Source organism: Paenibacillus sp. FSL H8-0537, from assembly GCF_038051995.1.
Classification (GTDB): Bacteria; Bacillota; Bacilli; order Paenibacillales; family Paenibacillaceae; genus Pristimantibacillus.
The window spans coordinates 4,753,309-4,810,979 of the sequence record NZ_CP150290.1 but is presented as its reverse complement, the minus strand read 5'-3'; the positions used below and the strand labels follow the sequence as shown (position 1 = coordinate 4,810,979).

General features: G+C 47.0%; 45 protein-coding genes and 1 pseudogene (2 of these 46 only partly in view). 37 read left to right on the top strand and 9 right to left on the bottom strand.

The genetic code is table 11. The annotated features are described in order from the left end of the window. Nucleotides 1-77: the 3' portion of an AraC family transcriptional regulator gene (locus tag MHB80_RS20230; RefSeq protein WP_341278661.1), read on the top strand. 1,882 nt of this gene lie to the left of the window's left edge; the window shows 77 of its 1,959 coding nt (coding positions 1,883-1,959); the start codon falls outside the window, past its left edge; its stop codon occupies nt 75-77. Between the two features lie 199 nt (nt 78-276). After that, nucleotides 277-2,271, top strand: a complete 1,995-nt coding sequence (locus tag MHB80_RS20225; protein WP_341278660.1) for an AraC family transcriptional regulator — start codon at nt 277-279, stop codon at nt 2,269-2,271. 116 nt (nt 2,272-2,387) lie between these two features. On the opposite strand, the gene MHB80_RS20220 is transcribed toward MHB80_RS20225, so the two are convergent. Next, on the bottom strand, nt 2,388-3,053 hold the full coding sequence (locus MHB80_RS20220; RefSeq protein WP_341278659.1) for a TetR/AcrR family transcriptional regulator: 666 nt from the start codon (nt 3,051-3,053) through the stop codon (nt 2,388-2,390). Nucleotides 3,054-3,387: 334 nt separating this feature from the next. Between MHB80_RS20220 and MHB80_RS20215 the strand changes: the two genes are divergently transcribed. The 11 genes and pseudogenes from MHB80_RS20215 (at nt 3,388) to MHB80_RS20165 (ending at nt 16,917) form a co-directional block, all read left to right on the top strand. Further along, nucleotides 3,388-4,167, top strand: a complete 780-nt coding sequence (locus MHB80_RS20215; RefSeq protein ID WP_341278658.1) for an SDR family oxidoreductase — start codon at nt 3,388-3,390, stop codon at nt 4,165-4,167. Nucleotides 4,168-4,210: 43 nt separating this feature from the next. After that, entirely contained in the window at nt 4,211-4,978 is a 768-nt protein-coding gene (locus MHB80_RS20210) for an SMP-30/gluconolactonase/LRE family protein (RefSeq protein ID WP_341278657.1), read from the top strand. A gap of 27 nt (nt 4,979-5,005) precedes the next feature. Beyond that, a complete protein-coding gene (locus MHB80_RS20205) occupies nt 5,006-5,344 on the top strand; it encodes a hypothetical protein (protein ID WP_341278656.1) in 339 nt (112 codons plus the stop codon). Nucleotides 5,345-5,406: 62 nt separating this feature from the next. Next, nucleotides 5,407-5,604: pseudogene (locus MHB80_RS20200) on the top strand (LLM class flavin-dependent oxidoreductase); the annotation flags it as partial. 309 nt (nt 5,605-5,913) lie between these two features. Beyond that, complete coding sequence (locus MHB80_RS20195) at nt 5,914-7,503, top strand: response regulator (RefSeq protein WP_341278655.1); 1,590 nt, start codon at nt 5,914-5,916, stop codon at nt 7,501-7,503. Between the two features lies 1 nt (nt 7,504). Then, nucleotides 7,505-9,343 carry a histidine kinase gene (locus MHB80_RS20190; protein WP_341278654.1) on the top strand — a complete coding sequence of 613 codons (1,839 nt, stop codon included), beginning with the start codon at nt 7,505-7,507 and terminating at the stop codon, nt 9,341-9,343. Nucleotides 9,344-9,446: 103 nt separating this feature from the next. Next, nucleotides 9,447-10,874, top strand: coding sequence for a sugar ABC transporter substrate-binding protein (locus tag MHB80_RS20185; RefSeq protein WP_341278653.1), 1,428 nt, complete (start codon nt 9,447-9,449; stop codon nt 10,872-10,874). Between the two features lie 89 nt (nt 10,875-10,963). Then, a complete protein-coding gene (locus MHB80_RS20180; protein ID WP_341278652.1) occupies nt 10,964-11,896 on the top strand; it encodes a sugar ABC transporter permease in 933 nt (310 codons plus the stop codon). Then, nucleotides 11,893-12,726 carry a carbohydrate ABC transporter permease gene (locus MHB80_RS20175; protein ID WP_341278651.1) on the top strand — a complete coding sequence of 278 codons (834 nt, stop codon included), beginning with the start codon at nt 11,893-11,895 and terminating at the stop codon, nt 12,724-12,726. The genes MHB80_RS20180 and MHB80_RS20175 overlap by 4 nt, the downstream gene beginning before the upstream one ends. A 45-nt stretch (nt 12,727-12,771) precedes the next feature. Further along, nucleotides 12,772-14,781 carry a beta-L-arabinofuranosidase domain-containing protein gene (locus MHB80_RS20170; protein ID WP_341278650.1) on the top strand — a complete coding sequence of 670 codons (2,010 nt, stop codon included), beginning with the start codon at nt 12,772-12,774 and terminating at the stop codon, nt 14,779-14,781. An 84-nt stretch (nt 14,782-14,865) separates the two neighbouring features. Further along, nucleotides 14,866-16,917 (top strand): CBM35 domain-containing protein, encoded by a 2,052-nt coding sequence (locus MHB80_RS20165; protein WP_341278649.1) that lies wholly within the window; start codon nt 14,866-14,868, stop codon nt 16,915-16,917. 183 nt (nt 16,918-17,100) lie between these two features. Here the strand turns inward: MHB80_RS20165 and MHB80_RS20160 are convergent, their stop codons facing one another. Continuing rightward, on the bottom strand, nt 17,101-18,183 hold the full coding sequence (locus MHB80_RS20160) for a GntR family transcriptional regulator (RefSeq protein WP_341278648.1): 1,083 nt from the start codon (nt 18,181-18,183) through the stop codon (nt 17,101-17,103). 189 nt (nt 18,184-18,372) lie between these two features. On the opposite strand from MHB80_RS20160, the gene MHB80_RS20155 reads away from it, so the two are divergent. The 12 genes from MHB80_RS20155 (at nt 18,373) to MHB80_RS20100 (ending at nt 31,552) form a co-directional block, all read left to right on the top strand. After that, a complete protein-coding gene (locus MHB80_RS20155; RefSeq protein WP_341278647.1) occupies nt 18,373-19,719 on the top strand; it encodes an extracellular solute-binding protein in 1,347 nt (448 codons plus the stop codon). Between the two features lie 81 nt (nt 19,720-19,800). Then, entirely contained in the window at nt 19,801-20,658 is an 858-nt protein-coding gene (locus MHB80_RS20150; protein ID WP_341278646.1) for a sugar ABC transporter permease, read from the top strand. Then, on the top strand, nt 20,655-21,500 hold the full coding sequence (locus MHB80_RS20145) for a carbohydrate ABC transporter permease (RefSeq protein WP_341278645.1): 846 nt from the start codon (nt 20,655-20,657) through the stop codon (nt 21,498-21,500). The genes MHB80_RS20150 and MHB80_RS20145 overlap by 4 nt, the downstream gene beginning before the upstream one ends. Nucleotides 21,501-21,522: 22 nt before the next feature. Next, nucleotides 21,523-22,506 (top strand): family 43 glycosylhydrolase, encoded by a 984-nt coding sequence (locus MHB80_RS20140; protein ID WP_341278644.1) that lies wholly within the window; start codon nt 21,523-21,525, stop codon nt 22,504-22,506. A 348-nt stretch (nt 22,507-22,854) separates the two neighbouring features. Beyond that, on the top strand, nt 22,855-23,415 hold the full coding sequence (locus MHB80_RS20135; protein ID WP_341278643.1) for a nitroreductase: 561 nt from the start codon (nt 22,855-22,857) through the stop codon (nt 23,413-23,415). A gap of 102 nt (nt 23,416-23,517) precedes the next feature. Further along, nucleotides 23,518-24,027: a MarR family transcriptional regulator gene (locus tag MHB80_RS20130; RefSeq protein WP_341278642.1), complete on the top strand. Its 510-nt coding sequence runs from the start codon at nt 23,518-23,520 to the stop codon at nt 24,025-24,027. A 27-nt stretch (nt 24,028-24,054) separates the two neighbouring features. Further along, nucleotides 24,055-25,566: a monooxygenase gene (locus MHB80_RS20125; RefSeq protein WP_341278641.1), complete on the top strand. Its 1,512-nt coding sequence runs from the start codon at nt 24,055-24,057 to the stop codon at nt 25,564-25,566. 233 nt (nt 25,567-25,799) lie between these two features. Next, nucleotides 25,800-27,485, top strand: coding sequence for a peptide ABC transporter substrate-binding protein (locus MHB80_RS20120; protein ID WP_341278640.1), 1,686 nt, complete (start codon nt 25,800-25,802; stop codon nt 27,483-27,485). A gap of 112 nt (nt 27,486-27,597) precedes the next feature. Beyond that, nucleotides 27,598-28,539, top strand: coding sequence for an ABC transporter permease (locus tag MHB80_RS20115; protein ID WP_341278639.1), 942 nt, complete (start codon nt 27,598-27,600; stop codon nt 28,537-28,539). Continuing rightward, a complete protein-coding gene (gene opp3C, locus MHB80_RS20110) occupies nt 28,532-29,545 on the top strand; it encodes an oligopeptide ABC transporter permease (protein ID WP_341278638.1) in 1,014 nt (337 codons plus the stop codon). The genes MHB80_RS20115 and opp3C overlap by 8 nt, the downstream gene beginning before the upstream one ends. A gap of 13 nt (nt 29,546-29,558) precedes the next feature. Beyond that, nucleotides 29,559-30,662: an ABC transporter ATP-binding protein gene (locus tag MHB80_RS20105; RefSeq protein WP_341278637.1), complete on the top strand. Its 1,104-nt coding sequence runs from the start codon at nt 29,559-29,561 to the stop codon at nt 30,660-30,662. Next, on the top strand, nt 30,626-31,552 hold the full coding sequence (locus MHB80_RS20100) for an ATP-binding cassette domain-containing protein (RefSeq protein WP_341278636.1): 927 nt from the start codon (nt 30,626-30,628) through the stop codon (nt 31,550-31,552). The genes MHB80_RS20105 and MHB80_RS20100 overlap by 37 nt, the downstream gene beginning before the upstream one ends. A gap of 462 nt (nt 31,553-32,014) precedes the next feature. Here MHB80_RS20100 and MHB80_RS20095 read toward each other — a convergent pair whose 3' ends face one another. Beyond that, on the bottom strand, nt 32,015-33,808 hold the full coding sequence (locus MHB80_RS20095; protein WP_341278635.1) for an IucA/IucC family protein: 1,794 nt from the start codon (nt 33,806-33,808) through the stop codon (nt 32,015-32,017). Nucleotides 33,809-33,836: 28 nt separating this feature from the next. Continuing rightward, nucleotides 33,837-35,066, bottom strand: coding sequence for an MFS transporter (locus MHB80_RS20090; RefSeq protein ID WP_341278634.1), 1,230 nt, complete (start codon nt 35,064-35,066; stop codon nt 33,837-33,839). Between the two features lie 232 nt (nt 35,067-35,298). Here MHB80_RS20090 and sbnA point away from each other — a divergent pair, with 232 nt between their 5' ends. The 9 genes from sbnA to MHB80_RS20045 all read left to right on the top strand — a co-directional run bounded on the left by sbnA (nt 35,299) and on the right by MHB80_RS20045 (nt 47,126). Further along, nucleotides 35,299-36,336, top strand: a complete 1,038-nt coding sequence (gene sbnA / locus MHB80_RS20085; protein WP_341278633.1) for a 2,3-diaminopropionate biosynthesis protein SbnA — start codon at nt 35,299-35,301, stop codon at nt 36,334-36,336. Beyond that, complete coding sequence (sbnB, locus tag MHB80_RS20080; RefSeq protein ID WP_341278632.1) at nt 36,333-37,352, top strand: 2,3-diaminopropionate biosynthesis protein SbnB; 1,020 nt, start codon at nt 36,333-36,335, stop codon at nt 37,350-37,352. Before sbnA ends, sbnB begins: the two co-directional genes overlap by 4 nt. Continuing rightward, complete coding sequence (locus MHB80_RS20075; RefSeq protein ID WP_341278631.1) at nt 37,343-38,593, top strand: type III PLP-dependent enzyme; 1,251 nt, start codon at nt 37,343-37,345, stop codon at nt 38,591-38,593. Before sbnB ends, MHB80_RS20075 begins: the two co-directional genes overlap by 10 nt. Next, complete coding sequence (locus MHB80_RS20070) at nt 38,590-40,407, top strand: IucA/IucC family protein (protein WP_341278630.1); 1,818 nt, start codon at nt 38,590-38,592, stop codon at nt 40,405-40,407. The genes MHB80_RS20075 and MHB80_RS20070 overlap by 4 nt, the downstream gene beginning before the upstream one ends. Before the next feature lie 4 nt (nt 40,408-40,411). Next, entirely contained in the window at nt 40,412-42,286 is a 1,875-nt protein-coding gene (locus MHB80_RS20065) for an IucA/IucC family protein (protein ID WP_341278629.1), read from the top strand. A gap of 146 nt (nt 42,287-42,432) precedes the next feature. Further along, a complete protein-coding gene (locus MHB80_RS20060) occupies nt 42,433-43,413 on the top strand; it encodes an iron-siderophore ABC transporter substrate-binding protein (protein ID WP_341278628.1) in 981 nt (326 codons plus the stop codon). 99 nt (nt 43,414-43,512) lie between these two features. Next, nucleotides 43,513-44,502 (top strand): iron chelate uptake ABC transporter family permease subunit, encoded by a 990-nt coding sequence (locus MHB80_RS20055; RefSeq protein ID WP_341278627.1) that lies wholly within the window; start codon nt 43,513-43,515, stop codon nt 44,500-44,502. Nucleotides 44,503-44,546: 44 nt separating this feature from the next. Continuing rightward, complete coding sequence (locus MHB80_RS20050) at nt 44,547-45,500, top strand: iron ABC transporter permease (protein ID WP_341278626.1); 954 nt, start codon at nt 44,547-44,549, stop codon at nt 45,498-45,500. 45 nt (nt 45,501-45,545) lie between these two features. Further along, nucleotides 45,546-47,126, top strand: coding sequence for a helix-turn-helix domain-containing protein (locus MHB80_RS20045; RefSeq protein ID WP_341278625.1), 1,581 nt, complete (start codon nt 45,546-45,548; stop codon nt 47,124-47,126). A gap of 32 nt (nt 47,127-47,158) precedes the next feature. On the opposite strand, the gene MHB80_RS20040 is transcribed toward MHB80_RS20045, so the two are convergent. Beyond that, nucleotides 47,159-48,355: an MFS transporter gene (locus MHB80_RS20040; RefSeq protein WP_341278624.1), complete on the bottom strand. Its 1,197-nt coding sequence runs from the start codon at nt 48,353-48,355 to the stop codon at nt 47,159-47,161. Nucleotide 48,356: 1 nt separating this feature from the next. Beyond that, nucleotides 48,357-49,994 carry a nickel ABC transporter substrate-binding protein gene (gene nikA / locus MHB80_RS20035; RefSeq protein WP_341278623.1) on the bottom strand — a complete coding sequence of 546 codons (1,638 nt, stop codon included), beginning with the start codon at nt 49,992-49,994 and terminating at the stop codon, nt 48,357-48,359. Between the two features lie 194 nt (nt 49,995-50,188). Here nikA and MHB80_RS20030 point away from each other — a divergent pair, with 194 nt between their 5' ends. Continuing rightward, a complete protein-coding gene (locus tag MHB80_RS20030; protein WP_341278622.1) occupies nt 50,189-51,850 on the top strand; it encodes an AraC family transcriptional regulator in 1,662 nt (553 codons plus the stop codon). A gap of 53 nt (nt 51,851-51,903) precedes the next feature. Beyond that, nucleotides 51,904-52,296, top strand: a complete 393-nt coding sequence (locus MHB80_RS20025; RefSeq protein ID WP_341278621.1) for a DoxX family protein — start codon at nt 51,904-51,906, stop codon at nt 52,294-52,296. Between the two features lie 58 nt (nt 52,297-52,354). Here MHB80_RS20025 and MHB80_RS20020 read toward each other — a convergent pair whose 3' ends face one another. The 3 genes from MHB80_RS20020 to MHB80_RS20010 are packed head-to-tail and all read right to left on the bottom strand — an operon-like array spanning nt 52,355 to nt 57,178. Then, nucleotides 52,355-53,530, bottom strand: a complete 1,176-nt coding sequence (locus MHB80_RS20020) for an HNH endonuclease signature motif containing protein (RefSeq protein WP_341278620.1) — start codon at nt 53,528-53,530, stop codon at nt 52,355-52,357. 4 nt (nt 53,531-53,534) lie between these two features. After that, nucleotides 53,535-55,172: an AAA family ATPase gene (locus MHB80_RS20015; protein ID WP_341278619.1), complete on the bottom strand. Its 1,638-nt coding sequence runs from the start codon at nt 55,170-55,172 to the stop codon at nt 53,535-53,537. Beyond that, the gene (locus tag MHB80_RS20010) at nt 55,169-57,178 is read right to left on the bottom strand and encodes an N-6 DNA methylase (RefSeq protein ID WP_341278618.1); all 2,010 of its coding nucleotides are present in this window, start codon (nt 57,176-57,178) and stop codon (nt 55,169-55,171) included. Before MHB80_RS20010 ends, MHB80_RS20015 begins: the two co-directional genes overlap by 4 nt. Before the next feature lie 391 nt (nt 57,179-57,569). Here MHB80_RS20010 and MHB80_RS20005 point away from each other — a divergent pair, with 391 nt between their 5' ends. After that, nucleotides 57,570-57,671: the start of a Glu/Leu/Phe/Val dehydrogenase gene (locus tag MHB80_RS20005; protein WP_341278617.1), read on the top strand. Its footprint extends 951 nt past the window's final position; only the first 102 of its 1,053 coding nucleotides appear in the window; its start codon is at nt 57,570-57,572; its stop codon lies off the right edge, out of view.

Here is a 57,671-nt window from a genome sequence, read left to right as displayed (position 1 = left end):
ACACCGATCTTTATTCGTTGAATACGCAGTTGGATGTCATTACGAACGCTTTGCTGGCGACAACGGCAAACAAGTAACTGTAAGACGGCTATGAAACGTTCTGCTCTATTCATTCAGAGCAGAGCGTTTTTTTAATATAGGAAAGTATACGATTTTTATACGGAACACTGCTCATTAAAGTATCCTGAATTGGTTGCCACTAAGAATGATTATCAATTATAATGGAACTAATTTAAACGTTCGGGTGGGTTTGCAACAGGGGAGTGAAGCGGCAGTATGCAATTAAATGAACATATAAGGCTATGGAATCATGTTTTTATTAAAATAATTGATATTCGCTATTCGGCAATGGACAAAGGGGAAGAGCTTTCCTCTTATCGGCTGCCAGCCAGTGCGTTTATGTATACGGTGCGGGGAAACGCGAAAATCTGGCTGGACCGGCAAATGCATGTGGCTAAGCGATTTTATATTTTTCATGGCGGCAAAGGCATGAGCTTGACTATTTTGGCGGAGGATGAGCTGGAATATTATATGATTTTGTACAAGCCGACGCTTGCGCTGCCGAGCGCACAGGATCTAGCGAAGCGGATAGAGAAGGATAATCCTTTCCATTATCAATATGCGTTTGAGCCTAGCGCGCCGCTTGCTTTATTCGATAAAGTCGAGCGTTTGTATGAGGAGTGGAGGCAGGAGACGGGGCTGGGCAGGCTGCAGGTGAAGGCAGGCTTTTACCAGTTCGTCTATGAGCTGCTTTGGCAATGGCATCAGCAGGAAATGGACCCGATTCGACCGGACCTAGCAGCGATGGCCATTCACCATATTCATGAGCATTACACTAAGCCGCTTACGCTGGATATGATCGCTGTGGCATTGGAATGCAGCGAAGGGCATCTGTCGAGACTGTTCAAAAATAAAACAGGCAGCAGCCCTATGCATTACATAGGCCAGATCCGGACCCAGCGTACGACGCAGTTGCTGCTGCGGACGGATGCGACCCTGCAGGAAATTGCCGAAAACGTAGGCTTCCCAGATGCCCATTCTTTAAGCCGAAGCTTCAAAAAATTTAAGGGGATTTCTCCAGCTCGATATAGAGAGAAGTATGGCATGGAAGGGAAAGGTCGGGATTTGCCCATATCGATGCAAGGAATTGCCGTTCTGCAACCTCCGTTTTATCCCTATAATGATACTGAAAATCATTTTCATTATCGGACAGGGAGAGAGTTATTGATGCAAAGAAGAACGAAAATAGCAGTTATGGCTTTAGTGATGTGCTTTACCTTGCTCGTAAGCGCATGCGGGGGAGCGGCAAATACGAGTGTTAGCCCTTCGGGATCTGCGACTAACCAGTCGGCTAGTGCTGCGAATGCGGAGACATCGCCTGCGGCTCAGCAAGCGGAGCCACAAGCCGCGACCCGGATCGTAGCTACGCCTAAAGGTGATGTAGAGGTGCCTGCTAATCCGCAGCGGGTTGCCGCCGATCAATATATGGGCCATCTGCTGAAGCTCGGCATTGTGCCAGTTGGAGTTAGAAGCTATATGTTGAATGAGGCATGGATTAGCAAATCCGGTATTTCACAGGACGTTCTGGACGGCATAGAGGATTTGGGCGATTTTCCGTTGAATTTGGAGAAGCTGACGTATTTGGAGCCGGATCTCATTATTGGCTCTATTGATGAGAATATTGAGCAATACGAGAAGGTTGGCACGACGGTGTTTCTTCCTTATTGGGAAGGGCTGAAGACAGCGGGGCCGCTCGATAAATTCCGCAAAGTAAGCACAATCTTCGGCAAGGAGCAGGAAGCAGAGCAGTGGATCACGGAATATGAAGCAAAGGTTGAAGAAGCCAAAGCGAAAATAGCCGGAATCGTCAAAGCGAGCGAAACGGTCTCCATCGTCCAATTCGGATACAATGCGCTGTATGTAATGGCCGCTGAGGGCGGCAATTATGGCAGCTCAACTATTTATCAAATGCTGGAGCTGCCGCCAACGCAGCAGGCGAAAGATATGAAGGATGGCTTTGCAAGTATTTCATTGGAAGTTCTCTCTGAGTATACGGGCGACCATATCTTTTTATACGGGGCAGATGATGAAGGCAATGAAGAAATATTGAACAGCCAGTTGTGGAAGCAGCTTCCTGCTGTGCAGAAAGGCCAAGTGTATGCTTACGGCTCATCTGGTGAAAAAGACGATGAGTTCGTTATGGAAGATCCGTATTCTCTGGAGCTTCAACTGGAGAAAGTCGTCAGCGTCATGACGGCGAATCAAAAATAAAAGGTAGAAAGCCGCCAGTCCTGTTTAGAGGATTGGCGGCATTTTTATGCTGGGATTATGGGGTCTGCTTAATCGACGGGCAGCTTGACGAATCGATAGGTGCTAGGCGCTCAAGTTTAGCCTTCCTGCTTAGCAAACAAGGTGCTCGATAATAAGGAGAGCGTTTGCTGATAGGTAGCATAGGCAGATGGGACATCGCCAAAATGCCCGCCCATTTGCAGATGGATGACGCCGTGGAGGGCGCCCCAGACGAGGCGGACAATTTCTACCGTATCCGTCGGTGACGCCGCTGACAGGAGACCCTGCTGCTGAGCGCTGCCGATTACATAGATCAACTGCCGCATAGCCGTCACCGTGCCCTGCAGGCTTTCCTCATCTGGCTTGAAATCGCCGAATGCTCCGCCAAACATCAGCTTGTAATAGCTGGTGTAGCGTTGTGCAAACTGCCAGTAGGTTTCGCCCAGAGCGAGCAAATGCTCCCTCGGATCGGCGAGTGCAGGCGTTGCCTCAAACTCGCGAGCCATGATTTTGCAGCCATCGAGATACAGCTGCTGCGCAAGCCCCTCTTTATTGACAAACAAGCTGTAAATAATTTTGGTGGAGCAGCCCATTTTCTGTGATACTTTACGAACGGTAACTGCCTCAGGGCCTTCCTCCTGCAAAATAGTAGCCGCAGCGTCTACGACGAGCTTGCGGAGATTTTCGGTATTTTGCAGCCGGGCTTCCTGATAGGTTTTCAGCTCGCGCTTATTCGTATTAAGGGGATGATCCTGTTCACTCATTTTTATCACCTTCGTCTCGGTCAACCTGTTTTTGATAAGCAACAGGGTTTCCTATTCACTAATCCAAATTCTATACAGACGATGAAGGCTTGTCAATGCGCAGGAGAAGGCTTTGGACAAGCTGCCCTGCTCCCTTTATATTTATGATCAGAGCAAGTTGAATAAAAAAACATTGACATCATTAAGATGTCGGATTACTATGATTCTATACAGAAACACTGTTACCGATCAAGCGAACGACTCGTTTTAGCTCAAAAGTAACGGTGCTTATTTTTAATATCTTGGTAACGGTGTTTCTTTAAAAATACGGTGTATAAAAATAGGAGGACTTTATATGAATATTCAAGGAAAATGGACGCTCGTTACTGGAGCCTCGTCCGGGATTGGCGAGCAATTCGCCAGACAATTAGCGGAGAAAGGCAGTCACTTGGTGCTTGTAGCAAGGTCGGAGAGCAAGCTGAATAATCTGGCGTCGGAGCTTAGCAAGAAGCATGGCATTCAAGCAAAGGTCATTGCGCTTGATCTGTCCAAGGATAGTGCGCCGAGCGAGCTGTATAAGCAATGCCAGCAGCTGAAGGTGGATATTGAACTGCTTATTAATAATGCAGGTTTTGCTACGCATGGCTTGTTCGAGCAAGTATCCGGTGAGCGCCAGCATGAGGAGATCATGCTCAATGTTGCGGCAGTGGTAAGCCTGACCCATTTGTTTTTGCCAAGCATGCTGCGCAGAAGTTCAGGTACCGTCATCAATGTAGCTTCGACTGCGGGCTTTCAGCCACTTCCCTATATGGCGGTTTATGGGGCGACCAAAGCTTTCGTCTTATCGTTTACGGATGCTCTATCGTGGGAAAATCGCAAACGCGGCGTGACGTTTTTTGCCTTCTGTCCCGGCTCGACCGATACGGATTTCTTTAAGGTTGTAGGCACGGAATCCGCCTCCGTCGGGAAAAAAGATACGCCGGAAAAAATCGTCAAGGAGGCGCTGCGCAAGCTGGCGCAAGGCAAGTCCTATTTTGTACCGGGTATGAAAAATTATATCGGAGCACAGCTGTCGCGGTTCGTAACGCGCAAGCAGTCGCTACGGATCGTAGGCGGCATGCTCAAGCCACGCTAATCCATGCATCAGCCGTCAGCATAATCATAAGGGAGATATTCAAATGACATCTGCATCGAGAAAAACGAATGCTAGCTCTAGACGCAAAATCATCAGCAGGGTGGGCTTATCCCTTTTAGGGCTGCTCGTGGCAGGAGCGCTGGTCTTTATTATTATGCCATCCCCAGTCGAGCCGGTAAAATGGGTCGCGCCAACCGCGCCTTCTTTCGAGGCGGAAGGACCGTGGCAGCAGAACGACAAGCTCAGCTCCGCCCAGCTGGTTACGGATGCCCCGCATTTTCCGGAATTCATTACCTTTGATAAGGAAGGGCAGCTTTATACAGGGGATTCCGACGGTAAAATCTATCAAGTTCCTTTCGATGCACAGGGCAATCCCGGGCCGGCAGTCGTGTATGCAGATACGCAAGGAACACCAAATGGCATGATGTTTGATGCTAACGGGAATCTCATTGTGACCGATGTGCAGAAAGGCCTGCTTGCGGTATCGCAGACAGGGAGCATAGAGGTGCTTGCCGATTCAGTGGACGGCGAGCCGATTTATTTAGCTAATGAGCTCGATATTGCGAAGGATGGCACGATTTATTTTTCCGATACATCGAATTATGGCAAGGTGACCTTCAAGGAAATGGCGGAAAACAAGCCGCATGGACGGCTGCTCAAATATGATCCGGCGACGAAGCAAACGTCAGTGCTGCTGGAAGGACTTTATTTTGCCAACGGAATTGCGTTGTCGGCAGATGAGGAGTATGTGCTGGTGGCAGAGTCGTATCGCTATCAGATGACCCGTTATTGGCTTTCAGGGGAGAAGTAGGGGACGGCGGATGTTTTTGCTGAAAATATGGCTGGCTTCCCGGACAATATAACGCGGGATGCGCAAGGGAACTTCTGGGTCGGCATTTTCACGAGCCGCTTGGCATTTGTTGATCAAATGCACAACAGCCCGTGGCTGGCTGGGCTGATGGCTAAAGTGCCGCAAGCGCTGCTGAATGGTGCCAGCGCGCCGGTGAAGCATGGGCTTATTGCCAAATACAGCCCGCAAGGGGAATTGCTCGAAAGCTGGCATGAACCGTCAGGCAAGATTTATGGAATAACGACAGCGGTTAATCATAACGGCTATTTATATATCGGGACAGCGCCGGGAGGCAGCGAGGGTGTATACCGCGTACCTTTGTCCTAATAGGCTGGTCGTATTCACCAGTTGCAGCTTGTTGCGGATCGGATATTTAAATTAGAAAATAAAAAATGATTGAGAAGATTTTGGTTTACCATCAAGCGTTTGGGCACGAGGTACTAAGCATTAGCGTGGATGGACTGACGGAGGCAGAGCAGCGCGAGCAGGTGGAGCGTTTTGCAGCCGATGTCATTCCGGTATTAAAGCGGGAAATTCCGAGCAAGGTTTGGGAAAACCAACCGTTGTTTGCAATGCCCTCCCGTTAACGAATTTTAAATGGAACGGGGCTGTCCATTAAATGATAAGCTCCCCATACGGTAAACAGGTGAAATCATACAACCTGTCTACCGTATGGGGAGTTTTTTCATATTAACTGAAAAATAGGGTACTTCGGAGAAACTCGTATTCTTGGTGAAAGGGCTCTAGAGCCCCATAAAATCCATCTATCCTAATCATTCAATGATGTAATAATTCAAGAAATCATGCTATTATCCAATCAAAGTATAATTTATCAACCATTTTTGTTCATTATGATATTGATAGCGTTTACATTTTGATTGGAAAGAGGCTGCGGGATGCACAATGTACTTCTTGTTGATGATGAACCGAGGCAACTAAGAGCGATGGCAACCATAATTAAATCGCTGAGGCCTCACTATGCGCTGCATACTGCTGCGGATGGCGAAGAAGCATTGGCTCTAATAAATCAGTTCCCCATAGACGTTGTTATGACTGACATCCGTATGCCCGTTATGGATGGTATGGAACTGTTAAAACATCTCTCTACGCAAAATTATCAAGGCAAGCTCGTGCTTATAACAGGCTACGGAGATTTTAATTATGCCCAACAAGCGATTCGCTTAGGGATATTTGATTATATCGTCAAACCGATCGGCAAGCCCGATCTGGAGCATTTATTAGATAAGCTTGATCAGGTATTGGAAAATGAACGGGAAGAGAACAAAAAATGGACGGAGATTACGCATAAATTAGAAGCTTCCATAAATGCCTATCATCATCAGCTGCTATTGGATTGGCTTCAAGGAAATAGTGATGGCTCGGAGCTAAGGGAAATGCTTTATCCTCAGATTGCTGAGCATAAAGGTTTATTGCTCGTTATGCGGAATAAAAAGCAGGAAGCAGAACAAGGGAAAGAAAGAATAAATAACCAATTGTTAATAGAAAGGGTGAGAGGCCTTTTTCAGCAATTATCAAGCTTGACCATATTCATAGAGTTAGATGGGAAGTTAGTAATGTTAGCTGCACATCATAACCATGCCATACAGAACAACCTTTCCATTCATTCCGCACTAGAAGCCATTATAAATGATTTACGATCTGAATACGATCTCGTTTGTACACTTGGCTGCGTTGAATTAAATGAAGAAAATTGGAAAAAGGGAAAGACCTGTTATGATCAAGCAGCCAAAGCGCTGGATCGCAGCTTTATTTTGGGAATAGGACAGGTTATTCCATATCAGGATTGCGATGATACGAAGAGATCAATAGATCTTTTCGAACAAGAGCAGCAGTTTGCCGCAGCGATTCAGAAAGGGAATGTGGAACAATTAAACAAGCACATCAATGATTTGCTTGAAAAAGTGAGAGATATCACGTATCCAAAAGCAATGTCGATAAAGGAAGACGGTGTGAGGCTTATCATCAACCGTCTCAAAGAAGCGCAGCACCTTGCTTCCAAGGATGAGCTTTCCCTGTTATCCGATCAATTCGAGAATAAGATGATGTTATGCGAGGACTATCGCGAGCTAAGGCATGCTATGAAAAATGCGGCAACGAGTATCTCAGAGCTATACCGTCGTACGAACGAGGATAAGAATCATATTGTGATGCAGAAATGCCACATGTATATTCAAGAGCATTTTCAAGAAGATATTTCTTTAGAAGCGATTGCACAGATGTTTCATTTCAACGCATCTTATTTCAGCACACTGTTTAAGTCCCATACCAACATGAATTTAACCGACTATATAATGAGCGTGAGAATGGACAAGGCTAAGCAATTGCTGCTGCATTCTAAAGATAAAATTGCCGACATAGCACAAAAAATAGGGTATAAGGATGTAGGTTATTTCATTCGTGTATTTAAACGAGAAAACGGTATTTCACCTAAAAAGTTTAGAAGTTTGACTGGAAAGGATCAATGAAATGAAATGGAAACGGCTCTCTCACATCAATCGGAAGATTGGCCTGCGGGCACAGCTTATCATCGCGTTTATCATTTTAATAACGATACCGTTATTTATTTTTGGATTCCGTTACTATGACGTGAGCAGAACGATCGTTTCGGATATTGCGGAAAAAAATATGTACAATGTGGTGAAGAAGAATAATGAAATCATTGATACGAAGTTGTTGCAAGCAAAGGACAATATTATTTCATTCCTTGTAGACAAAGATTTATATAACGCATTCTCCTCTATACAACCTACGGATGATTATCAAATTTCCATGCTGGATAAGAAAATTTCTGTCGCAATGGATAAATATTTCTCACATCTGCAAGATGTATATTCCGCGCAGCTAGCGACTAGTTATGCGACTTTCCGCCCTACGGCAGCGCCAAACGGAGGAAGCGGCAAAAACTTTATACCGGAGGGTGCCATTCAAAATACGAGCATGTATCGGGAAGCGGTTGCGCAGGAAGGTAAAATTTTATGGATACCGACCTACAATTTTTCTGAGATGTTCAATGTTCCTTATATGCTGGATGCAAATATCGAGTTTCGTTATATGTTCTCTGCCGTTGAGATGATTAACGGTTCATATTTTGATGGCACGACCTACGCGACCTTTTCCCCAGACATTGAGAAGCCAGTCCTCCTTATTAATTACAAGGAGGACTTTTTTCGGAATGTGTTTCAGAGCAGCCTTTCTGTAGACGGCAGTTATTTTTTCGTGGTTACGAAAAATGGTCAGTACGTGTCCCACCAGGATAAAGCGAAAATTGGCAAAAACGATCATTTCCCGTGGCTGCAATCTATAATCGACCAAGGAAGCGGTACAGCAAAGGTGAAAATAGACGGGCAGGAAACGATCATTTGCTTCGATACTTCAAGTATCACCGGCTGGATGTCGCTAGTAGTCATTCCTTCAGACCAGCTGCAGGGAGATATTTTGAAAACATTAAAATCATATTTGATTTATTCGCTTATTTTGTTAATTGTAATTTTTATTTTCATCTCCTATTTTGTTACCGGACGGATCACGAAACCTCTATTGAACTTATTAAAGGCTTTTAAGCAAACGGGAGAGGGCAATTTCGAAATAACCGTTGATGAGAAAGGAAGCAAGGAACTGGTCGTATTAAGCAAGCGATTCAAGGATATGAACGAAAAGATCCAAAAGCTAATCGAAGAGAACTACGAAAGCAAAATCAAGGAAAAAGAAGCAGAGATTATGGCTTTGAATTTACAGCTTGATCCACACTTCATGTATAACACGTTAAATGTTATTAATCTCATTTCAGTCGAGAATGGACAGGATGAAATAAGCGAAATGATTGTAAGCCTGTCCAAAATGCTCAAATATACCGTGAAAGCGACGAGCGATCTCGTTCCATTCAAAGGGGACTGGGAGTATCTGCAAAGTTATATTTTAATCATGACCAAGCGGTTCGAAGGGCATTTTCATGTAGATACGGATATTGATCCGCTATTGTTTACTTACGGGGTTCCGAAGTTTTTTCTCCAACCATTTGTCGAAAATGCTTTCGTTCACGCTTTTCATGGAACAAGAAGCGGAGGAATCCTCACCATCACTGGGAGAATGGATGATAAAGGGTGCCGCGTATTTGAAGTTACGGACAATGGGAGCGGGATTTCAAACGAAATAATGGAACGAATATTAAGCGACAATGACGCATCGGTAGGCATTCAAAATGTAAATAAGCGGATAAAAATAATGTACGGCGAGTTATATGGTGTATCTTTCGAGACCATTCTCGGGAAGGGGACGACGGTAACGATACGCCTTCCTGAGGATTAAGGCAAAAATTGTGCTATAACATAAAAATTGTTATATTTTTACGAGCGAGCGTTGCCATACAATGAAGAGGCATCAAACCATCCACAAACAGGGGGGCAATTCTATGAGAAAAGCAGTAAATAAAACAGTTTGGTTATTTACCTCAATTATTCTTCTCAGTTCGATTCTAAGCGCTTGCAGCAGCGACAACGGAGGGAATACAGCAACACAAGCCTCGAACGGGAATCAAGCAAATAGCAGCAATCCGGTAAATGCGGAAAAGGAACCAGTAAAGCTGAAATTTACTTACTGGGGCAGTCCGGATGAGAAAAAAGCCATTGAAGGGGCTACGCAAAAGTTTACAGAGAAATACCCTTGGATTACGGTGGAAACGATTCAGATCCCCAATTCGGATTATAACACCAAATTGACAGCAATGGCCGCATCCAACGACATGCCAGATACAGGATATATGACTGGTGATTTGGGGGATACCTGGGCGAAGCAGGACAAGTTCGTGAATTTATTCAATATGTTTGATAAAGACAAAGAAATTAAACGGGATGATTTCCTAGACACGATCTGGTACAAACAAAGCGCTAACAACGCATGGGGGATAAGTACGGCAGGTGAAGCATTTGGACTTTTCTATCGCAAAGACATTCTTGAGAAAGCAGGTATCGCGACACCGCCTGTAAAGGCTGAAGAGGCATGGACGTGGGATCAATTCGTAGAAATCGCGAAAAAGCTAACAATCGATAAAAACGGTAAAAATGCTGCTGATCCAGACTTTAATCCGAAGGCCATTAAGCAATACGGGGTTACTTTCGAAACGTGGAATGAACCGATTAACAACTTTATCTACAGCAATGGCGGAGACTGGCTCTCCAAGGACGGCAAAGAGTTTACGTTAAACAAGCCTGAGGCGGTTGAAGCCATTCAGAGGCTGGCAGATCTAATTAACGTTTATCATGTTGCTCCATCTCCGCTTGCTGCTAAATCGCTTCCAGCTATGAACATTGCTCTGCAATCTGGAATTACAGCTATGGCGATAGGCGGCCAATGGATGAATTTGGATCTGGGCAATGCAAAGGTCAATTATGATATCGGCGTGCTGCCTAAAATGAAAACAAGCTTAACGGTCGGTTTATCAGGCGCTACGGTATTGTTTAAGGATTCCAAGCACCCGGAAGAAGCTTGGATGCTCTTTAAATGGATGTCGAATCCGGAAGGCGCTATCGAGCTGTATTCGAGCGGTCTTTGGATGCCGACGATGAAGGAATGGTATACCGATCCGGCTCTCGTTGCCAAATGGGTAGATGCGAACCCGGCTGCCCACCCTCCGGGCTTTAAAGAAGCAATGATGAATCAATTCCTAAATCATTCGGTCCCTGGTTCGACGTATTATTTGAAAAACTATGCGAAGTTGAATTCTTATGTCATTTCAAGTCTTGATGCGGTTTGGTTAGGGAAGGACAGTGCGGAGGTCGTGTTGAATGAACTTGCAGAAAAAATTCAGCCAGAGGTGCAAGGCCGTTACGACGCAGAATAATTAAACACAACATAGCTGCAGGGAGGAAGCGGGTGAACAGTTGCCTCTTCCTGCCCCGGCAGTAAACGAAAGGTGCTGAGCAGGAAACGATGTCCTCCTCTAAACGGCTCAAAAATTTACGCACGGGCTTATTGTTTACTTCTCCCGTGCTGCTTGGCTATGCCATTTTTATACTTATCCCTTTAATCGTCACTTTTGTGCTTAGCTTTACCGAGTACACAATTGGCGGGCCAATGAAGTTTATCGGGTTAACGAATTTCAACGATATGTTCTCAGGGAAAGATATGTTTTTTTATCCAGCAGTCAAAGCTACTTTCTACTATGTGTTTTTCAGTGTTCCATTGATGATTGTATTTTCATTTGCGATTGCGGTCTTGCTGAACCAGAACATTATTGCTAGAGGCTTCTTTCGCGGTGTTTTTTATCTTCCTGTCGTGATTCCGCTCGCATCAGCTGGGATTGTTTGGATGTGGATGCTGCAGCCGGACTTTGGGGTCGTAAACTATTTATTAGATAAAGTAGGACTGCCGACCTCGCCCTGGTTGGCTTCAGATAAGACGGTTATTCCCACTTTAGTTCTCTTTGGTTTATGGAATTGCGGCAGTACAATTGTTATTTTCCTGGCAGGCCTGCAGGCCATCCCTGCACAGCTTTATGAAGCTATTGAGATTGATGGGGGCAATGCATGGAGAAAGCTGCTTCATATTACCATTCCAATGAGCTCTCCGATTATATTTTTTAATGCCGTTATGGGTTTTATCAACGCATTCCAGACCTTTGTTCAACCTGCGGTTATGACAAGCGGCAGCTCAGGCAGCGGTGCTGCCACCATGGGGGGGCCTGATAATGCAAGTCTCCTTTATGTGTTGTACTTATTTCAGAACGCGTTTCGATTTTCGAAGATGGGGGCAGCAAGTGCGAATGCTGTTATCCTTTTCCTAGTAACGCTATTGTTTACTTTCCTTATCTTCAAATTCTCGAAGTCTTTCGTTCATTACGAAGGAGATGGCAAAACATCATGAAAGTAAAAAAAGCAGCAAGCATGTTTTTTGTTTATTTTTTTCTGATTAGCGGAGCAATTGCCATGCTTTTCCCCTTTTATTGGATGATTAAAACGGCGTTGGTGGGCAGTGACAGCATTTTCGAAATTACACCGACTTTTATACCTAAATCATTGGAGTTCCATAATTTTAGCGATGCTCTGCAAGCGCAACCATTTGGCAGGTTTTTTCTGAATAGCGGTATCGTAACGATTGCGAATATTGTTGGAGTACTCTTAACCAGCTCGCTTTGCGCATATGGCTTTTCAAGAGTGAATTGGCCAGGCCGGGATAAAGTATTCGGCGTTATGTTAACAGCACTCATGCTTCCTTTTGCAGTAGTTATGCTTCCTCAGTTTATCGGATGGAGAATGCTCAACTTGACAGATACGCTATTTCCCTTGATTATTCCGGCTTATTTTGGCGGAGGATTGTTTAATATCTTCTTGCTTAGACAATTTTTTATGGGGATACCAAGAGACCTGGATGAAGCAGCTTATATGGACGGAGCCAATCATTGGACCGTTTATTCCAAAATCATTTTACCGCTCAGTTCCCAGTCGCTAATTGTCGTTGGTTTATTTACGTTTCTGACTAACTGGAACGATTACCTAGGACCGATGCTGTATTTGTCATCGGAGAAAAATTATACGTTGATGCTGGGACTGACCTTATTTCAGGGCTCCTATTCTTCGCAGTGGAATCTGATGATGGCAGCTGTCTCGATTGTGGTTCTTCCCTCGCTAATCGTCTTCCTTTTTGCCCAGAGGTATTTTATTCAAGGGATCGCAATGACAGGGATTAAAGGCTAACGATACGTAGTCCAAAAATATAAAGCAGCTAAGGAGCAAAATGCGATGAAGTCAATAAAATCAGCTCAATCAATCAAACTAACAGATGTGCGTATACAAGATCCTTTATGGTCCAGATATATCGATTTGGTTCGTGATGTTGTCGTTCCCTATCAGTGGATGGCGCTTAACGATCAGGTTGAAGGAGCAGAGCCAAGCCATGCCTTGCGCAATTTTAGAATAGCGGCAGGACATGAGCAGGGAGAGTTCTATGGGATGGTATTCCAAGATAGCGATGTTGCCAAATGGCTTGAAGCCGTAGGCTATTTGCTGGCTGCTAAGCCCGATCCTGACCTCGAAATACTTGCTGATGGCGTTATAGATGTTATCGCTGCTGCACAGCAGCCGGACGGGTATTTAAATACTTATTATACCGTCAAAGAACCGGAAATGCGTTGGAGCAATCTTTGCGAATGCCACGAGCTCTACTGTGCTGGCCATATGATTGAAGCGGGTGTAGCTTATTATCAAGGTACCAGTAAGCGCAAGCTGCTTGATGTTGTATGCAGGCTTGCAGATTATATTGATACCGTTTTTGGCAGTGAGCCAGGCAAGCTGCAAGGGTACGATGGACATCAGGAGATCGAGCTTGCATTAGTTAAATTATATAGAGAAACCGGCAATGAGAAATACTTAAATATGAGTGTCTATTTTCTCAATGAACGGGGCAGGCAGCCGTTTTATTATGATGAGGAATGGGTGAAACGCGGTAGAACGCATCATTGGGAAAGTTCCTTTATGATTGAGGAGAAGGAGTACAGTCAAGCCCATCTTCCCATTCGCGAGCAGGACAAAGCTGAAGGACATGCGGTAAGAGCCGTTTATATGGCTACTGGCATGGCAGATGTTGCCGCTGAAACAGGTGACCAAAGTCTGCTTGAAGCATGCCGTAGACTTTGGTCAAATATCGTTACCAGAAGGATGTACATTACAGGCGGTATTGGTTCCATGGCGCAGGGTGAAGCGTTCTCGCTAGACTATGATTTGCCGAACGATACGGTATATGCTGAAACCTGTGCCTCCATCGGTCTTATTTTCTTCGCTAACCGAATGCTGCAAATAGAATCTAATGGTGAATACGCAGATGTAATGGAACGAGCACTATATAATACGGTCATCAGCGGCATGTCGCAGGATGGCACCAAGTTTTTTTATGTAAATCCACTTGAGGTTGTTCCTCATACATGCGGAAAAAACAAAAACTATAATCACGTCAAGCCGGAACGCCAAGGCTGGTTCGGATGTGCCTGCTGCCCTCCTAACGTGGCGAGACTGCTCGCTTCTCTTGGGGACTATATTTATACGATTCGGAATAATACCATATTTACGAACCTTTACATTGGCGGGGAACTAGAATGTCAACTAGATGAGGGCCATGTCGTATTGAAGCAGCAGTCGCATTTTCCACGTGATGGCGCGGTCCGCTTCGAAGTTCAGAGCGAGGGCGTTGTCCCCTTTACGCTTGCTCTTCGTTTGCCTAACTGGTGTGACCATGCACAATTGAGGATCAACGGGGTCCAGATGGAGATAGAGGATAAGATCATAAATGGTTACGTGCATGTGTCTAAGCATTGGATGAAAGGAGATATCGTCGAATGGGATCTATCGATGCCCATCCTACGTATGGAGGGTCATCCATTGGTTAGACAAACAGCTGGAAAAGTTGCCCTGCAGCATGGTCCATTCGTGTATTGCATGGAAGAGGTCGATAACGGAGCGAACCTTCATCAGCTCGCACTGCCGAAGAATGGAAGGCTTGATTTGCAATACGAAGACGGACTGCTTGGGGGCATCCCAACGATTACTGCTGAAGCCGTGCGCTACACTTCCTCAGACTGGAATGGCAGCTTATATCGGAGTGAGGCCGATTGGCGACTTGAACCGGTAAGGGTAACCTTTATCCCTTATTATGCTTGGGCTAATCGCGGGCTGGGTGAAATGAGTGTCTGGGTAAGACAAGTCAATGAAGCGGAGATTAGAAAGCGCTTTCAAGGAGGTGGTGAGATTATCGAATAGAACATTGAAGGAAGTCTTCTAAAAGCTGTTGCATCGTTAAGATCGCAGGTGAATTGTACACATTACTTAGAGGAGGTTATTTATTTGAAAAAATCAAGAAAAGCCTTGATTTTAAGCTCCGCGGCATTTCTTCTTAGCAGCGTATTTTCAGTTGTTCCGGCCTATGCTGCTACCAGTTTGACGGTAGATTTATCAAGCGATATCGGGCCGGTAACTCATGGAGCGGGGGGATCGTTATATGGCGTAATCGAAAATCAACCGGATAATAGCCTGATCATTCCATTGCGTGCAAAAGCTTATATCAACCCAGCAGTCGTCGGTTATCAACAGCCATGGGGGGCTGTGGTCCCGGTGGCGCAGAAATTAGCCCTTACAGGCAGTAAAGTAACCGTTCGTCTTGCGGATTGGTATCCCGGATGGTATAACTACTCGAATTTGACAGACTGGTTCAATAAGTTGACCACGACTGTAAATGCTGTTCAAGCAGCCGGACTTACGAATATCTACGGATACGAATTATGGAATGAACCGGACGGGACATGGAAAGGCCAATATGTAGGCGGAATAAATTATAGCGACAGCTATGTACAGTTCACCGTCAATGTGCCCACGGCCAAAGCCTATGCCATGACTATTCGGTACGCCAATGGGACGGGCGCTTCTTCAACGCATAGCATGAGCGTCAACGGCGGCAGCGCGACGACGATCACCTATCCGAATAGCGGAGGCTGGACCGGATCGGGCAGAGGGGCTTCGCTGACGACGAACGTCAATTTAAACGCAGGCAACAACACGATTAGGCTTACGAAGGGAGCCACGGGATATGCCGAGATCGATTATATCGATATCACGGGCGGCAATCCCGCAAGATACGAAGCGGAAAACGCGACGGTTAACCATTCTACGAGTCACAATAGCGGGCATGCTTCATCGAATGCGAGCGGCAACCTGACGTTCAATGAATTTTTCAGTCAAACCTATACGAAGCTAAAGCAGCTTGACCCGAATGCCAAAGCAATCGGACCTTCGTATTCTTGGTACAACCCTAATGCTATGCTGGGCTTTATGTCTTACCAGAAGACTCAGAATACAGTCCCGGATATCAATGCATGGCATCAGCTGGGCGGAGATAATTTCACGGCCAATCATAATGATTATAGAGCCATCGAAACTTCTCTTGGAATCGCGCCAAGACCGATCTCGATTAATGAATACAGCGGTGCCGCTTGGATTAATGATGAAGGAAAGCCTGGCGCAGTAGCCCCATTGATCGCGAAGTTCGAAAGACTGAAAGTGGACACCGCCATGCAAAGCTATTGGGACGTTCCGAAACCGGGAAGATTGGGAAGTCTCCTATCGAGTTCTACGCAACGAAACGGCGGCTGGTGGTTTTATAAATGGTATGGCGACATGACTGGCAGCATGGTTTCCGTTACGCCTCCGAACGTGAATGACGTGGTCGCTCTTGACGGATTCGCAAACGTAGACGCTACGAGACAATATGCAAGCTTGTTATTCGGCGGAGTAACGGACGGTTCTGTCAATGCGGTCATCAAGAACTTTCCGTCGTTCTTTGGTACGAATGGCAGCAAAGTCCATGTGCGGGCAGAATGGACTCCGTTTGTCAACCGGAGTACGGCCGTCAACACGACGAACACTTTGTTTGAAGCAGATTATACAATTGCAAACAATCAGATTACCGTACCGATTACGGGTCTATATAATAATGACGGCTACAGGCTCTATATTACGCCGTTCGGTCAGGCAACCAACGTATATGAAGCCGAAAATGCGGCTGTAAGCCACGCTAATATCACGACCGGTAATGCATCGGGTGGAAAATACGTCGGTCAAATCGACTATAGCGACAGTTACGTTGATTTCTATGTCAAAGTGCCTGCAGCTAGCACTTATACTATGGCGATTCGATATGCCAACGGCACAGGCGCAAACTCTACCCATAATTTAGTTATTAACGGCGGATCAGGGTCAACGGTAACCTATCCGGCTACGGCAGGATGGGGACAGTTCGGCACCGTGAACGTGAATGTTAATTTAACGGCTGGCGATAACATTATCAGATTGGCAAAAGGAAGCACTGGGTATGCCGAACTCGACAGTATCGCTATAAACTAGTATATGGAACAATAAATGTATGGAAGCGGGGAATTCCGAGCAAGGTTTGGGAGAGTAAGCCATTATTCTCATACTAGAAGGTCTGAAAACCAAGCAATAGTGTAACGATTTGCCGTCACAGGTAAAGCCAAGGGGGAATCCCTCTTGGCTTTTTTTCGCTGTTTGAAACGGATTTTTCTCAATTTAAGACAGCTGTTCACATAAAATAAGCTCTACTTCAATGACGGTTTGCTGCGGCAAATATTCTCCCTCTATTTGCGATTTCAGCAAGGAGACAGCTGCTTGGGCGAGCAGATTTTCGTTTTGGCTGACATAGGAAATGCCCGGAAGGTCGGGATTATCGAAGGAGACGATTTCGGTTTCCCTGCGGTCAAGCTTCCCAAGCGATTGATAGGCAATTTGAGCGGCTTCAGCGGACAAAGCATAGATGGCGCTCACCTCGGGATGAAGGCTAAGGAAGGCCGTCACATACGGCTCGGCCTGATCTGTGCGTAAAATATCGAGCGGAACATGGCACCACAGTGTTTTGTCGATGGAGATACGTTTATCGATATACGCCTTCTCAAAACCCAGCGTGCGGTCTTCAATCGCTGTATTCGTATTGTCTGGTGAGATTAAAGCAATATTTTGATGCCCTTTGCTTAATAAATAATTGATCGTCTCGTAGGACCCGGCTGCATTATCTGAAATAATTTGATAAGTATCAATGTTTCGCAGGTAACGATCAATAAATACAAAGGGAAACTTATCGAGCGATAATCGCAGCAAGGATTCGTTGTATTTCTCGTCCTCGGTAGGGAAAACGATAATGCCCTTTACCCCGATCTCAGTCAATTTGTTAATCGCTTTTGACTCTTCCACAGAGGATTCCCTCGTAATATGCAAAATCGTCTGATACCCCGCTTCCTTCGCATGAAGCTCTACGTAATCTACCAGCTTTTGAATGACCTTCGTCTTCAGGGTAGGAATGATAAACCCAATAATGTTATTCATGCCTTCAACAGGCGAACCGCTTTGCAGCCTCGATTTCACGCTGAGAGCCTCATCGTTCACTTGAGCGACGAATGTGCCCTTCCCTTGAATACGGGTGATCAGTCCTTCTTCCGCCAGAGAGATCAATGCATTTTTCACCGTAATCTTGCTTACCCGGAATTCCTCCATAATTTCTTGTTCGGAAGGCACTCTGTCCTTGTAGCGTAATTCGCCTGTTAGAATCCGCTCTCTGTAATAGCTTTGTATTTGTTTGTATAAAGGCATTTTGCTCATTGGCGCCACCTCAAAAGGAAAGATAATTATAATATATCATCAAATTAGAGGGACTTAAAAGAAAAATATAATTAAGTGATTTTTATAACCAATTGGATATATAAAATCGTAATTCTTTATTCTATAATCCAAATAGAAAGCGGTTACAATTCGGAAAACCCATTCATAACTAAAGCGGAGGTCAAAAAAATGAGAAAAGCGAAAGCATTATCAATGGCAAGCACCTTGTTTTTGGCAGTAACGATGTTATCTGGTTGCGGAAGTGCGAGCAATGGCAATGAGGGTTCCTCCCAGACAGGTGCAGCTCCATCTTCGCCTGCGTCCGCTCCTGCCAAAACAGACGCAGGCGAGAAAGTTACGCTGAGCGTCGTTCACTACATGGTTGAGAAGCCGAAGGTAGATACCTTCAAGAAGCTGACGGACAAATTCACTGAGCTGAATCCAAACGTAAGCTTCGATATCTCGGTTATGCCAGTAGATAAATACAACGATAACATTAAACTGAAAGTCAGCTCAGGAGATACGCCTGACATTATATTTGGACGCCCTGCAGGCATGGTTGACATGACGAAGGCCGGAGCCTTTCTGGACGTAACGAATGAAGCTTTTGTTAAAAGGGTTGATCCGGCCTATATTCCAAATGTTACGTATGAAGGCAAGGTATATGGTTTGCCGATTGATTTAATGACGAATGCCGTCATTTACAACAAGGATTTATTTAAAGAGGCAGGCGTTGAGGTTCCGAAAACCTATTCGGAGCTGCTGAAGGCCGCGGAGACGCTGAAATCCAAAGGCATTACGCCATTTGCAGCCTCATGGAAGGACGGAGCTTCCTACATGAGCTTTATGTGGCCGGACATGTGGGGGACACTGCTCGTGAACAACCCCGATTATGCGAGCAAAATTATAGCTGGTGAAAAAAGCTTCTCGGACGTTCCTGGCTACAAGGACTTCCTGCAGCGCGTAAACCAGCTTAGCGCCTATGCGAACAGCGACGCCAAGGATATTGATTATGATCGTTCGCTGCAATATTTTGCACAAGGTAAAGCAGCGATGGATATTATGGGCAGCTTTGCGATAGGCAGCATTCGCAGCTACAATCCGAGCGGTAATTTCGGAGTATTCATGTATCCGGCGACTGATAATCCAGAAGACAACTACATGACGTATTCCACGGATGACACATGGATGATTGGGGCCAAGTCGGCGAATGTCGAGATGGCGAAAAAATTCTTTGATTTTATGGCTTCCGATGAGGGAGCGCAAATTTGGGCGGATGGCGTACAGACCATCAGCACCATATCCAAAGATATTAAACCAGCACAGCAAGATCCGATCTCGGCTGAGTTCCAAGCCGTTTTCCAATCCGGAAAAATTGTCAACAATCAGGTGAAGCCGCTTTGGTACGGCCAATATGACGATACATGGCAAAAAGTGATGACCTTCTTCCTCGTTACCGACCCTGCCGAGCGCAATGTGGATGAGACGATTAAGAAGCTGGACGATGGCTTTGCAAAAATCAATAAAATGAAGTAACAGCTCGAGCTTTTCGGCGCTTGAATGGCATAGGGGCGCCGAAAAGCTGTACATTCTTAATAAATATTTGGCGGTGAGTGGATGAAGCGACTATACAAAAACAACCTCGTAACCTTTACGTTCCTGATTCCGGCTCTTTTGTTTTTTTCTTTAGTTGTGATTTTCCCCTTTTTCCGCGGGTTGAACATTGCGTTTACCAATTGGGATGGCATCAGCCCAACCTATGACTATGTTGGCTTGCGCAACCTCAAGCTGCTGTTCAGTGACACCGATGCTATCGAGCCGATTAAAAATACGCTGTTTTTCGCTTTTTCCACGACGTTGCTCGTAAACGTATTGGGTCTTTTGCTAGCCGTGGCGCTCAATACAAAATTCAAAGGGGTCAACCTGTTAAAGACGTTCATTTTTATGCCGATGGTCATCAGCCTTGTGTTGGCCTCCATCATTTGGCGCTATATCTACAGTGATATTTATCCGATTCTCTTCCAGACCGATAGCGGTCTGCTTGGCAATCCTTCAACTGTCATGCTGGGCATTGTCATCATTGCTGTCTGGAAAGAGGTTGGTCTTGCGATGGTCATCTATTATGCGGGCCTGCAAACCATTCCGAAAGACATGTATGAATCGGCCCGCATTGATGGCGCTGGCATCGTACAGCAGTTTCGCAGCATTACGATCCCATTGCTGATGCCTGCCTTTACGTATTGCATTCCTTTGTGGCTGGGGACAGGCTTAAGGCAATTTGATTACTCAATGGTCGCGACAAAAGGTGGTCCAGGGACGTCTTCCCAAACGATGGCTATGTATGTTTACAATTATGAATTTCCTTATTTCAAGGCAGGCTACGGGCAGATGTCCGCCATTGTGCTTTTCGTCTTCATTCTCTTTATTACCGTTCTCGTTACCGGCTATTTCCGCAGAAGGGAGGTGGAATATTGAACACATCGCGAGCTACCAAGCCGTTTAAATGGGTGGAACGAATTCGCATTGCTATCCTTTATGCTATTGGCCTGCTGTTCTTGTTCCCCTTCTATATCGCAATCGTCTATTCCATTAAGACGCCGATGGAGACGGCCGAAAGTCCGCTCAGCTTTCCCAAACACATTTCATGGAGCAATTATGCGGATGCTATTGAAGCCTCCAACTTTTTCCTTGCGCTTCGCAACAGTGTGGTGACAACGTCGGCGACGGTTGCTCTGACGATTCTTGTCTGCTCCATGGGAGCTTACGTCATTGCCCGAAACAATACTCGCTTTTATACGTTTTTCTATTATTTATTTATGTCGAGCATTATGCTGCCGTTTCAGGTGCTGATGTTTCCACTGTACAAAACATGGGCGGACCTTCATATTCTGAATACGCTGCCTGGGCTCGTCATCTCGTTAACGGGCGTGCAGATCGGTTATTTTTGCTTCCTTTATGTAGGCTTCATCAAGACGGTTCCAAGGGAACTGGAAGAATCGGCGTTGCTGGACGGAGCTTCACGGTATCGAACGTTTTTTAGTATTATTTTTCCGCTGCTGAAGCCAATTAACATGACAATCATTGTACTTAGCGCCCTTGGGGCGTGGAATGATTTCGTTGTTTCTATGGTGCTTGTGCAGAAAAAGGCGGTTTCCACGCTGCCGCTTGTGCAATTCCAGTTTTTCGGCGAATATACGTCCCAGGTGAATATGGCATTCGCAGCTATTATCCTGTCCATGATTCCTATTATGATCTTCTACGGATTCGCTCAGCGCTATATTATTGGCGGCGTTACGGCGGGCGCGGTAAAAGGCTAACGACGAAATGAGGCTCACAACGATGAAAGATACAGCTAATCCAGTAAATAATCAGCTTTTTCCTAATCCCTTTATCGAACAAAGAGCGGACCCCTGGATTTATCGGCATGCTGACGGGTTTTACTATTTTACAGCCTCCGTGCCTGAATTCGACCGAATTGAGCTGCGCAGGGCTAAGATGCTGAATGGTCTTGCCGAAAGCACGCCAGTCGCTGTATGGACGAAGCCGAGCATGGGGCCGATGAGCGCTCTAATCTGGGCGCCGGAAATTCATTTCATTGATGAAAAATGGTATATCTATTTCGCGGCGGCACCTTCTGAAGAAATCGTTGACGGCTTGTTCAACCATCGCATGTTTGTCCTTGAAAATGCTTCATCCAATCCGCTGGAAGGCAAATGGACGGAGAAGGGACAAATCCATACAGCTTGGGACACGTTCGCGCTTGATGCGACCAGCTTCTCTCATAAAGGCAAGCAGTATCTGGTTTGGGCGCAGAAAGCGCCGCATATTGCAGGCAATTCCAATTTGTACATTTCAGAGCTGGAAAATCCGTGGACGCTGCACGGCGAGCAGGTGCTTCTGACGAAGCCGGAGTTTTCTTGGGAAATCACAGGCTTCAAGGTGAATGAAGGGCCAGCGGTGCTAGCGCGAAACGGAAAGCTGTTTATCACCTATTCCGCAAGCGCAACGGATCATCATTATTGCATGGGACTATTGACGGCAGATGCGGACTGTGATCCGCTTGATGCGGCTGCTTGGAGCAAATCTCCACAGCCCGTGTTTCAGACGAGCGAGCAGACAAGGCAATACGGACCTGGGCATAACTGCTTCACGGTTGCGGAGAATGAGCTTGATGATGTGCTTGTCTATCATGCCCGGAGCTATAAGGAAATCGTAGGCAATCCGCTGTATGACCCCAATCGCCATGCAAGGATAAAAAAAATGGACTGGGATGAGGATGGGAATCCGGTATTCGGAGAGCCGCCGGTTGACGATCCTTCCTAAGTTAAGAAGGCATATTAACAAACACTAATGCAACACTAATGCCAATGTCATGATCAAAAAAAGGAAGCTAGCCAGGGAATGTTTTCAAACAGGAAGATTCACAAACGATGATAGGGAAAAATGGAGTTACCCGCCTAAAGCGGCTGGAACCGCATTATCACCCCCTCGTTTAGTGTTTGATCAGTTTGAAGACACTTCCTGTTTTTTGTTTGCGAAATGGGGCTATAGGTTTTGGCGCGGCGACTATTTTCAACCCTTCATTGACGAATAGAGGATGGTTGTGATTAAATTGTTTCTAGGGAAACAAAGTTTCAGGATTGAAAAATAAAATGGAAGGAGGGCCCTTCAATGAGCATTGCAGTTACGATTCGTGAAAGGCGCAGCATTCGGCACTTTAACGAAAAATCGCTTGCGCCGGATATGCTGCTCCAATTGTTAAATGATGCCGTGTGGGCACCCAATCATGGGCTGCGGGAGCCCTGGCGCTTTATTGTAGCCGAACGTATGGAGGCAAAAGCCAGGCTGGTCGATCTAATGATGGAGTCGATGGGCCATCTGAAACGTCTCAAGCTAATGCCTGGAAAGTTGAAGCAGATGATGATGCAGCATTACAGCAAAACCCCTGCGTTTCTAATTGTTGTGATGAAAGCGGACAAGGATGCGCATAAGCAAGAGGAGGATTATGGGGCCGTCAGCTGCCTCATTCAAAACTTTCAATTACTGGCTTGGGAGCAAAGAATCGGGATGGTTTGGTCAACGCTCGAATGTATCCACTCCCCTATATTTTGTGAAGGGCTAGGCGTCAAGCCGGATGAGCGTATTGTTGGTATACTGCTTATGGGCTACTTCGATAAAATTCCGAAAGCAAAGTCGCGTACGCCGGCTGAAAAGAAACTGACCATCCTGTGAGCTGTAGGTGCGGCGCATTATTTTTATTAATCAAATTGTTTCTTTAGAAACAATTTATGAGCTATAATGAAAGGAGTGAAGCTAGCAAAGGATGGGTTAAGCATGGAAAAACATCAAATGAACAAGCAATATGTGTATGAACTGCTAATAAAGCTGCTGCATCAGCAGGAGCAGTTCGAGCAGAACGAAGGCAGCCTGTTTTTACAGCAGCTGCGCAGCAGCATTGAATTTGATACGCCGCTTAATATGACGGAAATTCATGTGGTGTCCTGCATAGGCCAGCACGAGCCGCTTAATTTGACGGCAATTGCCGATAAAATGGGGCTGAGCAAGGGAAACGTCTCCAAGGTAACGACTCGCCTTTTGAAAAACGGCTGGGTACGTAAAACGCAATTAAACGATAATAAAAAGGAAGTTTTTTTTCGTCTGACTGCGCCGGGCAAGCAATTGTATGTCATTCATGAAGAGCTGCATGACAGGGCGCAGGAGAAATTCATGGGGATTTTACATGCCTATAGTGAGGCTGAGCTTGAGGTAGTCAAACGGTTTATTCTGGATTTGATCGGTTTTTATGAGCATAGTGTTGCGGAGATAGCGGGGCAGTCATTATGAATGCTCAATGGAGAGGTGTGACGATAAATGAAAGATGGCGTAATTGTGGTAGGAGGTGGGCCAGTCGGACTGATGGTAGCCTCTGAGCTGGCTTTAGCTAACATAAAAGTTTGCTTGCTGGAGCGTTTGAAGGATACAACACCTTATTCTCGTGCATTAACGATTCATCCCCGTACGCTGGAGATATTAGACATGCGAGGGCTTGCTCCAGAGCTGCTTGAGAAAGGGAGGCCGATTCCGAAAGGGCATTTCGCGGGTCTGGCAACGCCTTTGGACTTTTCGGTTTTGGATTCTGCCTCGAACTATACGTTAGTTCTTGCCCAGAGTGAAACCGAGAAGCTGCTGGAGGAGCGGGCAAGAGGGCTGGGCGTAGCTATTATTCGGGAGACGGAAGTGAAATCGATCCGCCAGCACGACGAAGGCGTTGAAGTGACGGCGCTAGGGTCGGAAGGAGAATATAGGCTGACCGCTGCATACGTCGTGGGCGCTGATGGCGGCGGAAGCCTTGTCCGTAAACAAATGGACATCGCTTTTTTAGGAACTGATGCTACCTTTACTTGTATGCTTGGCGATGTCAAGCTGCCAGAGCTGGAAGCAGGGGGAATCGTATCTCATTTTACGGAACAAGGCGGTATCATGATTGTACCTGTGACTAAGCAGATTCACCGGGTCATTGTATTCGATTCCGAGCGGATGGCGATTGCTAAGGACGAACCAGTCACACTCGGTGAGCTTAAGTCCAGCATGCTGCGTGTTTATGGACAGGATTTTGGGATTAGAGAAGCGGAGTGGCTCTCGCGATTCGGCAATGCAACCCGCCAAGCGGAGCATTTTCGCAAAAATCGGGTTTTCCTCGCCGGAGACGCGGCACATATTCATCTTCCAGCAGGCGGACAAGGAATGAATGTCGGTTTGCAGGAGGCTGTGAATTTAGGATGGAAGCTGGCTGCTGAGCTGAATGGCTGGGCCCCAGATTGGCTATTGGACAGCTATCATGAGGAACGTTATCCTGTCAGCACGGCGCTGCTTCGCAATACCGAAGCGCAGGCTCTATTGATTAGACAGCTTCCGGGCGTGGTGGAGTTAAGAAAGCTTATGGCATCCCTTCTGCAAATACCCGAAGCCAATGCCTTGCTCTCTGCCCAAATTTCAGCCTTTGATGTGGGGTATGCGCCTGACCCCCAATCGCCGCCACATCCCCTGAATGGACGCCGATTCTCGGAGCTTACTTTAAGGCTGGCGAGCGGCTCTCTTCTAAAATCCTATAAGCTCATGCATGCAGGCTCCTACGTGCTGCTTCACCTCGCGGGTGACCCCCAATTTGGCGAGCTAGTCGATTGGGAGAAATATGCGCATGTGGAAGGTGTGCAAGCATCTATAGCTGAAGCAGCAATCGGGTGGGAAAATGTCCATACGGCTTTAATTCGCCCCGATGGCTACATTGCATGGGCGGTTGACTGTACAGAATCGGCGCCGCTGGAGGCGGTCAAAGCAGGACTTGCCCGTTGGTGTGAGCAAGGTTCTACACACTTGAAATAAGGAATTTCCACATCTATTTCCCAATAGCATGGCTAGTCTATTCCCCCTATCTCGCTGCCGAGATAGGGGTTATTTGATATTCCTATCGTTATATCAATTAATTTGATAATTCCAATAAGAATAGTTGACTTTAAAAATATCGACTTGTATAATGCAGAAAAAGGTTGAAACATCCTAAATTTTACATGGAATGAGATTCCTTTTTATTTCAAGTATTTGGGGAGGAAACCTTGTTGAAAAAAGTAAAGATAGCAATTGCCCTATTCTCGGTCCTTTTATTATTAGCAGGCTGCACAAGCGCAAAGCAGGGCTCGGGTACAACGCCAGCTTCAGCCGAAAGCTCTAGTGCCCCTTCAGAGAGCACAACACCGGAAGCCAGTCCTGAAGCGCTGAAGGTGCTCAATTTGGGCAAAGATGTGGAACTTGCTTCGATGGATTCCGCCATTGCGACGGACGGGTTGTCTTTTGAAGTCATTGCCGCTACGACAGAAGGCTTGTATTCGATTGATGAGAATCGCGTGCCCCAGCTGGCTCTAGCTGAAAAGGTAGATTTGAGCGAGGATGGCCTCCATTATACGTTTACACTGCGGGATGCGAAGTGGTCCAATGGCACTCCAGTCACAGCGAAAGATTTTGAATTTGCCTGGAAGCGCCTTGTTAATCCGGAAACGGCTAGTGAGTACAGCTTCATCGCAGGGGTAGCCGGTTTGAAAAATGCCGATGCCATCATCGCCGGCGAGAAAAGCTTCGACGAGCTTGGCGTAAAGGCTGTTGATGACAAGACGCTTACGGTGGAGCTTGAACGCCCCATCCCTTTCTTTAACTCTGTAATCGCCTTTCCTTCATTCTTTCCTGTAAATGAAGCCTTCTTAACGGAGAAAGGCACGGAATTCGCTTTGACCCCAGAAGCGCTGCTGGCGAATGGCCCGTTCAAGCTGAAAACCTGGGAAGTCGGCGGCACAACCTTTTACTTGGAGAAAAATAATGACTACTACGACGCTGACAGCGTAAAGCTGGATGGCCTAAACTATAAAATTATTAAAGATACTCAGCAATCGGTGCTCGCCTATGAAAATGGTGACATTGACTATGTTGCGCTCTCCGGCGAACAAATTACAAGCTACCAGCAAAGTTCTGAATATCAAAGCGTGCTGACAGGCTATCTCTGGTATTTATCACCAAATCAGAAGGTTCCCGGCTTGGAAAATATCAATTTGCGCAAAGCGCTCTCGCTTGCTTACGACAAAACGGCGGTCGTTGATGAGATATTGAAGGATGGCTCCATCGCAGCAGATTTTGCCGTTCCGCAGTTTCTGGCGACGGGGCCGGACGGTAAGGATTACCGGGAAACGGCAGGCAGCTATCCATCGAACAATAAGGAAGAAGCGCTGAAATATTGGGAAAAAGCGAAAGCTGAGCTTGGCATTGATGCGATTGAGCTGGAGCTGCTGTTTGAAGATACGGAATCAGCGACGCTCGTATCGCAGTTCATTCAATCGGAAATTGAAACGGCGCTGCCGGGAGTGACCTTTACGCTCAAGTCCCAGCCGAAGAAAAATCGCGTCGAGCTGATGTACAACGGCGAATATGAAGTGGGCCTGACCAGATGGGGACCAGATTATAACGATCCGATGACCTATCTGGCGATGTGGACGACAGATAACCCGAACAATTTTGGCAAATGGAGCGAGAAAGCCTATGATGAACTCGCGGATCGGGTGAGCAGAGGCGATCTTGCCAGCCAGCCTGTGCAGCGGTGGGAAGCGTTAAAGCAGCTTGAGGCGAAAGTGCTGGAGCAAGCGGTTATTTTCCCCGTGTATCAGAAGGGCAACGCTATATTAATTAAACCGGAGGTGACCGGAGTTAATCTTGGCACGATAGGCGGCAGTATTTCTTACAAATTAGCCGATAAACAATAACGGGCTGCTCCCTCAAAGGGCCGGATCACAGAAGCGGAAGTTCAGGCAGCTGTGATTCGGCATTTTTAAAATATAAGCATTAATAAGTTTTACAATTATAGAGGTGAAACGATTGAGAAACTATGTGTTAAAAAGATTAGGCTTAGCCGTTGTAACTCTGCTCGTTATTTTGCTGGCGCTCTTCCTTATGCTGGAGCTTATGCCGGGCTCACCCTTTAACGATGAGAAAATTACCCAGGCGCAGCGGGCGGTTCTGGATGCCAAATATGGCCTTGACCAGCCCGTATTGAATCGCTTTGTCCATTATATTAAAGCGATGCTGAGCGGCGATTTTGGGGTTTCCTATGTTATTCAGAAAAATATGCCGATTTCCGCGATGCTGGAGGCGCGTCTGCCCGTATCCATACAAATTGGGTTTCAGGCCGTTCTGCTTGGAACGGTGATTGGATTACTGCTCGGCATTGCAGCTGCCCTTAAGCACAATAGCTTGGCAGATAGCTTGACGACGTTTATATCAGTGATTGGTGTCAGCTTTCCCTCTTATGTATTTGCCCTCGCTCTGTCGTATTTTCTGGGGTGGAAGCTAAAGTGGTTTCCGCTCTTATATAGCTCTGCCGCACCATTTGTGTCGACCGTGCTGCCAACGATCGCCCTTTCAATGTTTACGATTGCGACCGTTGCGCGGTTTACCCGCTCTGAAATGATTGAAGTGCTTAGCTCGGAGTATATACGGCTTTCGGAGAGCAAGGGAGTAGGGAGCGCGAGGCTGATTATCGTTCATGCGCTGCGAAATGCGCTCATTCCCATTATTACGGTGCTCGCGCCGCTCGTTGTCGCTTTAATGACCGGCAGTCTCGTTATTGAACAGATTTTCGCTATTCCCGGCATCGGCAGCTTGCTTGTGACAGCGATTCAAATCAATGACTATAACGTCATCATCGCCGTATCCTTCCTTTACAGCATGATGTTTATTGCGATTATGCTGGCCGTAGATATTTTATATGGCGTCATAGACCCGCGCATTCGTTTGGCGAAGGGGGAGAAGCATGGGTAAGCCGGTTCAATCTTATACAGGTGGCGATTTCGAACTTGCTGGCAATAGCGAGCGGGTGCAAATCGATCATACCTATACGAGCCAATCGTATGGGCGGGATGCCTTCCTGCGGTTTAAGACGAATAAAGGTGCGGTTATTGGCTTAGTCATTATTATTATCATTTCTTTTTTCGCAGCCTTCGGGCCGATGATGAATGAGCATACGTATAAATCAATCCATATTAAGCATAAAAGCTTGCCCCCGCGCATTGAAGGCTTGGAAAGCTTTTTTATTTTTAATGGAGCAGCCAATGGGGTTAAGCCGTACGAGCAGAAGGGGCTGACCGACGTCTATTATATTTTCGGCACCGATACGCTGGGACGGGATTTATGGACCCGTACCTGGGAGGGAACGCGCATCTCCTTATACATCGCGGTAATCGCCGTTGCAGTAGATATGATTATTGGCATGTGCTATGGCCTTGTTTCCGGTTATTTCGGCCGCTCGGTTGACAATGTCATGCAGCGGTTTATTGAAATTTTAAGTGGTATACCGAATTTGGTCATTGTGACGCTGCTCATTGTCGTGCTGAAGCCGGGGTTTGTGACGATAACGCTCGCCTTAATGATTACGGGCTGGATTGGGATGAGCCGGGTAGCGCGGGCACAAATTTTAAAGCTGAAGGAACAGGAGTTTGTGCTGGCGTCCCGGACGTTCGGGGCGGGTCACTTTCGTATTATTTTCAAAGATATTTTACCTAATATTTTCGGGCAAATCATTATCATGTCGATGTTTTCAGTGCCGAGCGCGATTTTTACAGAAGCTTTTCTGGCATTTATCGGTCTCGGCATTCCCCAGCCAATGGCTTCTTTAGGCTCGCTTATTAGCGAAAGCTTCAAGTCCATGACGATTTATCCGTATATGCTTGTCGCGCCGGTCGTTGTACTGGCGCTGCTGATGCTGAGCTTCAATCTGCTCGCAGACGGGCTGCGCGATGCGCTTGATCCGAAAATGAAGGAAAGCTAGGAGGGGAAAGCAAATGAGCGAAACGGTGCTTTCAATCCGAAATTTATCGATATCGTTTCAAACGGCCAGTGGACTCGTAAATGCCATACGCGGAGTGGATCTGGAATTGCGCAAAGGGGAGACGGTAGCGATTGTCGGCGAGTCCGGCAGCGGCAAGTCTGTTACGGTAAAAGCGATTATGCGAATCTTGAGCAGCAATGGGCAAATTAATGCCGGCTCTATCCTATTCCACTATGAGGAAAAAGGCAAACGTGTGACCCATGATCTGCTCAAGCTGTCACAAAAGGAAATGCGCTCGCAAATCAATGGCAGGCGAATCGCCATGGTGTTTCAAGATCCGATGACGTCGCTGAATCCGACGATGACCGTTGGCAATCAAATTATGGAGAGCATGATTATCCATTTGAAAAAAAGCCGCGCTGAAGCGCATGAGCGGGCGCTTGAACTGCTGCAGCTCGTCGGCATATGCGATCCTGAGAAGCGGATGAAATGCTACCCGCATCAGCTGTCCGGGGGCATGCGGCAGCGTGTCGTCATTGCCATTATGCTTGCCTGCGATCCAGAGGTGCTCATTTGCGATGAGCCGACGACGGCGCTTGATGTGACGATTCAAGCTAAAATTTTAGAGCTGATTAAAACAATTCAAGCCAAAACAGGCATTTCCGTCATCTACATTACGCATGATTTAGGCGTCGTTGCGAAGGTGGCGGACTATGTGACGGTCATGTATGCAGGGAAAATGATTGAGCAGGGGACGGTGGAAGAAATTTTTTACGATCCCCGTCACCCGTATACATGGGGACTGCTGTCCTCGATGCCGGACATGGGCTCAACGAATGAAAAGCTGTACACGATTCCCGGCAGTCCGCCGAATTTGCTTCATCCGATTACTGGGGATGCGTTTGCGCCGCGCAATGTCCATGCGTTAAATATTGATTTTAAGCTGGAGCCGCCCATGTTTAAAGTAACGGATACGCATTATGCCGCGACATGGCTGCTGCACGAGAATGCGCCGGAAATTGAAATGTCAGAGACGCTGAAAGCGAGATTGGGCAAGGTGGCGAAGGAGATGGGGAGCGAGTGGGAAGAGAAACAATCTTACGAGTTGCTGATCTGAAGCAGCATTTTAGAGTGAGCAAGCAATATACAGTCAAGGCGGTAAATGGGGTTTCCTTTGATATCCATAAAGGGGAAACCTATGGGCTCGTAGGAGAGTCGGGCAGCGGAAAATCAACGATTGGGCGAACGATTATTCGGCTGTATGAGCCAACGGCTGGCGCGATTTCTTTTCAAGGTACGGATATCTCCGGCATGCTGAAGGAGAAGGAGCAGACGCTGCTGCGCACCAGGATGCAGATGATTTTTCAAGATCCGATGGCCTCGCTGAATCCGCGAAAGAAAGTAATCGATATTATTGCGCAGGGGCTAGATATTCATAAGCTGTACCGAACCAAGCAGGAGCGCCAAGAAAAGGTAGAGCGCATACTCGAAAAAGTAGGGCTGTCACGCGAGCATGCGAACCGTTATCCGCACCAGTTTTCGGGCGGGCAGCGGCAGCGCATAGGCATAGCCCGGGCGCTTATTATGGAGCCGGGACTTATTATCGCCGATGAGGCTATCAGTGCGCTTGATGTGTCGATTCAGGCTCAAGTTGTGAATTTGCTTAAAAGCATTCAAGAGGAAACGAACACGGCTATTTTGTTCATTTCGCATGACCTATCCATGGTTAAATACATTTCTGATCGAATCGGTGTGCTGCATTTAGGCTATTTAGTCGAAACGGGAACGACGGAGGATATTTTCGAGCGTCCTTTACATCCGTATACAAAGTCGCTGCTGTCGGCGATTCCCCATGCCAATCCGTTGAAAGAAAAAACGAGAATCACCCTCTCCTACGACTATGCCGACAGCGGGATCGACTATGCGAGAGGGGTGCAGCAGGCTGTTTCGGCGACTCACAGCGTGCTTGCTACCGAGGAGGATTTTTCATTGTGGATCGGCAAATAAATGAAAGCAAGCGGCTTGCTATAAAGGGCGTTGGTGGCACAGTTGGCAAGGAGCTGTTTGTTATTGCCAGTTACCGTCTGCCAGCTGCTGTGGGCTAGTTGTCGTTTGCTTACAGCTGTTATCCCCTTAGCTCAGAAGATGCGCATAAATAGATAAAATAAAGAGACAGCTTCAAACCTGCAGCCTCGTCTTAATCCCCGTGCTTAACCTCTTCTTTGTTCATGTTTGTTAGATGATAGGCTTTGAATCGTTGTATTCGGCTGCAACTCCAAGCTTTCTGAGCTAAGGGGATAATGGCCTAAAGCGCCAATAAGCATGTGTCTATGTTTGAATAGCGTTGACTATTAAAGAGGTAAAGAGGCGAAGCCAATGTTAGGTGAAAAACAGCCTGTCCTTCCGTCATGAGTCATCCTGACTGCGGGGACAGGCCTTTTTTATGCGTAAACGGCAAGCCCGCCGCTCTTATTGTACCTCTATGCGCATCGGATTTGGTATTTCCACGTATAAGGGCGTTTCGCCACGCTGATGAAAACGGCTGAGCAGATTTGCCTTTGCCGGGAGCGTAGCGCTGGTCAATAAATCTGTAATGAGATTGTGCAAAAGCGCATGGGAGGAAGCATGCTTGATTTCATGCAGCACGTTGCTCGCGATGGCCCAGTACACCTGCTCTTCCTGTCCGCTATAATATGAAATTCGTGCAATTAGATGGGAGAGATGGTTAACGAAAAAATAATATTTTAAGCGATGGCGGGTTTGCTCCTCGGAATAGAGGACAGGGCTGTCTTCCCGCAGCAAGGTGTTAATCCAGCCCCGCTGCTCGGCCATTTCCACGTTAATGCTAATGCCCTCAAGATCCCTGACATAAAAAGTGGCTGGCATGCCTTGGTGCAAGCGCAGCATCGCATTTTGCACATGCGCTTCCAGGCTGATGCCTGTTTCTGCGTATAGATGCAGCAGCGGCTTCATCGACAGGTGCAAATATTGGCGCAGCCAATTTGTCCAGTCAGGCTGCTTTGGATGCAGCGCTTGCCGGACCGCTCGGAATAGGAGCGGCTCGCTATGTCCAGGCGGAACTTCGAGCAAGGAGGCGATGACTAATGGCGGCTCCTCGGCAGAAGTACATTCCTCTGGCGCTTCGCGCACAATCATAGAGAAAGCAGACATTATTTCCTCGTTCAAGCTTGGCTCGGCGTTAGGTAAACGCAGCGTGCGATAACCTTCCTCGAGCAAAAGCTTAAATGACCCCGTCGCATATTCCCCACGAATAGCATCAATTGCCCTTGAGGCGTCAAGCGTTCTCAGCAGCTGCTCGGGCGTGTTCTCACGAATGAAATTCGTAATCCGGATGTGCAGTGACAGCTTGTAAAAGCAAGCTTGCTCCGGGTTCCATACCGTTCGCACAGATGAGGTTGGGTATACGAGTGGTCCTGTGTCCCCTAAATCTACAAGTAGTCCTTGCTCCAGCAAGTTTTGCACAGGCGCAAGGCTGCGTACGTATTCTGCCTGCCAAGGATGGCAGGGCAGCAGCGCATAATCGCTGCTCGCCGCGCCCAGCTTCGCTGCGGCTGCCGCTTTCATCGCAGGTGGAATCCACGCGAGTTGCTCCTCCTTCGTCCGCCCCTCAAGCCAATCCTCCGCGATATATGCAGGTGCCGCAGCAAAGCAGTGGAGAGGGAAGGAGGCTCCGAATTCTGGTGAGTAGGCCTGAGAATCATGAACGGTAAAGCCTTGCAGGCTTTTGGGAGTCGGATGGAAAGGGTGTCCACACAGCAGCGCTTGCTCCAAATAACGAAAATCGAGCTGTTTTTCGCCCTGTTCTTGCTCCTTCTCAGCCGCATAAGCCAAATAATGATACATGCGCTGCTGGCTATTATGAATAAGAGCTTCCAGCTCCGTCCGTTTTTGCGTTTTGGATGTGGAGTCTTCTTCGACGAAGCTAATTTCATCTAGCACGAGATGGGTGATTTCGGAAAGGGAGCTTTTTTTCCACTGCTGATCTTCTTCTGTGTAAAAATGATCCCCAAACACATGATGTCCACCAGCAGACAAATGCAGAATGGTCCCGTAAATGCCAAGATTCGTGTGCGGGAGCCAGACGACTTTCGTTATTTCAGGATGAAAAAAGGAAACATCGCTGGGCTCGAATTGTCCTGACTCGCGAAGATAGGCATTTAATAAGCGGCTGATGCTTTCTTTTTCCGAGCGCTGAATGGATGGGCCTGACAAAGAATCTTGGTTTAATAGTGCTTGCGACATACTGGAATTGCTCCTTTCAAATGATGGTCTAATGGGTAGAAAAACGATTTTGCCGCCGGATATGGGCAGCGGGTAACCAGACTAACATAGAGGCGAGCAGCATGAAGCCTCCCATGACCAAAAAAACGGAGGAAAGGCCAAATTGGGCCCCAATAAAGACGCCGATGGTTGGACCTGATATTTGTCCTGCCATGAGGAGGCTGTTCGTTGCCCCGATTTTAACGCCTCTATCATGATCGGATGAGGTTTTGAGGACGGACAGCATGACGGTTTGCAATAAGGCACTGTAAAAAAAACCTTGCAGAAAGCGGACAATAAATAGCCAAATAACGCCAAAGGGCAGCATCTGGGCGATGATGCAAAGAGCACATAACAGTCCGGCTGCGGTGAAATTACGCGCGGGCTGGTGGTTATCATTTCTTTTTCCCCACCATGGGCCGCCTATTAATTCTCCGGCAGAAGAAGCGGCGATGAGTATGCCTACCGCCGTCGCCGCTTTAGCGGGAGAATCAAGCAGCTCCCGCATATACGGCGTGAAAATCGTAAAGGTTGCGAAGTCCGCAAGCTTGAACAAAATGCCGGCAGCGATAAAGGAGCGTGCTACAGGATGCTTTAGCAGCGCTGCGAAAGCAGCGAATATACCATTCCGCTTAGACGTGGGAATCGCAGCTTTCGGCTTTTCATGTGCAGATCCAGGTAAAACAAAGGCAGCAATCAGGGCAAAGGAAGCGGTTAAAGAGGCAGTTATGAACAGCAGAGGGCCGCTTCCCCATGTATTAACGCAAATGCCTCCGAGCAGAGGGCCAACGAGCAAGCCAGCTGCGGAAGCGCGTTCCATTTGCCCAAGCGCGAAGCCCTGCCTTTTAGGCGGAGCATGGGTTCCGATGAACGCACTGCTTGCGTCGGAGATGCCGCCGAATGCGCCTTGGCACAGCCGAAACAGAAAAAATTGAAACGGCGTAGCGGCAATGGACATCAGAAACATGCTTAGCGCGAGCCCGAGCAAAGCTCTGACGACCATCCATTTCCGGCTCCAGCGGTCGCCAAGCTTTCCCCACAACGGAGTCAGCAGCGCATAAGAGACCGCTGGCGCAGATACGGCAAGCCCCGTCCACATGAGAACCTGGGACGGGCTTCCAGCCTGAAGCGACTCCATGTAGTACGGAATAAACGGGCTGATCCCCGTCAAGCCGGCGCTGGAAAGAAACCGCCCTCCCCATAATATACGCACACTTCTATTCCAAGATAATTGCTGCATTTTCACTCTCCTGCCTTGTCTAACGTGATAAATAATCAAATACCACCCAAGATTATCAACAAATATTATCAAAGTCAATGACATTAAAGAAAAAATATACAAAATAAAAATATATTGACAGGTAAATAAAGGAATAGCATAATGTAGCCTATGTCGCATTTTTGAAATTAATAATCATTATCAACTATGCGTATAAGCGGCATCAAAACAAGAGGAAAGCTGGTGTTCATGCATGGAACAAAACGCTTTGCAGGTTAAAGAAAGGTCGCCGAAAATCGCCAATACGATCATCGATTGCATTGGACGAACGCCATTAGTTCGCCTGAATTCTCTGTTTGGTTCGCACGGGGCATCTATTTTCGCCAAGCTAGAGATGATGAACCCCGGCGGCAGCATGAAGGATCGCCCTGCCCGCTACATTATCGAGAAGGGGCTGAGGGAAGGAACGATTCAGGCCAATACCCATCTAATCGAGAGCACGTCTGGTAATCTGGGCATTGGCCTGGCACTTGCTGCCAAGATGTATGGGCTAAAGTTCACCTGTGTGGTAGATCCGAAAATTACCTCGACCAATTTACGAATGATTACCTACCTGGGTGCCCATATCGACATGGTTAAGGAGCCTGATGAATACGGCAGTTACTTGCAATCGCGAATAAGCAGAGTGAAGGAGCTTGTGAGCCAAGATTGCAATGCTTACTGGATCAATCAATATGCGAACCCGCTTAACTGGGAAGCGCATTATTATGGGGCTGGAGAGGAAATCGTGGAGCAAATGGACAGCCCAATCGATTATTTAGTATGCGCTGTGAGTACAACAGGCAGTATACTCGGAATTTCACGCCGCGTAAAGGAGGCATTTCCGCGGGCTAAAATTATCGCGGTAGATGCGGTAGGCTCAATTATTTTCGGAACACCGCCTGCACAGCGTGAGCTTCCCGGCATCGGAGCAAACCGTGTCCCTGAATTATTTGCTTCTCTTGAGGTCGATCAGGTCATCCACGTCAATGATCGCGAATCTGTGCAGGGCTGCCGAAAATTGCTGGAGCGCGAAGGGATTTTTGCAGGCGGATCATCAGGCTCTCTTGTAGCTGCTTTGCAAAAGCTGCTTCCGACCTTGCCGCCAGCGGCGAACGTAGTAACTGTGCTCCCAGACCGGGGAGAACGCTATTTGGATACCGTTTACGATGAGCGATGGGTAGAGCAGTTGCCGCAAGGCCATCATGCAGCAGAGCAAAACCAATATGAGCCAGGAGTGATCAACGAATGAGCCAGGTACAGGAACATGAAATTTTATATTTAAGCAAGCAGCATATTGTGGAGCTTGGAGGAACGCATTCAGCGCCATATGTCGCAGCGGTAACCCGGGCGTTTGAACTGCATGCAAAGGGGGAATATATGCAGCCGCTAAAACCGTATTTGCGGGTGAACGGGGACGCAGGCCATATTGCCGATCGTATTATTGCTATGCCTGCTTATGTCGGTGGCGAAGTTGCCGTAAGTGGGCTGAAATGGATTGGCAGCAAGCACGATAACCCGGCGAAGCGCAACAAAGAACGGGCAAGCGCTCTTATTATTTTGAATGATCCCGAGTCCAATTATCCGATCGCCGTTATGGAGGGAAGTCTCATAAGCGGCATGCGCACAGCGGCGGTGACCGTCATTGGTGCAAAGCATTTAGCGAAAAAAGGTTTTGGTGCCGTTTCAGTCATCGGCTGCGGCGTCATTGCGAAGATGCAAATCACCTCCTTGGTGGAGCAATTTGCGGCGATTCACACCGTTCGTTTATTTGACCTGAATAGGGGGAATGCCGAGCTGCTGGCAGCTGAGCTGCGAGAGCAGTTCAAGCAGGTCGACTTCAAGGTGGAGGAATCGGCGGAGCAAGCCGTTCGGCAGGCGGAAGTACTCGTCACCGCAACAGTAGCCTCAGCGCCGTATATTCCATACGAATGGCTGAATAAAGGCACGTTCATCAGCAATATCTCGATTATGGATGTGCATAAGGACGTATTCGTTCTTGCGGATAAAGTCGTTGTCGACGATTGGGATCAATCCAACCGCGAGAAAAAAACGATCAATCAGCTCGTGCTGGAGGGCAGGTTTTCGCGTGAGCAGCTGCATGCTGAGATGGGTGAAATCGTAATTGGCAGCAAGCCGGGGCGCGAAAGCGATGATGAAATTATTTTGCTTAATCCGATGGGAATGGCGGTTGAGGATATTTCAAGCGCGGCGGAAATTTATGCGCAGGCCGTGCAGAAAGGAATAGGTACGCGTCTATGTCTATAACCTCAAGCGGCGTACGTTCAGAAATCCAGAGCATCGTTCCTTATATTCAAAAGCTGAAGGCGGAGCAGCCCGGCCTATTATGTGCATATCTACGTGACATGGATGCCTTGAGCAGTCATGTGAGGGAGCGAGTGCAAACGCTGCCCCGGCGCTGCAAGCTGTTTTATGCGATTAAAGCAAACTCGGAGCGTGAGGTGCTTGCTGCACTCGCTGAAATTGTGCACGGTTTTGAGGTCGCATCGCTAGGCGAAATCAGAAAAGTGCGCGAAATATCCTCGAGAATTCCGATTTTATTCGGCGGACCCGGAAAGACGGAGGAGGAGCTGGAAGGCGCAATGGAATACGGCGTCAGTCTCGTTCATGTGGAGAGCGGTCATGAGCTGAATAAGCTGAATGCGATTGCTGAAAGGCGAGGCATGGTGGCACCGGTTCTGCTGCGCATTAATTTGCGGGGCCCACTTCCGCAAGCGAAGCTGGCGATGGGTGGAAAGCCAACTCAGTTCGGCATTGACGAGGAGTCGCTGCCGGAGGTTATGGGGCAATTGCAGAGGCTGCGGCATGTCCGAGTGGAAGGATTCCATTTTCACTCCCTATCGAATAATTTGGATGCGGAGCAGCATGTTCGCCTGGTTGAATATTATTGCACCTTATCACGGCAGTGGGCTGCAAAATATGGCTTGACCTTAAATTATATCAATGCGGGCGGCGGCATCGGTGTCAATTATGCGGATTTGGATCGGCAGTTTAATTGGACCGAGTTTGTTAGCGGGCTTGAGCCGATGCTAGGCAGGGAGCTGGAGCCTACGACCACAATCCTGTTTGAATGCGGGCGTTACCTCACCGCGTCCAGCGGGTATTATGCCGTCGAGGTGCTGGATATTAAGCGGAATCACGGGAAGGATTATGTCATTATTCGAGGAGGCACTCATCATTTTCGGCTGCCTGTTTCCTGGAATCACAGCCATCCGTTCGAGCGGATCGCCATTGAACATTGGCCGCATTCCTATGAGCGGCCGGCGCTTTATGACGGTACGGCGACAATAGTCGGCCAGCTATGTACGCCAAAGGATGTGCTGGCGCAAGATGTTGAAATGAAAGAGGTACGTGTAGGTGATGTATTGCTGTTTCGTTATGCGGGCGCATATGGCTGGGCGATTTCGCATCATGACTTTTTGAGCCATCCGCACCCTGAGCATATTTATGTCGAAGAGCTGAGCACTCTTTTTGGAGGTGCCCTATGAGCCATATTAGTTTGCAATTGCTGCACTCGAATGAGCTGATTCAAGCAAGAAGGCGAATCTTCCGCCAACTGATAGAGTCGCTGCTGTATGAGCAAATTGTAACCGGGCCTGCCATCGCAAACGGTGCAGAAACGGAATATGAGCTTTACGGAAAGGCTGACTCTGGCGAGCAGGTCGCTTATCGGTTTAAAGCTTCTCGTAAAAAAAGCTATGGTCGTATCCGCTTGTCGGATGAGCCTGTTTTACGCTGTGCGGCAGGTCAAGCTGTAGAGGCGGATTCTCTCCCTCGTTTTCTGCTGGAAATCGCACCGGCTATAGGCACGACAGAGGCGCTGCTGTCCGTCTTTATCGATGAAATCCAGCAAACGCTGCTGAAAGATACGATGGCCCTCCAGCAGCTGAAGGCATTGCAGCAGCATAAGCCAGCGGATTATGACGACTGGGAGAGTTATGTGCAAGCGGGCCATCCGTATCATCCCTGCTATAAATCTAGAATTGGCTTTACGCTGGAGGACAATTTGGCCTATGGCCCGGAATTTAAGCCGGAGCTGCACTTGGCTTGGGTAGCTGTGCACCAGACATCTGCGAGTTTTTCAATTTCTCATGAGCTTGATTTGACCAGCTATTTGCAGCATGAGCTCGGAGCCGATTATGCGGCATTCCAAGCGAAAATAGAGGCGGCGGGTAAAAATTCCGGCGAATATATGCTGCTGCCTGTCCACCCCTGGCAGTGGGAGCGGTTTGCGGCTATTGCATTTTTTGAGAAGCTGGAGACGCAAGAAATAATTTATTTAGGCTATGGAAGCGATGGATATGTTCCGCAGCAGTCCATTCGCACACTTAGCAATCGCTCAGATAGCTCCAAGGCGTATGTCAAGCTGCCGCTAAGTATTACAAATACGTCCTCCGGCCGTATTTTGGCCCAGCATACGCTGCTTAATGCGGCACGCATATCAGATTGGCTGGGCGAGGTGGCGGCAAGCGATGCTTTTTTACGTGATGAGCTCCGGCTCATTATGCTGAAGGAGGTGCTGGGTGTTTCTTATCAGCATCAGAAGCTGCCAAATCTGCTTGAGCAAAAGGTTTATGGCACCCTTGGCGCCATCTGGCGCGAAAGCCTGCATCCGTATTTGGAGTCAGGCGAGGAAGCACTTCCGTTTGGGGCCTTGTGTTATCTGCAAACAGACGGGACGCCGGTCATTGAGGAATGGATTCAGAAGCATGGCTTGGAGGACTGGGTGAAAAAGCTGATCAGTGTGACAGTCCTTCCTCTAATTCATCTGCTGTATGCGCATGGAACGGCGCTGGAGTCTCATGCGCAAAATATGATTATTGTATTGGAGCGGGGACTGCCGACACGTGTGGCACTGAAGGATTTTCACGATGGCATTCGCTATTCGCCCGCTGTTTCCCACCCGCTAGGCTATCCGGACATTATGTACCCTCCAGCCAATCATCAACGCGTCAATCGCAATTCATTTATTGCGAAGGAGGATGTTAAAGAGGTCAAAGACTTTTTGCTTGATGCGCTTATGTTTATTAATTTAACCGAGCTGGCCTTTTTTCTGGAGAAGCATTATGGCTTGGCGGAAGCAGCCTGGTGGGAGATGACGGCTAAAATTATCGCAGGCTATCAGGAGAAATTTCCTGAGCTTGGTGAACGATTTGAAACATTTGATCTATTTGCAGCAGATATCGAGGTGGAACAGCTGACGAAACGCCGATTGTACGAGGGGCCGAAGGATTGCGTTCACAGCGTAAGCAATCCGCTGCATGCCTACCAGCCGAAGCACTACACAGTAGCAGGGGAGTGAGAAGATGGGAAACGTTCATACAGAAGCTTTAACAGCAACGCCGACAGAGGGAGCGATGCAGGAACACCATTATGCGCTTGCGATGCGCTCACCTCATTTTGTGCAGGTAAGACGCCGGATTTTCCGGCAGCTGGTTCAGTCCATGCTCTATGAAGGCATTGTCGACGGCTTGAAGCCTGCGCCGGATAATCGCTGGTCCTGTGAAATTCATGGGGTGAGCCAAAGCGGGGAAGCGGTCGCTTATATTTGCGAGGGCACGCGGCATCTGACGTTCGACCGCTTGCGAATGGATGCTCAGCCACTGCGGCGCAGAATGAATAATAGCGAACGGGAAGCTGATTCGCTCGCGCTGTTTCTACTTGAGACTGCCGCTGGGAGCGGAGCGGATGAGGCGAGGACGCTTCATTTTATCCAAGAGCTTGAACAGACGTTAATCAACGATACGCTTGCCCAATATGAACGGCACCAGGCGGCGATCCCTATCCATCAGCAGCCTTATGAGGATTGGGAAAGCTTGATAATGGATGGGCATCCGTATCATCCGAGCTACAAATCACGTATAGGCTTTAATGTTTCGGATCATTGGGCGTATGGACCGGAGTTTGCTAAGCCAATCGAGCCTATTTGGGTAGCCGTACAGCGGAAGTTCGCGCGGACAAGCTGCTCAGCGAAGCTCAAAAACGCCTCTTTTTCGCAGATGGACCTGAACGAATGGGTCAGCGCACAGCTGGATGAGAGCAGCCGGTCCAAATTTGCCGCTTATTTCAAGCAGGCCGGCATTGAGGCAAGCGACTATGTGCTGCTTCCCGTCCATCCGTGGCAATGGAACAATAAATTAACCTCGGTATTCGCAGCGCAAATTCGCGCGGGAGAAATGATACTGCTAGGCACTGCTGGTGAGCGTTATACCGCCCAGCAGTCGATTCGTACACTTGCCAATCGGACTGCTCCCCATAAAGCCTATGTCAAGCTGGCCTTGAGTATTTTAAACACATCAACCGGAAGGATTCTGGCTCCGCATACAGTTGAAAATGCACCGCTCATTACGGATTGGCTGCAAGGCATGGCAGCTGAAGACAGCTATTTGCGCGACCACTTGCGCGTCATTCTCTTAGGCGAGATTGCGGGTACAGCCTATGTCAATGCCGACATTCCTGCTGCTTTGCAACCGCAAGCCTATGGCGTGCTCGCCTGCATATGGCGGGAAAGCCTGCATCCGCTGCTGCTGCCGGAAGAATCAGCGGTACCATTCAATGCTTTATGTGCCACAGATTTGAACGGCGAACCCATCATAGATCCGTGGATTAAGCGGCATGGAGCAGAGAACTGGCTGACTGAGCTGCTGGGCGCGAGCGTACGCCCGATTATTCATTTTCTGTTTGCCCATGGCATCGCTATCGAATCTCATGCCCAAAATATGATACTGATCCATCAAGCGGGACTACCGCAGCGGGTTGCACTGAAGGATTTTCATGACGGCATCCGGTTTATGAAAGCAGCTCTTGCTCAGCCGGATAAGTGCCCGCAGCTTGTGCAAGTGCCGGAATATCATCAGCGGGTCAATCGCAATTCGTTTTTGGAAACGGATGATCCGGCAGCTGTGCGCGATTTCGTCCATGATGCCTTTTTCTTTATTAACTTAGGGGAACTGGCGTTGTTTATGGAGGAGCATTATGGCTTCGCCGAGGAGAAGTTTTGGCATCTGGTTAAACAGATTATTGTGGAGTACCAGCAGCAGTTTCCAGAGTATGCCGAGCAGTTTGAACGTTTCTCTCTATTCGATGCGGTCATAGGCGTTGAGCAATTGACGAAAAGAAGGCTATTCCCAGATAATGAGCTGCGCATCCATCAAGTACGCAATCCATTAGCTGATAAATAATGACTCATGGATAATAATGGTTGAATTTTCACTGGATATAAAAATAATGCATGAGATCGACAGCTTATTGCATGGACAGCTTGCCAAGGGGCTTGGTATTCTTGTTATTAATGATAATCATTATTAATCGCAAGGGGATGTAGTACATGCTAGTAAGAGCTATAGACAAAAAACACCGTTTTACGATTTATTTTGCAGGGTTCATGATTATGCTCCTCATTTTATCAGGCTGCGGCAATGCGGCTGCTGGTGGAACAAATGCCGCTTCACCAACTGCTTCACCTGAAAGCACAAGCAGCACGGAGCCAGCGGCAACGACCCGAGTGGTCAAGGATACATATGGCGATGTTGAAGTTCCTGCAAATCCAGCGCGTGTTGTTGTGCTTGATATCGGCGCTCTGGACAATTTGCTGGAGATGGGCATCAAACCAGTCGGAGCTCCATCGATTTTGGCTGCTGGTGATCCCTATCCTGCCTATTTGACGGGAACGGATGGCATTGAAAATATTGGATCGGTCAATGAGCCTAATCTGGAAGCGATTGATGCATTGAAACCGGATTTGATTATTGGAAATAAAGATACACATGATGCGATTCATGATCAGCTGGCGCAAATTGCCCCAACCGTATTCGTAGAAACGCTTGGGGTAACGTGGAAGGAAAACTTGCAGCTGCATGCCGAAGCCGTGAATAAGCAGGCTGAAGGAACAAAGCTGCTGGAGGCTTACACGCAAAAAATAAATGAGCTGAAAGCAAAGGTCGAGGGCAAGGAAGTATCGCTCTTCCGTCCGCGCCAGGATAAAATCCAAATTTATTTGGAAGGGACATTTGCCGGCGGTATTATGAAGGAAACGGGCATCGTCCGTCCGGCCGCGCAAACCGATGAAGGGTTCTCCAAAGATTTAACGGAGGAGCAGATCGCTGATCTTGATGGAAATGTTATACTATGGTTTGACCGGGAGAAGGATGCCTTTGCCAAGCTGGAAAGCAGTCCGCTATGGAAAAGCTTACTGGGTGCTCAAAATAATAGCGTTCATCCGGTAGATTGGGAATATTGGATGAGTGGCCTAGGCATTCAGGCCGCTACAAAAGTGGCAGATGATTTAAACACCTACGTTGCAGGTTAAAAGGTTCGTGCATATCGTTTCATTGGAGATTGGGTCTTCCGCAGTGGCGGCCCAATCTTTCTGTATGATTATACCGTTTTACGTTCGGAGGTAGAAACATTGAGGGGCAGAATGACCGGTTTGGCAGTGCTGTTTGTTTTTCTTGTGCTGGCATGGACCTCCAGCATTATGTTCGGAATTGTACGGGTGCCTTTTGCAGCCGTTATAGATGCTTTTTGGGCTTTTGACGGATCGCGGGATCAGCTCATCGTAAGGTCAGTCCGATTGCCTCGGGCGATGATCGCGATGCTGGTTGGCGGCTCATTAGCAGCAGCTGGCTGTCTGATGCAGGCGCTTAGCCGCAATGCGCTTGCAGGCCCGGAACTGTTCGGCATTAATTATGGGGCTGCTTTAACAACCGTCATCGCTTCATTTCTTTTCGGTACAACTTCGCTTGGACTGTTTACTTGGTCAGCCTTTGCGGGTGCTGCTATAGCGGGTTTTTCGGTATTTATACTGAGCTCCATCGGCAGACAGCCGCTAACGTCGGTCAAGCTGGTGCTCGCCGGTGCGACGATTAATTTGCTGCTGGCTTCGCTGACGCAAGGCATTCTTATATTAAATGAACAATCGCTGGATACGATGCGTTTCTGGCTTGCCGGCTCCATTACGGGACGGGATATGCAGTTATTTTTAGCAGTGCTTCCTTATATGCTGCTTGGTCTGGTTGGCTCGTTTTTATTAGCTGGACATATGAATGTCATTAGCCTGGGAGAGGAAATGGCCCAAGGCTTAGGGCAGCGGGTCATATTCATTAAGCTGCTCTGTATCGGCGTCATTATTGTTCTAGCTGGCAGTGCCGTTGCTATTGCTGGACCTATTGCTTTTATTGGGCTTGCGGTTCCCCATATGGCCCGTTTCATGGCCGGAACCAATTATCGCTGGATTTTGCCATATGCTATAGTATTAGGCGCTTTATTGCTATTGCTGGCTGACATCGCAGCCCGGTTTATATTGCCTGGAGAGGAACTGCCAGTAGGCGTAGTGACTGCTTTTCTGGGAGCGCCTTTTCTCATTTATTTGGCGCAGCGAAAGGGGGGAGCGAAATAGTTTCTTCTATTATAAAGGGACGCTACTTAGGAATCATTTTGCTCTTGCTTGGCTTGAATCTGCTTGTTCTGCTTTTGAGCATCGTATTTGGAGAGCGAGCGGTGCCTCCCTTCGAGGCGATTCGAACGGCGCTTCATGTCGGCAATGATGAATTTGCTTTTACGATCCGTGGAGTAAGACTGCCTAGAGTGCTCACCGGCTTCTTAGCTGGCTGCGGACTTGCTGTATCCGGCATGATTTTGCAGATCATTACTCGCAACCCGCTTGCCTCGCCAGGCATTATTGGGCTCAATTCGGGAGCAGCCGCAGCTGTAGTCGCTGTCATGGTGCTTGTGCCAGCATATCCGATGAGCCAGCTGCCTATTGCTGCTTTCACTGGTGCCGTCATTGTTGCGGCTCTGATCTATTTGTTGTCCTGGAGCAACGGCATTTCAATCATTCGATTGCTGTTAGTCGGAATTGGCATTTCAGCTATGGCAGCAGCATGTATCACCTATTTGCTGACACTTGGCAATATATTTCGCGTTTCCCAAGCCTCCGTATGGATGGCGGGCAGCTTGTATGGGCGGACATGGGAGCATTTTTGGCCTTTGCTGCCGTGGACGGTGGTGCTGCTCCCCTTAGTGCTGTTAAGTGTGCGCCAGCTTGATCTGTTTCAATTAGCCGATGATTCGGCCAAAGGGCTGGGTTTGCGCCTGGAGCGGATGAGATTTTGGTTTATCCTCATAAGCGTCGCCTTAGCGGGATCGGCCGTATCTATGGCGGGTACGATTGCGTTCGTTGGCCTTATCGCCCCTCACATGGCAGTGCGATTGGTTGGTACGCGCAGCCTAAAGCGTCTTCCCGTTACGGCTTTACTTGGCGGTTTAATCGTTATCGTTGCGGATTTGATAGGGAGAATGGTATTTTCCCCCTATGAAATACCGGCGGGTCTAGTTACCGCATGTATTGGTGCACCTTATATGATCTATTTGCTGATGAGGCGTAATACTATATAATAGAAGAAATTGTCACGGTTTTACGAAAGGTCGGTGCTAAACCGAATGCCGCTGCGTTCTTCGAAGACGAATCAGCTCTATTTATTTTCATATATACGGAAACGTAAGTTTCCCGTTCATCAAGGTGCAGGCAGCTATCGGATCGGCGTGCATGTCTTATGTTTTATTTTAGAAGGCGAAGCAAGCCTTTTAATAGATGGTCTATTGTGCAGAATTCGCCCCTTTGAGCTGTATCTGTTGGTGCCGGGAATGATCGTTGATATTCCGGACCGCTGCAGCACGATTACGTATTATGGTCTTTTTTTCGAGCCCGTCATGCTTGTGAAGGAAGGCAAAAAGTTTGAAGGGGTAAAATCATTATCGCTATCCGGCGCTTTTTTGCCGGGCCATATTCCTATTCGCCAGCCGCAGCAGGTGCTTCAACGATTGCTGCATATGTATGACCGAAGCAGAGGGGCAGCGAGGGCCGATGCTTTTTCCTTGCGGCTGCTGTTGGAAGAGTTTATAAGCTTTATTATTACAAATGCACCGGAGCAGCGTGAAGCGAGCGATGAGCGGATTGAGCGCAGCATCCTTTATATGAAAGAAAACTATATGCGGAAAATAAACATCGACCATTTGGCAGAGGCTGCCGAAATGACGACGACCGCCTACTCACGCCTCTTTCGCAAAATGAAGGTCGCAAGCCCTATTGAATATTTGAGTCAAATTCGGATGGATAAAGCGAAGCAAATACTCGATCAGGAAGATCGGCGCGTGAAGGAAGTGGCCGATTATGTCGGCTTTCGCAGCGAGTTTTATTTCAGCCGCATGTTTCAGCGTTTAGTCGGCGTATCGCCAACCGTTTATATGAAACGCGGAACGATGAAAATAGCGGTAGCTTCTTCCCTTGGCTTTCACGAGCATTTGCAGTCCATTGGCATCGAGCCTGCATGCGTCGTCGATTTGTTTCAATATCCAGGCATAGGGGAACAGGCGTATAGCAAACAGTTGGATGAGCAGCTTAGCGAGCTGAAGCGTTCCAATTGCGACTTAATTATTGCAGATCATTACCATTTGCATTTTAAAGACAGCTTTAAGCAGATCGCAACACCATTTTTTCTTGATTTTTCAGTGTGGGATTGGAAACGGAATTTTTTGAAAATTGCCGAGCTTGTAAACCGGGAGCGTGAAGCCGAAGCGGTGTTGACTCGTCTGGATTTGAGCATCGAAGATGCCAAGCAGCTTTTGCACCATTCGATGGGCGAGGAACGAATTACAGTTATGCAGGTCAGTCACCGGGCAATCGGCATTCAAGGGAAAACGGCCCATCCACTTAATGAGCTGATTTATAAAGAGCTTGCTCTAAAGCCGGGTGGACAAGTGCCAGAAGAGATGTGGAGGCTGGAAATTCCGCCGGAAGCGTTGCCTGTACTGGAGACAGAGCATTTGTTTATTCAGAAGCATCATGTTTTGGCAGGCAGCGAGGAAATATTCAATCTGATGACACAAACAGCTGCGTGGCAGGAGACAGTGGCTATTCATGAGGGGAATGTACATGCGATTCCTAATTGGTTCGTGATGAGCTGGACGCCGTTGGGAAGGCAGCAAATTATAAAAACGCTCATTGATTTGCTGGCAAAATAGCCGATCAATGAGCGTTTTTTTTCGTACAGGTATTAGTGAGATTCCGATGCCAAGCGACGGCCGCTAATATGCACAACGGCAGCAGCGGCAAGTAATAATAAGGCGCAAACGCTGTACATAAAGGAGTAGGATAAATGATCGGCGATTGGTCCCATCGCCATGTTGCCAAGCACAACGCCAAGGTCGGACATGGCAATAAACAAGCCAATGAGCGTATTTCGGGAGGCGGCTGGCAGCACAAAGGTCAAATAGCTCATTAAGGTTGGATAAAGCAGGGCCATGCCAAGCCCTATAAATCCGGCTGCCACATACATATAGGCGGCACCCCAATAAATCGACATCGCTAGCAGCGCTGTACCTATCGTCATACACAGCAGCAAGCTGATCGTTAAGCCAGCAGGCCACTTGCCATCGGAGGGCAGCTTTGTCCGCAGCGCAAAGCGGGAGATTACGATGATGCCAGCCTGGATCATGAGATAAATACCGGCATTGCCGACCCCGCTTTGCTTCGTATACAGGGCAATAAAGGTGACGACAGCACCAAAGCCGATAGAAGCAATGAGCATGGCCATGCTGCACACGAGAAAAGCCCGATTGCTCCATAACTGGTTAAGCTGTGCCAGTGTAGAGCTTGTTTGCCCGCCAGTGCTAGAACTGGCCAAGCGGGAAGGAAGGAGGGAACTATACCCCACGAAGCCTGCTGCAACGCCGATAATAAGCATGGCGGCTGCGAATGTATGCATTTCGCCCCAATTCCACAAGTAAAGTGCAGCCATTGGCAGGATAACGGTTGGGAGCATGCCAGCTAACAAATATAGCGAAAGTCCTTGCGAACGCTCCTTTTCAGGCAGTGCATCAACAATGCCGATCTGCAGTGCCAAGGAAAAAAAGGCGGTCGTCACGCCCTGCAGCGCACGCAGCAGAAAATACCATTCCAGCCCGAGAAACGCATATAACGCCAAAATGATAACGTTCGCGAGCAATAACAAACGCAGTACAAACGGTGGGCCCAAACGGGCGACCACATTGCCCGCCCAGGGCCGAAGCAGCATGCTGGTAAGCATATAAGCGCCCATCATTATGCCAATTTCGGCATTGCTTGCTCCTTCGGCTTCACCGCGCAGCGGAACAACGATATTAATAATCGGATTTGCGCTGAAAAATAAAAAGGTTACAATATAAAGCCTTATAAAAGGCGGGGATACGGAGACAGCTATGCTTTTGCCCATTTTACGAATTTAGTTCGAGCCCTTCAAAAGGATGATCCCAACGGCTGGCTGGAAATTTGAAGTTTTTCAAGCTTTTCTGGTAAACGACGGTTTGTTTAATATAAGAGATTGGCAAAATAACCGACTGTTCATTCAATGTTTTCAAAATGGTCGTATACAGCTGCTGGCGTTCGACTTCGTCCGTGGAAGCGAGTGCTGTGACAATTTGCTGATCCAGTTCCGCCTTCATTGGGAGGCTGCTATGTGCTTCCGATATACCGAAGCCAGGTTCCCTGACCGAATTAATAAGCGTATGCGGATCATAAGGCACGCCGTAATTGAACCAGAAGTGGATGTCGAACGTACCTTCCCTCAAGCGCTGAGGAATCATGGCAAGCTCGACGGCATTGAGGTTCAGCTTGACTCCGATTTCTGCCCACTGGGATTGAATCGTTTCGGCCATCGCTTTCTGAATAAGATCGCCTTTATCGTACATTAACTCAAGCTCGAGCGGCTGGCCGTCTTTTTCCCGTACCGTTTTACCAGCTTCGAGCTTCCATCCGGCTTCCTCCAAATAGTCATTTGCTTTGGCAGCATCGTAACCGATAGGCGCAAAGTCGATATTGGAATAAGGATAGTTTTTGGATAAAATGTTGTTTGCAGCTTCCTCTACGCCACCCGTTACGCCATCTACCATGGTTGCTTTGTCAAAGCCTTGCTGAAGCGCAAGCCGCACCCGGTGATCAGCCAGCTTGTCGTTTAGCGTATTAAGCAGCAGGCTTCTTGTGCCAACAGGCTCGGACAGCCCGGTCTCATATTTGCCTGAATCCTTTAATTGTTGAAAAGCATCCATACTGATCGCGCCCTCTCCAAAAATCAGATCCAGCTCGCCTTTCTCAAAAGCGAGAACTCGTGTTTCGCCATCCGGTATGATTTTGACCGTAATTTTGTCTAGCTTGGGCATTTCTCCCCAGTAATTTGGATTTCTGGTGAAAACCGCATATTCATCCTTCTTGTAATCAGCGAGCTGCCAAGGCCCGGTGCCAATCGGCTGCTTGATGTCTTTCGTCGTATCTCCGTCATCCGGGAATCCGGCTTCAGCAAGAAAACGGAAAGGCCGCACAATCGCCAAATCCTGCAAGGTTGGATAGTATGGTGCGGACAACGTTATTTTAAACGTATATTCGTCGACAGCTTCCGTTTTTTCAAGCACTTTGACGAGTCCAATCCAGCTGTGGACGCTTTTGTTGAGCATAATAGCGTCAAAGTTTTTCTGGACAATAGCTGCATTAAAAGGCGTTCCATCCGCGAATTTGACATTTTGGCGGAGCTTGAACGTATATTCCTTGCCATCGGCTGAAATGACCCATGACTCAGCGAGCTGCGGTTTAAGCTCTCCGCCCTCATTGTAGCTGACCAATGGCTCATAGAGCATGGACTGTGCAAATAATTGCGATGGATAGTAGACATGAGGATTAAGCGGGCCTATATCTCTTAGCCAAGCCACGGTAATCGCTTTTTCCTGCGGGGCGGCTGTATTCGTTCCCGCCTTGTTGCCCGTAGATGACGCCTCTTGCTGCGAGCATCCCATTGCGAGGATGACTAATACTAATAAAGCTAAAATCATCTGCAGGGTGGTAATTCCTTTTATTCTGGACATCTGAGCAGGTACCCCTTTTCATCAATTGAGAATGATTATTACGTTCAATAATACTAAGGATTATTATCGCAGCTAACAATAGAGAAATGTCTGATTTTTTATTGGACAAAATGAAGAGCGGGCTCGAATGTTTGTTGATAGCCCTTTTATATTCCGATATACTAGTACAATTATGAAGAGAAGGGGGCTCGCCAATGGATGACGTTCCATTGTTAAAACCGGGTGAACCAACAGCTTCCCTATCACTGCCTTACTTGTATATCCTTACGTCGGTTAACATAGTAGATTGTGGGTTTGATCGAATCATCCCTTCATTAGAAAGCAAGGGGCATCGCATCGTTGCCTTTGCTCAAAGCGGAGGGAAGCTCCATCTGGAGGGCCACGCCATTTATGCCGAAAAAGGGGCGTGCTTTCTGCTTGCTCCCGGTGCACAAGCACAAATAGAAGCAAGGGATATGGAGGGGCATCGCGGAGCGGTGTATGTTATTGCTTTCGATGCCTATCGTATGGGAGAACGGGAGCCAGCGCTAGAGATCGGGTTGAATTTGCCCTACGAGACGAGAATTGATGTGGCAGCGATGTCTCGGCTCATTGATTTGTTGGAGCAGGCTGCTGAGGGTTCCGCAAATAATCAAGGCGACAAGCAAGTGGATCAATTCAAGCAGCAGATTCGGTTACAGGAGCTTCTTGTGCTGCTGATGGAGCATGTTGCAGCTTCACACTCCTTGTCGGATGCTAAGCTTGCTGTTCAGGAAAGCATCGCTTATATGGTAGAGCATTACCGGGAGGAAATGACCGTGGAGCAGCTGTCGAAAATGTCCGGTGTAGCCCGCTGGCAATATAGCGCTTTGTTCCAAACCTTGACGGGCAAGAAGCCGCTCGATTATTTGACGGAGCTTCGTTTGAATCGCGCGAAGGAACTGCTGCTGCTAACAGATGATCCTTTGCGCGAAATTGCCCGTCAGACAGGGTTCAAGGACGAATATTATTTTGCCCGCAGGTTCCGGCATGCCATGGGGCTGACTCCGAAGCAATATGCTAAAACGCGCGGCGTCAGCAATCAGACAATAAAACAGGACGTGAGCCCTTTTTCACGAGTCGTTGTAGTGGGTTATGTGCTTGGCGAATTGTTATCTCTGGGTATTAGGCCTGTAGGAGCGGACATGACGGTCATCGGCAGAAAGGTCGTTTATCGCAATGAGCTGAAAAATATTTCAGATATTGGCTTGCTGGGGGAGCTCGGCAAGGTGAAAGCGCTGTACCCAGATTTGATACTCTACAGCAGCTTCCGCCAGGATCGAATGGAGGAACTGTCGAAAATAGCGCCTACCGTATCCATTGATCGCTTGCAGCCCACCTATAACCGGCTCATGCAGGTGGCGGAGCTGTTCGGAAAGGAAGAGCAGGCAACGAGGTGGATTGAACGTTATGAGCGCAAAGCCGGAGAAATGTGGAGGCATTTGAATTTACACACGATGGAGAGGGAAACAGCTGCTATTTTCGTTCTAGTAGATGGTGATTTGTATGTCATGGGCATGAGGGGCATCGCCTTAACGCTTTATCATCCGATGGCGTTTGAGCCAGCTGTCAAGGTGAAGCAATTAATTGAAGCAGGAATACCATTTCAAGGGATTGATCAGGAGCAAATGAGTGAATATTATGCTGACCGCCTATTCTTATTAGTAGGTGAGAGCGAGCGTTCCAGAAGCGAGGCTTCGCGAATTATAAACAGCGTTTATTGGAAGTCGTTTGACAGCAGCCGGGTTTATGTAACGGAGGCCAAATGGAATTTCGATGATCCAATTACAAGGGACAGGCTTTTGCCCGCGCTGCCACGTATTTTCCGCTTGCCGTAGCAGCTGAGAAATGTGATACAATATGTTCAAAAAAACGTAAGGGGAAAATAACGATGAACACGCGCATTTCAAAAGGACGGCTCTGGACATCTTGGATCATGAGTGGATTGGTTATTTTGTTTATGCTGTTTGATGGCATAATGAAGCTGTTTAAGCCTGCGGTTGTAGTTGAGTCGACCATTCAGCTCGGATTTCAGGAGCATCATATTGTTATTATGGGTGTTCTTGCGTTAATATCAACGATTTTGTATGCGCTGCCGCGTACGTCATTCCTCGGCGTTGTACTGCTGACCGGGTATTTCGGCGGGGTCATCGTAACCCATCTGCGCCTGGATGCTCCATTATTCAGCAACACCTTATTTCCCGTATATCTTGCTGTGCTAGCTTGGGGCGGCATTTGGCTGCGTAATGAGCAAGTTCGTAAGCTAATTCCTTTTCAAAAATAAAGAGGGATAGGATGAAATTGCTTGCCTAAACAGCCTTGTTTACTCGCGTCCAGAACGATTACGGTTCTGGATCGCCGAGAAAATAAGGCTGTTTTTGTTTGAAGTTTAGTTTTTTTTCCTCTTCAAGCCTTTTCTGTAACTCATCAATAAGGGTGATCCATGCATTGGGTTCTCCCAATATCCAAACAGTATAATTAGCCAATATAAAATAATTTTCAATTTTTGAAGACTTATACTCTGCTCCCTGAATGATGGAGTGCTGTAGAAAGTGAGCAATTGCAGCAGAATCAAGCTTCCCATCGGTTTCGAAGGTATGCCGGAAAGCGTCTACCAGTCGGTGAATAAGGGTAGTGTTGGCATTATGTAAGCGGCTTGTCCATACCCTATTCAAATCATATGTTTCTGCGTGGTTAAGCAGGGGCGTTCTATCCGCAGCTTTCATCGTTGTTAGCTGAGCCATTCGTTTGCCTGGAGTTCCACCCACTAGCATCTTCACCCGCCCTAAACCATAGGACTCATAGGGTAGATACGCATCCTCCAGACACCCGATGCGGTTCGCTTGAGTAGGAATTGCCGGATTGGTCGGAATTTTATCTCCTTTGCCGCCGCCTGTTGTAGAATTGCAGGAAATACATAATGGAATAAGATTATTTGGATGGATTACAAGCGCAAGATGCGTCGATTTAGGAAAATAATGATCAAGTTGTGCTTTATCTAAGTTCAGTTCGCCTAGGCACGCGGGACATAAATAGAAATTATCAGGGTTTTCTAGTTTATATTCTTCTTTAAAGTGCCATCGCAGGTTAGAACCATTTTCCTCATAATTAAAGAAATCGTTATAAAATCGAGTAAATAATGTTTTCAATAAGTCTAAGCTATACTGAGGTATATTTAATTGGTAAGATTGAAAGGAGAAATTGGCTATCTGAGTCTTACCTTTGGGGCCCATCATAAAAAAATTATCGACACATAAGGCCAAGATAACCGTCTTCCGTTCTTTTTTAGCTTTGCATGCATCCCAAAAATCATTAATGCGATTTTTAAAAGTAGTGGCTGTTTTATTGGCAAAAACGCAAGCTTTCAGCTCGGGATGATCAATGAGAAATTGCTTTTTGGTAAACTGTTTGGGTTGTATACCCTTTACGTCGCAGTAGTATAGCAATCGAATCATAAAGGAAGAAGCCAATTGCAAGCGGATGCCCAACTGTTTAGGAGGACTGACTTTTAATAGCATAACATTATTCGTCCCTTCTGGTCGATTCTGAATGTCTCAGAGAAACGACCTTATCACGAAGCTGAAAGCGATTATATCCTGGGCCCAATTGGTTAAGCAATTCTTTCAATTGTTGAGGCGTTCCTGATTGTATCATTTGTTTCACATAAGATTCGGCAAATTTTTCTTCTTCTACATTTAATTTATATAAATTTCCATAAAGTTCAGTGCGGTCAGCGGCAAATGTTGATATAAAATGCTCGCCAGCAATTTGAACACCATTTTTAGTAATCAGGTACACCTGATGCGGTAGAGCATCAGTTAGCATTAAAGTCGAATGGGTTGACACGACAATTTCATGACTGTACCTTGGAACAGGTTCAAAAGCTAATCCTCCTCTATTGTCGCCAATAGTTGTAAAATCATCAATCCATTTGACAAAATGGGAAATCCATTCTTCATTAAGATGCACATCCGGTTCATCAAGCAGAAAAAGAACATTCGGTAGCACGCTGTCGCGGGCAAGCAATAAAAGGCCCATTCGGGCAAGCCACATAAATTCACCATCACTTAAAGCTGTTTCATAAAGCAAACCATCTACTTCATCCAGATGAAAACCTAGATGGGCAGAGCTCAACCAGCCATTACGCCAAGCAGCCGTTAACGCCGCAAACAGGGTGAATGGGGAGCAGATATCTTTTAGCTTGGGGGCACAGCATGGGGTTTCGTCCGAAGATTCAAAAAAATAATAAAATGTTCGGTTAATAGCTGGAAAAAGCTCCTCCTCTTTGTAAGCAGCCGTTCGTTGACAAGCGTCATACAAATCCCCTACTGAATCGTCCATTTCGGAAGTCATGCAGCCTATTAATTGGCAAAATATTCGCAAAGCTTCTTCCGTGGGTTTCAACTCTCCGTGTTCAAGCTGCTGTAAAATAGCTTCATTCACCGTTAATGTAAACCAAACGGGTTGAAAGTCTTTTACAATTTGAAGCAAAGAATGACGCTTGTTAATGTAGGCCCCTTGTTCGCTTTGTTCCTGCGGAAGCATTGCGCAAAGTGCGATCAAGACAAAGGGGGCTGTCTGTGGCCCCATAAATAAAAATTTCGGATCCTGATGATGCTGGCGGATGCTAGTCTTCAACCGCTCAAGCTCTCCTACATTAGCCGTAGCAGGAGAGCGCCTTGAAAGGTCATAAATATCACTAATCAGGCTGGACAGAGGGGAATGAATTAAAGCTTCCTCCATTTGTTGCGCGGGTCCTGAAGAACTAGCGATAATTTTTGAGGGATGATAGTCCGTTAATCTGCTGAATGGCTGCTCTTCTTTTTTAGCATCAAGCAAGTGTTTCTCGCTAATTGCAATTTGGACACTGAGCCGATACGTTCTGATCGGGGCATCGTTTGGCGTAACGCGAATAACCCGTTCTTCTTTACCAATCTGTACAGCGTATTGCAACTCAAAATCAAAGCCGGGGGTTTCGTCATGCATAATCCGAGTGAAAATGAGAGCCAGCGCTTCCAGAACCGTTGACTTCCCCGAACCATTTTTACCAATTAAAAATCGAACGAAAGGGGCATCCAGAAGTTCACTTTGTTTTGAGAAGCGAATTTCAAAATCATGAAGCTGCTTATATCTCGCTATTTTTAAAAAGATGAGTCTCATGTATGCTTGCTCCTTCTTGGGATTTGATAAAGTTCAATTGAATAGGAGTCGGTCGCGATGCTGTCATACCAGACAGTCTTGGAATGGGAAGTCGATGCATTTAGTCGCTGGATTAGACCGAATGCCAGCAGAAGCTCCACGGTTTGTTTTGCTAACTGTACATCGATCTTTTTATCTGAATTAGTGGTATCCGACAGCAAAGACTCAGTTTGCTGCTTAGCGGCGATATGAATAGCTTGTGGTGGAACCCTGTCTCTATAATTTTTATACAATTGGTACTGCTCCTCTGAAAGCTCCTTTTTGATTTTCATCTTCAACACAGTATCAAGTGGATAAGGCTCGGTATTTTCACTCAAACGATATGCTGATTCATTCAAGCCTTCAAGTGATAAAAAGATAGTTCCATCAGACAAAAGCTCTATTAAAGCTGTATGGGTCAGTATGGAGCGAAGTCGTGTGTGAACCTTATCTTGTGTTCGCCACGTTCCATTCATTTTTATTTGTTGCAAAATTTCCTGTTTCAATTCCTTAATTTGTGTAGATGCTGTAGCATCAGGACCAGATTTTAAAAAAGGTTTATATGTTTCTGGTCTTAATGAATAGTTTTGTTTTTGTAATTGATCATAGGAAGCGAACCAGAAGGCACGATGTTGCCACTTTGTTGGAATTTGTAAGCTGTAATCATCAGATATCTGCCGTTCTTTGTCCAGAAGCATCGACCAGCTTTTCCAGAAGTGGTTTCTTTTTTTCCATTGAATGACGAGATTTTTATGTTTATTGTATTGATCAATTTGATAGAATAAGGTTCTTTTATTGATTTGTGGCGAAGCGCTGTTTTTTCTAGGTTTATGTAGCAATAGAAGAGAAGATTTCGGCATTATATCATTTTCGGAAGGCAATGACACGACGGCCTCTAGAATCAGTTTGGTGATAAGCTCTTTACGACAAGCAACGGATTCAGAATCGTTTGAAAAAAGGAAGGAATTAGGTACGATAACGGCGGCGCGTCCGTTATCGGCGAGCAATGAGATAACACGATTTATAAACATAACTGTAGAGTTATTATAGTTTTCGAAAGAATTAGATAAAGTCGCAGTATTAATTTTATGCTGAATTGGTAAATGGGCTATAATTATTGGGAATTTCTGTTTATATGGGAAACGATCCTTGAATTGCTCGGACAATATATCATCTTGGAAAATTTCAAAATGGCATAAATTGAAGAGGCTGAGGCTATCACCGTATAGTCCAAATTGCATGAGATGTACATTGGCAATTCTCACCCGTAAGCTATCTAAATCATATCCTGTAAATACAATTCCATCCGAATCCGAATTAGGATAATTATTGGTATGATTATTTATATAGACGTAAGCGTCTGCGAGAAAATTACCGTTACCGCAGCAGAGGTTAAGGATTTGATTTTCAGGCTCCGGTTGCAGCATTTCAATAATGGAGAGAGTCATGCTGCGTGGAAGGGCAGTATATTGCTCATTATTATCATCAAGCTGCTGCACAATATAATTAAACAGTTCTCCTCTTAATAAATGCGAAGGTATCTGTGCTGATACAAATATATTTGAATGCGTGTTTTCATTGAACATACTTACCAAAAGCTTCTCAAGTTTTTCAATCTGATTAAATGCCAGTTTAGCCAGCGAAGGAGGTGCCTGAAAATAACGGAAAGTGCCCATTGCTGTTGTTAACGAATCGCTGCTAGTTATTGCTCTTACATTTTTAAGAGAGGGTAAAACCCGATCATTGATTTGCTCAACGATGCTATTGCCCTCTAACTGTGTTAATGAACTCCAGCGCAACGGGGAATTCTTAGGCCAATTAATTGGGTAAGTTTCATCCTCGAGTTCTGCATAAAGACTCATAACATCAAGACTATGTAGGAAAAATAAAAAAGCGATATGATCGAGAGCGGCATCTGTCTTGAAACCGCGTTTGGTGAAAAGTCTGCAAAGGCGCTGTGCTTCTTTTTTTAGTTCATCCGATAGCATACGTACACTCCTTGTGTGAGAAATGTGAAAAGAACAGTTGTATCCTATTTTATAACAAAATGTATCTACTGTTAATATGCTTCGCTTAAATGGCCGGCTAAATTAACCTTCATCGAATCCCAGGAATCACCCAAGTTGAGATGGGGTAGCTCTACGATCTTGCGAAAACTAATGTGATCGTATGAATATGCTGTCGCTAGGTTATAGCGGCATCGTAACGATTATTAGTCATAAATGTTCGTAGCAACATGTTGAAGTTAAAGGCAACATTTCTAGTAAAACTTATTATGATTGGTTAGGCAAGCGAATGAGTCACTTCATAGCTTTGAAGAATAGATTAAATAGAGAGAGATGATGTAGTCTAATCCGGCATATTTCCGTGGAGATAGGAGTGGGTGTTTTGTATTTTGAGCGGTTGGAGCAATATGATGTGGAGCAGCTCGTTTTTTGTTATGATCACAAATCGGGCTTAAGGGCAATTATCGCTATTCAT

What these genes read in the sequence shown, in the direction of transcription:
- MHB80_RS20225 (WP_341278660.1), top strand. Translation starts at nt 277, where the DNA reads ATGCAATTAAATGAACATATAAGGCTATGGAATCATGTTTTTATTAAA.
- MHB80_RS20220 (WP_341278659.1), bottom strand. Translation starts at nt 3,053, where the DNA reads ATGAGTGAACAGGATCATCCCCTTAATACGAATAAGCGCGAGCTGAAA.
- MHB80_RS20215 (WP_341278658.1), top strand. Translation starts at nt 3,388, where the DNA reads ATGAATATTCAAGGAAAATGGACGCTCGTTACTGGAGCCTCGTCCGGG.
- MHB80_RS20210 (WP_341278657.1), top strand. Translation starts at nt 4,211, where the DNA reads ATGACATCTGCATCGAGAAAAACGAATGCTAGCTCTAGACGCAAAATC.
- MHB80_RS20205 (WP_341278656.1), top strand. Translation starts at nt 5,006, where the DNA reads ATGGCTGGCTTCCCGGACAATATAACGCGGGATGCGCAAGGGAACTTC.
- MHB80_RS20195 (WP_341278655.1), top strand. Translation starts at nt 5,914, where the DNA reads ATGCACAATGTACTTCTTGTTGATGATGAACCGAGGCAACTAAGAGCG.
- MHB80_RS20190 (WP_341278654.1), top strand. Translation starts at nt 7,505, where the DNA reads ATGAAATGGAAACGGCTCTCTCACATCAATCGGAAGATTGGCCTGCGG.
- MHB80_RS20185 (WP_341278653.1), top strand. Translation starts at nt 9,447, where the DNA reads ATGAGAAAAGCAGTAAATAAAACAGTTTGGTTATTTACCTCAATTATT.
- MHB80_RS20180 (WP_341278652.1), top strand. Translation starts at nt 10,964, where the DNA reads ATGTCCTCCTCTAAACGGCTCAAAAATTTACGCACGGGCTTATTGTTT.
- MHB80_RS20175 (WP_341278651.1), top strand. Translation starts at nt 11,893, where the DNA reads ATGAAAGTAAAAAAAGCAGCAAGCATGTTTTTTGTTTATTTTTTTCTG.
- MHB80_RS20170 (WP_341278650.1), top strand. Translation starts at nt 12,772, where the DNA reads ATGAAGTCAATAAAATCAGCTCAATCAATCAAACTAACAGATGTGCGT.
- MHB80_RS20160 (WP_341278648.1), bottom strand. Translation starts at nt 18,183, where the DNA reads ATGAGCAAAATGCCTTTATACAAACAAATACAAAGCTATTACAGAGAG.
- MHB80_RS20155 (WP_341278647.1), top strand. Translation starts at nt 18,373, where the DNA reads ATGAGAAAAGCGAAAGCATTATCAATGGCAAGCACCTTGTTTTTGGCA.
- MHB80_RS20150 (WP_341278646.1), top strand. Translation starts at nt 19,801, where the DNA reads ATGAAGCGACTATACAAAAACAACCTCGTAACCTTTACGTTCCTGATT.
- MHB80_RS20140 (WP_341278644.1), top strand. Translation starts at nt 21,523, where the DNA reads ATGAAAGATACAGCTAATCCAGTAAATAATCAGCTTTTTCCTAATCCC.
- MHB80_RS20135 (WP_341278643.1), top strand. Translation starts at nt 22,855, where the DNA reads ATGAGCATTGCAGTTACGATTCGTGAAAGGCGCAGCATTCGGCACTTT.
- MHB80_RS20130 (WP_341278642.1), top strand. Translation starts at nt 23,518, where the DNA reads ATGGAAAAACATCAAATGAACAAGCAATATGTGTATGAACTGCTAATA.
- MHB80_RS20125 (WP_341278641.1), top strand. Translation starts at nt 24,055, where the DNA reads ATGAAAGATGGCGTAATTGTGGTAGGAGGTGGGCCAGTCGGACTGATG.
- opp3C (WP_341278638.1), top strand. Translation starts at nt 28,532, where the DNA reads ATGGGTAAGCCGGTTCAATCTTATACAGGTGGCGATTTCGAACTTGCT.
- MHB80_RS20105 (WP_341278637.1), top strand. Translation starts at nt 29,559, where the DNA reads ATGAGCGAAACGGTGCTTTCAATCCGAAATTTATCGATATCGTTTCAA.
- MHB80_RS20095 (WP_341278635.1), bottom strand. Translation starts at nt 33,808, where the DNA reads ATGTCGCAAGCACTATTAAACCAAGATTCTTTGTCAGGCCCATCCATT.
- MHB80_RS20090 (WP_341278634.1), bottom strand. Translation starts at nt 35,066, where the DNA reads ATGCAGCAATTATCTTGGAATAGAAGTGTGCGTATATTATGGGGAGGG.
- sbnA (WP_341278633.1), top strand. Translation starts at nt 35,299, where the DNA reads ATGGAACAAAACGCTTTGCAGGTTAAAGAAAGGTCGCCGAAAATCGCC.
- sbnB (WP_341278632.1), top strand. Translation starts at nt 36,333, where the DNA reads ATGAGCCAGGTACAGGAACATGAAATTTTATATTTAAGCAAGCAGCAT.
- MHB80_RS20075 (WP_341278631.1), top strand. Translation starts at nt 37,343, where the DNA reads ATGTCTATAACCTCAAGCGGCGTACGTTCAGAAATCCAGAGCATCGTT.
- MHB80_RS20070 (WP_341278630.1), top strand. Translation starts at nt 38,590, where the DNA reads ATGAGCCATATTAGTTTGCAATTGCTGCACTCGAATGAGCTGATTCAA.
- MHB80_RS20065 (WP_341278629.1), top strand. Translation starts at nt 40,412, where the DNA reads ATGGGAAACGTTCATACAGAAGCTTTAACAGCAACGCCGACAGAGGGA.
- MHB80_RS20060 (WP_341278628.1), top strand. Translation starts at nt 42,433, where the DNA reads ATGCTAGTAAGAGCTATAGACAAAAAACACCGTTTTACGATTTATTTT.
- MHB80_RS20045 (WP_341278625.1), top strand. Translation starts at nt 45,546, where the DNA reads ATGCCGCTGCGTTCTTCGAAGACGAATCAGCTCTATTTATTTTCATAT.
- MHB80_RS20040 (WP_341278624.1), bottom strand. Translation starts at nt 48,355, where the DNA reads ATGGGCAAAAGCATAGCTGTCTCCGTATCCCCGCCTTTTATAAGGCTT.
- nikA (WP_341278623.1), bottom strand. Translation starts at nt 49,994, where the DNA reads ATGTCCAGAATAAAAGGAATTACCACCCTGCAGATGATTTTAGCTTTA.
- MHB80_RS20030 (WP_341278622.1), top strand. Translation starts at nt 50,189, where the DNA reads ATGGATGACGTTCCATTGTTAAAACCGGGTGAACCAACAGCTTCCCTA.
- MHB80_RS20025 (WP_341278621.1), top strand. Translation starts at nt 51,904, where the DNA reads ATGAACACGCGCATTTCAAAAGGACGGCTCTGGACATCTTGGATCATG.
- MHB80_RS20020 (WP_341278620.1), bottom strand. Translation starts at nt 53,530, where the DNA reads ATGCTATTAAAAGTCAGTCCTCCTAAACAGTTGGGCATCCGCTTGCAA.
- MHB80_RS20015 (WP_341278619.1), bottom strand. Translation starts at nt 55,172, where the DNA reads ATGAGACTCATCTTTTTAAAAATAGCGAGATATAAGCAGCTTCATGAT.
- MHB80_RS20010 (WP_341278618.1), bottom strand. Translation starts at nt 57,178, where the DNA reads ATGCTATCGGATGAACTAAAAAAAGAAGCACAGCGCCTTTGCAGACTT.